Annotated in this window: 66 protein-coding genes (1 of these 66 only partly in view); 7 read left to right on the top strand and 59 right to left on the bottom strand. The window is 41.0% G+C overall.

The features are described from left to right. From panC to DFR59_RS09175, 9 genes are all read right to left on the bottom strand, one after another. Positions 1-662, bottom strand: the 5' portion of a protein-coding gene (gene panC / locus DFR59_RS09215; RefSeq protein WP_114745342.1) for a pantoate--beta-alanine ligase. The gene continues 190 nt to the left of window position 1, outside the view; the window shows 662 of its 852 coding nt (coding positions 1-662); the start codon lies at positions 660-662; its stop codon lies beyond the left edge, outside the window. Position 663: 1 nt separating this feature from the next. Then, positions 664-1,497 (bottom strand): 3-methyl-2-oxobutanoate hydroxymethyltransferase, encoded by an 834-nt coding sequence (gene panB, locus DFR59_RS09210; RefSeq protein ID WP_114745341.1) that lies wholly within the window; start codon positions 1,495-1,497, stop codon positions 664-666. Between the two features lie 254 nt (positions 1,498-1,751). Then, positions 1,752-2,741 carry a biotin--[acetyl-CoA-carboxylase] ligase gene (locus DFR59_RS09205; protein ID WP_114745340.1) on the bottom strand — a complete coding sequence of 330 codons (990 nt, stop codon included), beginning with the start codon at positions 2,739-2,741 and terminating at the stop codon, positions 1,752-1,754. Then, positions 2,726-3,925 carry a CCA tRNA nucleotidyltransferase gene (locus tag DFR59_RS09200; RefSeq protein WP_114745339.1) on the bottom strand — a complete coding sequence of 400 codons (1,200 nt, stop codon included), beginning with the start codon at positions 3,923-3,925 and terminating at the stop codon, positions 2,726-2,728. The genes DFR59_RS09205 and DFR59_RS09200 overlap by 16 nt, the downstream gene beginning before the upstream one ends. Positions 3,926-3,939: 14 nt before the next feature. Further along, positions 3,940-5,067, bottom strand: a complete 1,128-nt coding sequence (gene bshA / locus DFR59_RS09195) for an N-acetyl-alpha-D-glucosaminyl L-malate synthase BshA (RefSeq protein ID WP_114745338.1) — start codon at positions 5,065-5,067, stop codon at positions 3,940-3,942. Further along, positions 5,064-5,780 carry a bacillithiol biosynthesis deacetylase BshB1 gene (gene bshB1 / locus DFR59_RS09190; protein ID WP_114745337.1) on the bottom strand — a complete coding sequence of 239 codons (717 nt, stop codon included), beginning with the start codon at positions 5,778-5,780 and terminating at the stop codon, positions 5,064-5,066. Before bshB1 ends, bshA begins: the two co-directional genes overlap by 4 nt. Before the next feature lie 9 nt (positions 5,781-5,789). Next, the gene (mgsA, locus tag DFR59_RS09185; RefSeq protein WP_114745336.1) at positions 5,790-6,197 is read right to left on the bottom strand and encodes a methylglyoxal synthase; all 408 of its coding nucleotides are present in this window, start codon (positions 6,195-6,197) and stop codon (positions 5,790-5,792) included. Positions 6,198-6,207: 10 nt separating this feature from the next. Next, positions 6,208-7,005 (bottom strand): 4-hydroxy-tetrahydrodipicolinate reductase, encoded by a 798-nt coding sequence (gene dapB / locus DFR59_RS09180; RefSeq protein WP_114745335.1) that lies wholly within the window; start codon positions 7,003-7,005, stop codon positions 6,208-6,210. Continuing rightward, positions 7,006-7,359: a nucleotide pyrophosphohydrolase gene (locus DFR59_RS09175; RefSeq protein WP_114745334.1), complete on the bottom strand. Its 354-nt coding sequence runs from the start codon at positions 7,357-7,359 to the stop codon at positions 7,006-7,008. It lies immediately after the preceding gene. A gap of 197 nt (positions 7,360-7,556) precedes the next feature. Here DFR59_RS09175 and DFR59_RS09170 point away from each other — a divergent pair, with 197 nt between their 5' ends. Continuing rightward, positions 7,557-8,429 (top strand): YitT family protein, encoded by an 873-nt coding sequence (locus tag DFR59_RS09170; RefSeq protein WP_114745333.1) that lies wholly within the window; start codon positions 7,557-7,559, stop codon positions 8,427-8,429. A gap of 212 nt (positions 8,430-8,641) precedes the next feature. Here DFR59_RS09170 and DFR59_RS09165 read toward each other — a convergent pair whose 3' ends face one another. The 30 genes from DFR59_RS09165 to DFR59_RS09020 all read right to left on the bottom strand — a co-directional run bounded on the left by DFR59_RS09165 (position 8,642) and on the right by DFR59_RS09020 (position 35,419). Continuing rightward, complete coding sequence (locus tag DFR59_RS09165; RefSeq protein WP_114745332.1) at positions 8,642-9,322, bottom strand: zinc metallopeptidase; 681 nt, start codon at positions 9,320-9,322, stop codon at positions 8,642-8,644. A gap of 56 nt (positions 9,323-9,378) precedes the next feature. Then, the gene (gene ypjB, locus DFR59_RS09160) at positions 9,379-10,173 is read right to left on the bottom strand and encodes a sporulation protein YpjB (RefSeq protein ID WP_114745331.1); all 795 of its coding nucleotides are present in this window, start codon (positions 10,171-10,173) and stop codon (positions 9,379-9,381) included. Between the two features lie 66 nt (positions 10,174-10,239). After that, positions 10,240-10,839: a lipoprotein heptaprenylglyceryl N-acetyltransferase LhaT gene (gene lhaT / locus DFR59_RS09155; protein ID WP_114745330.1), complete on the bottom strand. Its 600-nt coding sequence runs from the start codon at positions 10,837-10,839 to the stop codon at positions 10,240-10,242. Between the two features lie 74 nt (positions 10,840-10,913). After that, a complete protein-coding gene (locus DFR59_RS09150; RefSeq protein WP_114745329.1) occupies positions 10,914-11,681 on the bottom strand; it encodes a menaquinol-cytochrome c reductase cytochrome b/c subunit in 768 nt (255 codons plus the stop codon). A gap of 54 nt (positions 11,682-11,735) precedes the next feature. Beyond that, positions 11,736-12,410 carry a menaquinol-cytochrome c reductase cytochrome b subunit gene (gene qcrB, locus DFR59_RS09145; RefSeq protein ID WP_114745328.1) on the bottom strand — a complete coding sequence of 225 codons (675 nt, stop codon included), beginning with the start codon at positions 12,408-12,410 and terminating at the stop codon, positions 11,736-11,738. Between the two features lie 14 nt (positions 12,411-12,424). Continuing rightward, positions 12,425-12,934 carry a Rieske (2Fe-2S) protein gene (locus DFR59_RS09140; protein WP_114745327.1) on the bottom strand — a complete coding sequence of 170 codons (510 nt, stop codon included), beginning with the start codon at positions 12,932-12,934 and terminating at the stop codon, positions 12,425-12,427. A gap of 147 nt (positions 12,935-13,081) precedes the next feature. Further along, positions 13,082-13,552, bottom strand: coding sequence for a YpiF family protein (locus DFR59_RS09135; RefSeq protein WP_114745326.1), 471 nt, complete (start codon positions 13,550-13,552; stop codon positions 13,082-13,084). 88 nt (positions 13,553-13,640) lie between these two features. Further along, positions 13,641-14,183, bottom strand: a complete 543-nt coding sequence (locus DFR59_RS09130; RefSeq protein WP_114745325.1) for a ReoY family proteolytic degradation factor — start codon at positions 14,181-14,183, stop codon at positions 13,641-13,643. 90 nt (positions 14,184-14,273) lie between these two features. Further along, positions 14,274-15,536, bottom strand: coding sequence for a tetratricopeptide repeat protein (locus DFR59_RS09125; protein ID WP_114745324.1), 1,263 nt, complete (start codon positions 15,534-15,536; stop codon positions 14,274-14,276). A gap of 49 nt (positions 15,537-15,585) precedes the next feature. Next, positions 15,586-16,473: a hypothetical protein gene (locus DFR59_RS09120; protein WP_114745323.1), complete on the bottom strand. Its 888-nt coding sequence runs from the start codon at positions 16,471-16,473 to the stop codon at positions 15,586-15,588. A 101-nt stretch (positions 16,474-16,574) separates the two neighbouring features. Beyond that, positions 16,575-17,867 carry a 3-phosphoshikimate 1-carboxyvinyltransferase gene (gene aroA, locus DFR59_RS09115; RefSeq protein ID WP_114745322.1) on the bottom strand — a complete coding sequence of 431 codons (1,293 nt, stop codon included), beginning with the start codon at positions 17,865-17,867 and terminating at the stop codon, positions 16,575-16,577. Positions 17,868-17,884: 17 nt separating this feature from the next. Beyond that, positions 17,885-18,979, bottom strand: coding sequence for a prephenate dehydrogenase (locus DFR59_RS09110; protein ID WP_114745321.1), 1,095 nt, complete (start codon positions 18,977-18,979; stop codon positions 17,885-17,887). A gap of 28 nt (positions 18,980-19,007) precedes the next feature. Next, positions 19,008-20,096 carry a histidinol-phosphate transaminase gene (hisC, locus tag DFR59_RS09105; RefSeq protein WP_114745320.1) on the bottom strand — a complete coding sequence of 363 codons (1,089 nt, stop codon included), beginning with the start codon at positions 20,094-20,096 and terminating at the stop codon, positions 19,008-19,010. Between the two features lie 24 nt (positions 20,097-20,120). Next, the gene (aroH, locus tag DFR59_RS09100; RefSeq protein ID WP_114745319.1) at positions 20,121-20,492 is read right to left on the bottom strand and encodes a chorismate mutase; all 372 of its coding nucleotides are present in this window, start codon (positions 20,490-20,492) and stop codon (positions 20,121-20,123) included. A 30-nt stretch (positions 20,493-20,522) separates the two neighbouring features. Further along, entirely contained in the window at positions 20,523-21,611 is a 1,089-nt protein-coding gene (aroB, locus tag DFR59_RS09095; RefSeq protein ID WP_114745318.1) for a 3-dehydroquinate synthase, read from the bottom strand. Between the two features lie 2 nt (positions 21,612-21,613). After that, positions 21,614-22,786 carry a chorismate synthase gene (gene aroC, locus DFR59_RS09090; protein ID WP_114745317.1) on the bottom strand — a complete coding sequence of 391 codons (1,173 nt, stop codon included), beginning with the start codon at positions 22,784-22,786 and terminating at the stop codon, positions 21,614-21,616. A gap of 150 nt (positions 22,787-22,936) precedes the next feature. Then, the gene (locus DFR59_RS09085) at positions 22,937-23,710 is read right to left on the bottom strand and encodes a CheR family methyltransferase (RefSeq protein WP_114745316.1); all 774 of its coding nucleotides are present in this window, start codon (positions 23,708-23,710) and stop codon (positions 22,937-22,939) included. Positions 23,711-23,846: 136 nt separating this feature from the next. Further along, positions 23,847-24,293: a nucleoside-diphosphate kinase gene (gene ndk, locus DFR59_RS09080; RefSeq protein WP_114745315.1), complete on the bottom strand. Its 447-nt coding sequence runs from the start codon at positions 24,291-24,293 to the stop codon at positions 23,847-23,849. Between the two features lie 103 nt (positions 24,294-24,396). Then, the gene (hepT, locus tag DFR59_RS09075; protein WP_114745314.1) at positions 24,397-25,359 is read right to left on the bottom strand and encodes a heptaprenyl diphosphate synthase component II; all 963 of its coding nucleotides are present in this window, start codon (positions 25,357-25,359) and stop codon (positions 24,397-24,399) included. Positions 25,360-25,374: 15 nt separating this feature from the next. Further along, entirely contained in the window at positions 25,375-26,079 is a 705-nt protein-coding gene (locus DFR59_RS09070; RefSeq protein WP_114745313.1) for a demethylmenaquinone methyltransferase, read from the bottom strand. Positions 26,080-26,082: 3 nt separating this feature from the next. Next, positions 26,083-26,907, bottom strand: a complete 825-nt coding sequence (locus DFR59_RS09065; protein WP_245948426.1) for a heptaprenyl diphosphate synthase component 1 — start codon at positions 26,905-26,907, stop codon at positions 26,083-26,085. 191 nt (positions 26,908-27,098) lie between these two features. Continuing rightward, positions 27,099-27,323, bottom strand: a complete 225-nt coding sequence (gene mtrB, locus DFR59_RS09060) for a trp RNA-binding attenuation protein MtrB (RefSeq protein WP_114745312.1) — start codon at positions 27,321-27,323, stop codon at positions 27,099-27,101. Between the two features lie 126 nt (positions 27,324-27,449). Then, positions 27,450-28,019 carry a GTP cyclohydrolase I FolE gene (gene folE, locus DFR59_RS09055; protein WP_114745311.1) on the bottom strand — a complete coding sequence of 190 codons (570 nt, stop codon included), beginning with the start codon at positions 28,017-28,019 and terminating at the stop codon, positions 27,450-27,452. 175 nt (positions 28,020-28,194) lie between these two features. After that, complete coding sequence (locus tag DFR59_RS09050) at positions 28,195-28,467, bottom strand: HU family DNA-binding protein (protein WP_121680748.1); 273 nt, start codon at positions 28,465-28,467, stop codon at positions 28,195-28,197. 781 nt (positions 28,468-29,248) lie between these two features. Further along, positions 29,249-30,727, bottom strand: a complete 1,479-nt coding sequence (spoIVA, locus tag DFR59_RS09045; protein WP_114745309.1) for a stage IV sporulation protein A — start codon at positions 30,725-30,727, stop codon at positions 29,249-29,251. Positions 30,728-30,932: 205 nt separating this feature from the next. Continuing rightward, complete coding sequence (locus tag DFR59_RS09040) at positions 30,933-31,643, bottom strand: hypothetical protein (protein WP_425454704.1); 711 nt, start codon at positions 31,641-31,643, stop codon at positions 30,933-30,935. 33 nt (positions 31,644-31,676) lie between these two features. Further along, positions 31,677-31,877, bottom strand: coding sequence for a DUF2768 domain-containing protein (locus DFR59_RS09035; RefSeq protein ID WP_114745308.1), 201 nt, complete (start codon positions 31,875-31,877; stop codon positions 31,677-31,679). A 411-nt stretch (positions 31,878-32,288) separates the two neighbouring features. Then, positions 32,289-33,344 (bottom strand): NAD(P)H-dependent glycerol-3-phosphate dehydrogenase, encoded by a 1,056-nt coding sequence (locus tag DFR59_RS09030; protein ID WP_114745307.1) that lies wholly within the window; start codon positions 33,342-33,344, stop codon positions 32,289-32,291. Positions 33,345-33,360: 16 nt separating this feature from the next. Next, positions 33,361-34,671, bottom strand: coding sequence for a ribosome biogenesis GTPase Der (der, locus tag DFR59_RS09025; RefSeq protein ID WP_114745306.1), 1,311 nt, complete (start codon positions 34,669-34,671; stop codon positions 33,361-33,363). Between the two features lie 145 nt (positions 34,672-34,816). Beyond that, positions 34,817-35,419, bottom strand: a complete 603-nt coding sequence (locus DFR59_RS09020; RefSeq protein WP_114745305.1) for a YphA family membrane protein — start codon at positions 35,417-35,419, stop codon at positions 34,817-34,819. 103 nt (positions 35,420-35,522) lie between these two features. Between DFR59_RS09020 and DFR59_RS09015 the strand changes: the two genes are divergently transcribed. After that, positions 35,523-35,657 carry a YpzI family protein gene (locus DFR59_RS09015; RefSeq protein ID WP_114745304.1) on the top strand — a complete coding sequence of 45 codons (135 nt, stop codon included), beginning with the start codon at positions 35,523-35,525 and terminating at the stop codon, positions 35,655-35,657. Between the two features lie 50 nt (positions 35,658-35,707). Here the strand turns inward: DFR59_RS09015 and fni are convergent, their stop codons facing one another. From fni to prsW, 9 genes are all read right to left on the bottom strand, one after another. Next, positions 35,708-36,760: a type 2 isopentenyl-diphosphate Delta-isomerase gene (gene fni / locus DFR59_RS09010; RefSeq protein WP_114745303.1), complete on the bottom strand. Its 1,053-nt coding sequence runs from the start codon at positions 36,758-36,760 to the stop codon at positions 35,708-35,710. A 12-nt stretch (positions 36,761-36,772) separates the two neighbouring features. Next, the gene (gene rpsA / locus DFR59_RS09005) at positions 36,773-37,906 is read right to left on the bottom strand and encodes a 30S ribosomal protein S1 (protein WP_114745302.1); all 1,134 of its coding nucleotides are present in this window, start codon (positions 37,904-37,906) and stop codon (positions 36,773-36,775) included. Positions 37,907-38,110: 204 nt separating this feature from the next. Beyond that, complete coding sequence (locus DFR59_RS09000) at positions 38,111-38,698, bottom strand: lysophospholipid acyltransferase family protein (protein WP_211318541.1); 588 nt, start codon at positions 38,696-38,698, stop codon at positions 38,111-38,113. Beyond that, positions 38,695-39,369 carry a (d)CMP kinase gene (gene cmk, locus DFR59_RS08995; RefSeq protein WP_114745301.1) on the bottom strand — a complete coding sequence of 225 codons (675 nt, stop codon included), beginning with the start codon at positions 39,367-39,369 and terminating at the stop codon, positions 38,695-38,697. Before cmk ends, DFR59_RS09000 begins: the two co-directional genes overlap by 4 nt. 100 nt (positions 39,370-39,469) lie before the next feature. Next, on the bottom strand, positions 39,470-39,655 hold the full coding sequence (locus DFR59_RS08990) for a DUF5359 family protein (protein WP_114745300.1): 186 nt from the start codon (positions 39,653-39,655) through the stop codon (positions 39,470-39,472). A 78-nt stretch (positions 39,656-39,733) separates the two neighbouring features. Next, complete coding sequence (locus tag DFR59_RS08985; RefSeq protein ID WP_114745299.1) at positions 39,734-40,393, bottom strand: flagellar brake protein; 660 nt, start codon at positions 40,391-40,393, stop codon at positions 39,734-39,736. 139 nt (positions 40,394-40,532) lie between these two features. Next, positions 40,533-41,894 carry a germination protein YpeB gene (gene ypeB, locus DFR59_RS08980; protein ID WP_114745298.1) on the bottom strand — a complete coding sequence of 454 codons (1,362 nt, stop codon included), beginning with the start codon at positions 41,892-41,894 and terminating at the stop codon, positions 40,533-40,535. 14 nt (positions 41,895-41,908) lie between these two features. Next, positions 41,909-42,736, bottom strand: a complete 828-nt coding sequence (gene sleB / locus DFR59_RS08975; RefSeq protein ID WP_114745297.1) for a spore cortex-lytic enzyme — start codon at positions 42,734-42,736, stop codon at positions 41,909-41,911. An 83-nt stretch (positions 42,737-42,819) separates the two neighbouring features. Further along, entirely contained in the window at positions 42,820-43,497 is a 678-nt protein-coding gene (prsW, locus tag DFR59_RS08970) for a glutamic-type intramembrane protease PrsW (RefSeq protein ID WP_114745296.1), read from the bottom strand. Positions 43,498-43,615: 118 nt separating this feature from the next. Here prsW and DFR59_RS08965 point away from each other — a divergent pair, with 118 nt between their 5' ends. Beyond that, the gene (locus DFR59_RS08965; RefSeq protein WP_114745295.1) at positions 43,616-44,587 is read left to right on the top strand and encodes an asparaginase; all 972 of its coding nucleotides are present in this window, start codon (positions 43,616-43,618) and stop codon (positions 44,585-44,587) included. A gap of 29 nt (positions 44,588-44,616) precedes the next feature. On the opposite strand, the gene DFR59_RS08960 is transcribed toward DFR59_RS08965, so the two are convergent. From DFR59_RS08960 to DFR59_RS08935, 6 genes are all read right to left on the bottom strand, one after another. Next, the gene (locus DFR59_RS08960) at positions 44,617-45,585 is read right to left on the bottom strand and encodes a YpdA family putative bacillithiol disulfide reductase (RefSeq protein WP_114745294.1); all 969 of its coding nucleotides are present in this window, start codon (positions 45,583-45,585) and stop codon (positions 44,617-44,619) included. A gap of 220 nt (positions 45,586-45,805) precedes the next feature. Next, positions 45,806-47,083 carry a Glu/Leu/Phe/Val family dehydrogenase gene (locus DFR59_RS08955; RefSeq protein WP_114745293.1) on the bottom strand — a complete coding sequence of 426 codons (1,278 nt, stop codon included), beginning with the start codon at positions 47,081-47,083 and terminating at the stop codon, positions 45,806-45,808. Between the two features lie 202 nt (positions 47,084-47,285). After that, positions 47,286-47,903, bottom strand: a complete 618-nt coding sequence (locus tag DFR59_RS08950; RefSeq protein ID WP_114745292.1) for an adaptor protein MecA — start codon at positions 47,901-47,903, stop codon at positions 47,286-47,288. Positions 47,904-47,980: 77 nt separating this feature from the next. Next, positions 47,981-48,889 carry a MerR family transcriptional regulator gene (locus DFR59_RS08945; RefSeq protein ID WP_114745291.1) on the bottom strand — a complete coding sequence of 303 codons (909 nt, stop codon included), beginning with the start codon at positions 48,887-48,889 and terminating at the stop codon, positions 47,981-47,983. A gap of 85 nt (positions 48,890-48,974) precedes the next feature. Then, the gene (locus tag DFR59_RS08940) at positions 48,975-49,772 is read right to left on the bottom strand and encodes a metallophosphoesterase (protein WP_114745290.1); all 798 of its coding nucleotides are present in this window, start codon (positions 49,770-49,772) and stop codon (positions 48,975-48,977) included. Positions 49,773-49,918: 146 nt separating this feature from the next. Further along, positions 49,919-50,554, bottom strand: a complete 636-nt coding sequence (locus DFR59_RS08935) for a CBS domain-containing protein (RefSeq protein WP_114745289.1) — start codon at positions 50,552-50,554, stop codon at positions 49,919-49,921. 153 nt (positions 50,555-50,707) lie between these two features. Between DFR59_RS08935 and DFR59_RS08930 the strand changes: the two genes are divergently transcribed. Genes DFR59_RS08930 through DFR59_RS08920 form a run of 3 tightly spaced genes read left to right on the top strand, consistent with a single transcriptional unit; the run spans position 50,708 to position 51,784 of the window. Continuing rightward, positions 50,708-50,938: a spore coat associated protein CotJA gene (locus tag DFR59_RS08930; protein WP_114745288.1), complete on the top strand. Its 231-nt coding sequence runs from the start codon at positions 50,708-50,710 to the stop codon at positions 50,936-50,938. Next, positions 50,935-51,195: a spore coat protein CotJB gene (locus DFR59_RS08925; RefSeq protein WP_114745287.1), complete on the top strand. Its 261-nt coding sequence runs from the start codon at positions 50,935-50,937 to the stop codon at positions 51,193-51,195. Before DFR59_RS08930 ends, DFR59_RS08925 begins: the two co-directional genes overlap by 4 nt. A gap of 19 nt (positions 51,196-51,214) precedes the next feature. Further along, positions 51,215-51,784, top strand: a complete 570-nt coding sequence (locus DFR59_RS08920) for a manganese catalase family protein (RefSeq protein WP_114745286.1) — start codon at positions 51,215-51,217, stop codon at positions 51,782-51,784. Positions 51,785-51,983: 199 nt separating this feature from the next. Here DFR59_RS08920 and DFR59_RS08915 read toward each other — a convergent pair whose 3' ends face one another. From DFR59_RS08915 to DFR59_RS08895, 5 genes are all read right to left on the bottom strand, one after another. Beyond that, positions 51,984-52,439, bottom strand: coding sequence for a DUF2663 family protein (locus DFR59_RS08915; RefSeq protein WP_245948425.1), 456 nt, complete (start codon positions 52,437-52,439; stop codon positions 51,984-51,986). Positions 52,440-52,518: 79 nt separating this feature from the next. Further along, positions 52,519-53,220: a LysM peptidoglycan-binding domain-containing protein gene (locus DFR59_RS08910; protein ID WP_114745285.1), complete on the bottom strand. Its 702-nt coding sequence runs from the start codon at positions 53,218-53,220 to the stop codon at positions 52,519-52,521. After that, positions 53,210-53,821, bottom strand: coding sequence for a CPBP family intramembrane glutamic endopeptidase (locus tag DFR59_RS08905; protein WP_114745284.1), 612 nt, complete (start codon positions 53,819-53,821; stop codon positions 53,210-53,212). The genes DFR59_RS08910 and DFR59_RS08905 overlap by 11 nt, the downstream gene beginning before the upstream one ends. Positions 53,822-53,824: 3 nt before the next feature. Next, positions 53,825-55,297, bottom strand: coding sequence for a RecQ family ATP-dependent DNA helicase (locus DFR59_RS08900; RefSeq protein WP_114745283.1), 1,473 nt, complete (start codon positions 55,295-55,297; stop codon positions 53,825-53,827). Next, positions 55,294-56,346 carry a YpbB family protein gene (locus DFR59_RS08895; protein WP_158538359.1) on the bottom strand — a complete coding sequence of 351 codons (1,053 nt, stop codon included), beginning with the start codon at positions 56,344-56,346 and terminating at the stop codon, positions 55,294-55,296. Before DFR59_RS08895 ends, DFR59_RS08900 begins: the two co-directional genes overlap by 4 nt. Before the next feature lie 249 nt (positions 56,347-56,595). Here DFR59_RS08895 and DFR59_RS08890 point away from each other — a divergent pair, with 249 nt between their 5' ends. Continuing rightward, positions 56,596-56,844, top strand: a complete 249-nt coding sequence (locus tag DFR59_RS08890; RefSeq protein ID WP_114745281.1) for a ferredoxin — start codon at positions 56,596-56,598, stop codon at positions 56,842-56,844. Positions 56,845-56,946 lie beyond the last annotated feature (102 nt).

Here is a 56,946-nt window from a genome sequence, read left to right as displayed (position 1 = left end):
GCCTCATCACCAACTCCATTTTTGGCAGCCTCTTCTGCCCATTTCAATGACTGGTATATGACAGGAGCCATTTCTCTTTCGTCGGGGGATAACCTTACATTCCTCGAACTCTTGGCTAATCCATCTTCTTCTCTTATCGTAGGCATGGCGCGCAGCTCCACTGGAATATTGAAGTCATTGATTAGTCCATCGACTACTGCTACCTGCTGGGCATCCTTCAGCCCGAAATAGACCCGGTCAGGCTGAACAATATTGAACAGTTTTGTCAAAACAGCTGCTACTCCATCAAAATGGCCTTCTCTCTTACTTCCGCAAAGGACATCCACACGATCTTTTACATGTATGGAAATGGAAGGCCGAGCGGGGTACATTTCTTCAGGCAGCGGTGCAAAAAGGAAATCAACGCCTGCGTTTTCTGCTATCCTGGCATCTCTTTCAAGGTCTCTCGGGTAGCTTTCAAAATCCTCGTTTGGACCAAATTGCAGCGGGTTGACGAAGATGCTGATGACAGAAACATCATTTTCTTTTTTGGAAGCTTCCATCAAAGAGACATGCCCTTCATGAAGGAAACCCATAGTCGGAACAAAGCCAATTGTACTTCCGTTCACTTTTTCTTTCTTCAAATGCTGTTTAAGATCTGAAATAGTTGCAATGATTTTCATTTTACTTCCCCCCATAAAGTGCAGCCAGCTCTTCCTGTTTCATTGTGAAGGTATGACGCTCCTCAGGAAAGGCGCAATCCTTTACTTCTTTTACATATTGTTGAAGGCCGTTCAAGATGCTTTCGTTGATATTTGCGTATTGCTTCACGAATTTAGGGACTCGCTCGACCCCAAATGTAACAACATCATGGAATACCAGCACCTGTCCATCTGTTTCAAGTCCTGCACCAATTCCAATCACCGGTATTTTCAATGCAGCTGCTATTTTTTGGGCAAGCTGTTTTGGAATGCATTCAAGGACAAGTGCAAAGGCTCCAGCCTGTTCACATTTCAAGGCATCATTCAATAATTTTTCAGCTGCATCAGCCGTTTTCCCTTGAACTTTATAGCCTCCTAGAACACCGGCTGTTTGAGGAGTCAATCCTAAGTGAGCCACCACGGGAATGCCGCTGGATGTCATATAGTGGATCATGTCAATCACATGGTCGCCACCCTCTACTTTGACTGCATGGGCTCCAGCCTGCTGCATCAGCGCTGCTGCAGACTTGATGGTTTCTTCTCTATTCAAATGATAGGTCATGAACGGCATATCCGCGACAATAAACGTATCCTTCGCTCCCCTTTTGACAGCTTTCGTATGGTGAATCATATCATCCAAAGTGACCGGAACCGTTGAATCATACCCAAGAACAACCATCCCCAAAGAATCCCCTACGAGAATCATGTCCATCCCCGCTTCTTCAGCCAATTTGGCAGATGGGTAATCGTAGGCTGTAAGCATTGCGATCTTTTCTCCATTTTCTTTCATTGCCAAAAAATCAGTCGTCTTTTTCATTTCCATTCCTCCTTTTTTAATAGAGGAGACGAAAAGCAAATGAATGACTTGTATTTCATAAAAAAAGGGCCCTCCAAATAGGCAGAAGGACCCTTAGTGCTTGTTCATCATCTGTTTCGACCCTCTGTCCCCGTCATGAAAGATCAAGGCAGAACTATTCACTTTTTGGTTTTAAAACGAATTGCTTAAAGGTGCAGCTCATATGAAATGATACTGCCCAAAAAAATTATATCAGAAGTTTGAGTTTATGACTATCAACTATTTCCTTGAATTTCAATATCAGCTGAGTAAATCTCGTGTATTCGGCCTGAAGAATCCTCAATTTTCAGCACTCCATCATTTGTAATTCCAATTGCTTTTCCTTCAATCGTACCTGTTATCGTTCTGGCTATGATTTCTCTTCCGATACTGATTGCATAGCCCTCCCAAAGCAGTTTGATGGGCCCAAAACCTTTTTCCATGTACAAATGATAATATAATTCAAGCTTTTCCAGGATTTTTTGGATAATGCTCGACCGTGAAACGATTTTCCCTTTTTCGATTGCAACTGAAGTTGCGATTTTCTGCAATTCCTCTGGAAAGTCTTCTTGCTTCGAATTCACATTCATTCCGATGCCGATTATGATTGAATTGATTTTATCTGATTCTGCTTGGAGTTCTGTCAATATGCCCGTTACTTTCTTCCCGTTTATTAAAATGTCATTTGGCCATTTGATCTCCGGGTTTAACCCACATACTTCCTCCAATGCCTGAACGACAGCGACAGCTGCCAGCAATGTGAACTGCGGCGCCTGCTGAGGAGGCAGATTTGGCCTGAGGATGATGCTCATCCATATGCCGGAATACTTTGGGGAATGCCATGACCTTGTCATCCTTCCCCTTCCACTTGTCTGTTCCTCTGCAATAACAAGCGTCCCCTCCGGACAATTATCATAGGCCAATTGATGAGCTTTTTTTTGAGTAGAATCAATGGATTCCTGATAATAAATGGTCTGGCCAAGATTTTTTGTATTCAATCCGTAGCGAATCTCATTTTCTGTCACTTTGTCAGGTGCATGGAGTATCCTGTAGCCTTTTCTGCGAACGGCCTCCAGCTCGAATCCTTCTCTCCTGAGTTCTTCAATATGCTTCCAGACAGCCGTTCTCGTGCATCCTAAAAAATCTGCCAGGGCTTGGCCTGAAACAAATTCTCCATCAGATTCCGAGAATGCCTGAAGCATTTTCTTTCTTATCGGCGATTCCACGATTCCAGCCACTCCTTAATTATCGCTTTTTCATTCTTTACAATTCCATTGAGTACCGCATGCTCAATTTTCTGCAATTCTTCCTTGATCCAGGGTCCCCCTGCCTGCCCACGCCAAATCATCAAATCGTTTCCTGTGACGTCTAAATCACCGCGCTCTTGAATAGGCAGCAATTCAAATCGTCGTTTCATTTCATTTTCCATTATTTTCGATTCCGATTTTTGATTTTTGATAACACTGTATATGATTTCTACATCAATGGCAGACTGAATCCCTGCCTCATATAAATCCAGCAGCTCCCATTCCCTTTTCGCCCGGTTTCTGAGGATTTGAAGGGATTTTGTAAGATATTTAATTTTCTTCAATGGCATCTTCCAACGTTTAAGGAATTCCTGTGGAGCAGGCTCTTCCAATATAAATAAAAGGAAGAGCCACATTTGATTGGAGGTTAAAGAGTTAATATCGGCTTTTGCTATTTCATTTATAGCAGTGCCCTTATCTGAAAGCCCCGGCAAATAATGGTGTATTTTCGCTTCTGTCAACAACTGGATCGATTCTTTTTTGCTTTTACCATTTAACAGCTTCTCAAATTCAGACAAAATTCTTTCAATGGCAATATGCTCTAATAGATGAGCATGCCTGCCCAATGCTGCTTGGGTTTGTTTCTCCAGTCTAAAACCAAGCTGACCTGCAAATCGTACAGCCCTCAATATTCTCAGGGCATCCTCCGTAAAACGATCGTCCGCACTTCCAACAGTCTGAATCATTCTTTTTTCAATTGCACCTTTTCCGTGGAAAGGATCAATGATTGCTCCCCTTGCATCCATGGCCATTGCATTCATTGTAAAATCCCTGCGTTCCAGATCTTTATCAAGGGAGCGAATAAATGTCACTTTATCCGGACGCCGATAATCTTTATACTCAGATTCCGTTCGAAATGTAGTAATCTCATAGGGTTCCCCTTTTTCAATCACCAGAACAGTTCCATGTTCAATGCCCACATCCACCGTACTTTTAAAAATGCCTTTGATTTCTTCCGGGAATGCGGAAGTTGCAATATCGACATCATGTATTTCCCTTTTGATCAGATAGTCCCGAACGGCACCGCCGACAAAATAAGCTTCATAGCCTGCTTCTTCAATCCGATTCAGGACCGGCAGTGCTTTTTTGAATGGTTCAATCATCAGTAATCCCCTTTTTATTTTGCCAGCACTTTATAATAGATTTCTTCATAATGCTTTACTATTTTTTCAGATCGGAAATTTCCAAGTGCACTTTCAACAGCTGCTTTACTGAATCGTGCAAAAAGTTCTTCATCTGTTAAGAGTTCAATTGCCTTATCTGAAATCGTATCGATATCGCCAAGCGGACATATGAAGCCATTCACATCATTTGCTATTACTTCTGGAATTCCACCTACGTCCGTACCAATACAAGGCACTCCACATGCCATTGCTTCCAATGCTACAAGACCAAAGCTTTCCTTTTGTGAAAGGAGCAGCTTTAAGTCGCTTATAGAATATAGTTCTTCTAAGTTATCCTGTTTGCCTAAAAACAGTACCTTATCCTGGATTCCAAGTTCTTTGACGAGTTTGCAGATGACCGTCATTTCCGGTCCATCCCCTACCAGCAATAATTTTGCAGGCATATTCTTCTCGATATTGGAAAAAACCCGAACGACATCTGAAACTCTTTTTACCGCTCGGAAATTAGAGACATGTATAACCACTTTTTCATCCGGTTTAATCCCATATTCCTGTTTAAGGTGCTCCGCATCATGCCGTTTATATATCCTATCATCTATAAAATTGTAGACCGTTTCGATTTCTTTATTCGGACTGATCAATTCATGGGTCTGTTTAACCAGTGCATCAGAAACGGCTGTTACAGCATCTGATTTTTCAATCCCGAACCGTATGGCACCTGTAAGTGATGGATCATATCCAAGGACAGTAATATCTGTTCCATGGAGGGTAGTGACAATCTTCAGATCCATCCCGCTCATTTGTTTTCCCAATATGGCGCAAACAGCATGGGGAATGGCATAGTGCACATGAAGGATATCCAGCTTTTCCCTTTTGGCCACATCAGCCATTTTATTGGCAAGGGCAATATCATATGGTGGATATTGAAAGACTGAATATTGGTTGACTTCAACCTGATGATAAAAGATATTGTGATACATCTTATTTAAACGGAAAGGCATGCTGGAAGAAATGAAATGGATTTCGTGCCCCTTCTCTGCAAGCTGCTTCCCTAATTCTGTTGCCACTACGCCAGACCCGCCTACAGTCGGATAGCATGTTATCCCTATTTTCAATTTCATAATGCATCACCTATCAAATCTTTCTCAAGCAGCAGCGGCTTCTTGGACTTGAAACCTTCTGCAAAAGCAACCCCTGCTTGTTTGCCAAACAGCCTTTCCCTTGCTTCTACACTTTCGATATATCCAGTTGTCAATGGAGTAGAGACCCTGCCTTCACCGAGGTTGAACTGACTATCATATGCTTTAAGAGAAAGAATCTTCTTCTCTATATATGAAGAAATGTCATAGACAAAATCCGGTTGATGGAAGCCGTTAATCATATAAAAATATAGGGCTTCCGCTCTATGTGGAGTATTCGATTCAACAGTCTCAAACTTTCGAATCCCTGAAGAAAAAGTGGCTTCCTCCACCAATTTCGCACAATTTCCATGATCCGGGTGGCGGTCTTCCCAATAAGGGGCAAAGATAAGCCGGGGTTTATATTTCCTTATGACTTCTGCAGCCTTTTTTATATTTTCATGTGTTATGTAAATGCCCCTGTCGGCAATTCCAAGATTCAGTCTATGTGATGCACCTAATATAGCTGCTGCTTCCTCAGCTTCCTGTTTCCTCGATTCTACCGTTCCATTTGAAGAAAGGTCAGCTTCTGTCAAATCACATATCACGACCTTTTTCCCTTCTGCAGAAAGTTTAGCAATCATTCCGCCCATCCCTATTTCTACGTCATCTGAGTGGGCACCAAATGCAAGGATGTCTGTTTCATAATTTTCCATAAGATCATTTCACTCCTTCCGATCCTTGATGATCGTTCTCCAATCAAGATCTCCATTGACAAGACCTCTCACTAAAACCTCTGCCGTTCCCATATTTGTCGCCAATGGGACGTCGTACACGTCACATAATCGGATAAGTGCAGAAACATCAGGTTCATGAGGCTGTGCAGTAAGAGGATCACGGAAGAAGATGACAAGATCCATTTCATTTTGGGCAATGAGTGCTCCTATTTGCTGATCGCCTCCAAGGGGACCAGATTGAAACCTGGTAACCTTTAATCCCGTTTCTTTTTGTATTCGAAGTCCGGTCGTCCCCGTTGCAAAAATTTGATGCAAAGCAAAAATATGCTTATATGCAATCACAAATCGGGCCATCTCATCTTTTTTCTTATCATGGGCAATGATCGCAATTTTCATAACTATCTCCTTAGTCAAGAATATTTTCCAATCCATAGACAAGAGTATCGAGTTTCATGACTGTTTCGACACTCACTTTGACACCTGACATGAAAGATTGTCGATTATACGAATCATGCCTGATGGTCAACGTCTGTCCATCCGCCCCGAACAATACTTGCTGATGTGCGATAAGACCAGGCAGCCTGACACTATGGATATGCATTCCATCAAGATCAGCTCCACGTGCACCAGCCATCGTTTCTTTTTCATTCGGATGTCCCTGGGATTTATTTTCGCGATTTTCATTAATCATCTCAGCTGTTTTGACTGCTGTCCCAGACGGTGCATCGAGCTTCTGGTCATGATGCATTTCAATAATTTCTACGTCAGAGAAGTACTTGGCAGCCATTTGTGAAAATTTCATCATCAGAACGGCGCCAATGGCAAAATTGGGGGCGATGATGCAGCCCAATCCTTTTTCTTCTGCCATCTGTTTAAGTTCATCCAGCTGCTCTTTAGTGAATCCAGTTGTCCCAACCACTGGCCTGACACCATTCAATAATGCCGTTTTCGCATGTTTAAATCCCACTTCAGGAGTCGTCAGGTCGATTAAAACATCTGGTTTACTTTCGATGAGGCATTGTTCAATATCTGTAAATACTGTGGCATCTACGTCAGTGAAACCAAGATCGCTTAGGTTCTTCCCCTCATTCTTATGATCCAATGCGCTGACTAATTCAAACGATTCCTCATTTGAAGCAAGGGCGACCGCTTCCTTCCCCATTCTTCCACGTGGTCCTGCAATGGCTACTTTGATTGTTTTCATCTATTTTTCCTCGCTTCCTTCATTCTTCCTTGTCCATCGATCTTTATCTCTCGTGTTAAATTTATGTAGTACACGGTCATGGGCTTCCTGCATGTCGATATCAAGAGAGTTCGCAAGACAAATTAATACGAACAGCAGATCGCCTAATTCCTCTTCGACCGTATTTTCTTTTTCTGTACTTTTCTTGGGCTTTTCACCGTAATAGTGATTTATTTCTCTGGCCAGTTCTCCCAGCTCTTCTGTCAATCTTGCCATCATGGCCAAGGGGCTGAAATACCCTTCCTTGAATTGCCCAATATATTGATCAACTTCTTGCTGAAGCATCTGTATCGTCTTCTCTTGTTTTTCTTCCATCGTACTTGACTCCCTTCAAAAACCCTTGATCCCTGCTGCTTCCGAATTATTATGCATCAATATCTACATGTTAGCTAAATCCTCAGTCTTTTACAAATAATAAATATTATTGGAATGACAAGGCTTTATTGCTTGTTTACATGGCATCTTATATAATAGATGACGCTGTGCGTAGTTTCTTGAACAGGAGGGATATCATGCTCGCTGGCATTAAATTAAAAAACACTTTTTTCATATTGTTGGGTTCAGCTATCTTTGCATTCGGACTTGTACACTTTAACATGCAGAACAATCTCGCAGAAGGCGGCTTTACCGGTATCACATTACTTTTGTACTTCTTATTTAAAATTGACCCTTCAATCTCAAACCTTGTGTTGAATGTTCCTTTATTTTTCATAGGGTGGAAGTTCCTTGGTCGAAATTCCTTCATTTATACTATCATCGGAACAGTCGGAGTCTCTCTTTTCTTATGGATATTCCAGCGCTATCAATTTAACATTCCGCTGGATGGGGATTTGTTTTTAGCAGCACTCTTCGCCGGCGTCTTTATCGGAATAGGAATCGGTATCATATTCCGCTACGGCGGGACAACCGGCGGCGTTGATATCATTGCCCGGCTGGTTCATAAATATAATGGCTGGAGCATGGGAAAAACCATGTTTATGTTTGATGCTATCGTTATTACTTTATCCCTCATCACCTATTTGCATCCTAGAGAAGGGATGTACACTTTAGTAGCTGTTTTTGTAGGGGCAAGGGTAATAGACTTCATTCAGGAAGGCGCCTATTCTGCAAGGGGAGCCATGATCATTTCAGAACACCACGAAAAAATTGCAGACAAAATCATGAAAGAAATGGATCGAGGGGTTACTGTACTTCGAGGACACGGATCATTTACAAAGCAAGATAGAGAAGTACTATATTGTGTTGTAGGGAAGAATGAAATCGTCAGACTCAAAAATATCATAGCCTACTATGATCCACACGCCTTTGTTTCCGTAACATTTGTACACGATGTTTTGGGAGAAGGATTCACATTGGATGAAAACAAAAATCCATTAGAAATATAGAATTTCATAAGAAAAGAGCAAGCGCCTGAATCAGCCCCGACCAGCATAAGACGGAACTCGAAGGAAATCCTGATTTCCGTAGAGGTGCGGCTTATGACTCGAGGGGCTAGGCGCTGGAGCTGGACAGAACTTAACTCTGAATCTTTATACTTATTATGATAAAAAGGACTTGCTTGATTAATTTCAAGCAAGTCCTTTTTTCCATTTTCCAATTAATTATTTCTTTGCATTCCGGTATAGATCAATATCAGCCTCAATAGTTCAATGATGGCTACCGCCGCTGCCGCAACATAGGTCAGGGCAGCTGCATTCAAAACTTTCTTGGCTTGTCTCTCTTCATTATTCCGGATCAGCCCCAATGAAACAACTTGATCCATCGCCCGTGAAGAAGCATTAAATTCCACAGGGAGTGTCACAAGTTGAAAAATGACTCCGGCAGACATCAATATGATACCTAAGAGGAACATACCGCTCAATTGAGTGAATATGCCAATCAACAGCAATATCCATGCAAAATTACTGCCAATATTGGCAACGGGTACAATTGCATGCCGAATTTTCAAGAAGGAGTAATTCTCTTTATCTTGAATGGCATGACCCACTTCATGTGCGGCAATGGCAGCGCCCGCAATGGAATGTCCATGATAATTATTGGAAGAAAGATGCACTGTTTTTGACATCGGGTTATAGTGATCGCTCAACATCCCTCGTGTCTCCAGCACCTTTACATGAAAAAGTCCATTTTGATCCAAAATCCTCCTGGCTACCTCCGCACCAGAATAACCATTTGAAGAGGCAACTTTAGAGTATTTTTGATATGCGCTTTTCACTCTCATCTGAGCCCATAGGGGAACGAGGGCAATCAGTAGGAAATAAATCAATATTCCTCCCATAAAGAACCTCCATTCTAGATGTATTAGGAATATTTTATAGAGAAAGGACACAAACGTCAATCATTCCCCTCTTTTGTCTGTTTTTCTTCATTTTGACCTTTATATTTTCTCCATCCTACATAAGATAATGTAAAAATAATGATTCCACCTGTAGAAAGCATTACCCACCATAGCGATGGATCTGCTTCATCTTTATTCACCAGACTGAATAGATCGTTCAAATCCGTCTGAAGCAAAGCAAGTTCTGTCAATTGATCAGAATTGCTTCTTATGTCACGATATTGATCGATATAAGTGATTTTTGCGTCTATTTTCTGAAGTCTTTCTGGGGAGATATCTACTTTGAGGCTGGGCTGGATAGTTGCGTACTGCGAAAGAAATGTATTCAATTTATAGTGGTAGTCGTCTTGGCTTCCTTTTTCTGCAGCCTCTTTTACACCATTGAATGCCGTCATGATTTTTGATTCCATTTCAGACCACATTGGCTGGTATTGGGAATTCAATGCATCCACAACCAGTCTGAAGGCAGTCATATCCCTCAACCGTTCCGGGGCACTGATATCATCTGACTCAATGGCCTTCAATGCTTGATTATATGAAACTGTTAGCACAGTCATTTCATCCATGGAAAAAGGTCGTTCCTTCATCTCGAAATCAGTCAGCTGTTTTGAAAAATATTTCATCATCTGTTCTGAATCCTGCAGCTTACCAGCTTTTGCGAGCTGTAAACTTTGATCAGCAATTTTATCCAGTTTCGATAATGTATTCGGCGACTCTGCATTGGCAAAGTGTGTGGCTGAAAATAAAATGATGGATGCTGCTATTGAAAATAACAAAAGTTTCATTTTCATACTTGTCCCCCCTCAAACTTCTAATAAAATGTATGAATGGAGGGACAAGGTTATACCTTTAGGTCATTAATTATTTATCAAAGGAAGTGCAAAACGATTCTTTCTCATACCTAAATAATACGTAATTGCAAGGGCAGCTATACTGAGCCAAAATGTAAAGTAGCCGATTTCCCGAACATACAAATACAACGCCCCATATTTTGGATATTGCATAAACACATAGTCTATTACATCATTATGGAGTGTCCATACTGCTGCTATAACTAGATGTCTTAATTTAATCCTATAAAAAGGTGCATATAAAAGACCCTGAAGGGCCATTGCACCATGGGAAATCATTAGCATGTAGCCTGTCCAAGGCAAATCTCCCGTTACTTCATATGTCCAAATATTCATTACAACTGCCCAAATTCCGTATTTAAAAAGTGTGACAATGGCAAGGGACTCCATAATGGGAAAATTTTTATTCATTAAGAACGCAGCCAAGACAAATACAAAGAATAAAGTAGCCGTAGGACTGTCCGGAACAAAAATCAAGAAAATATCAGGCGTTTGTTTCAATTGACCTTCATACCAAATATACCCATATATAGTCCCGAATAAATTAACAATGAATAGCAGCCATAGGAAGCGCTTATCTGCCAATACTAAATAAATCCATTTCATCTTCTACACCCCTAAGTTTAAATCAACAATAATCTGCAAAAAAAAGCTGGCAAAATGCCAGCTTTTAGTTGTTATTATTTGCTCTTTAAGTTAGCAATGAATTCGCTCAATTGTTTAAGCTCTTCATCTGAACCTTTGAAGATTCCAGCTGGCATTCCAGGCGGTTTACCGTTCTTAGCGATTTTTGCAATTTCTTCAGCCTTCAAGCCAGTATCAATCAAGCTTGGGCCTGCTCCACCTTGCAAGTTTTCACCATGACAGTTGATACATCCGTTTTTCTGGAATTGTTTATAGCCGGCGTCATTTTTGTCAATATCGACTTGGGCAACGATTTTCCCTTGCTCTTCCGCTTTCTTCCAGTCGTGATGAGCAACAGCCTGCCAAGTCAAGAATACAGATGCCGCCAAGGCAAGAAGCATGAAGCCTGTTGCCAATGGACGTTGAGTCGGACGGCGCTTTGTGCTTCGATCCAAGAATGGCGCCAATAAAAGTCCGCCAAATGCAAGACCAGGGATAACGAATCCTCCGATTACATTGTATGGACCTGAAGCATAAGAATACTTCAATAATTGGTATAAGAATAAGAAATACCAGTCAGGCAATGGAATATATCCTGTATCAGTTGGATCAGCAATACGTTCCAGCGGCGATGGATGCGCTACTGTCAAACATAAGTAGCCGATTAAGAATACTGCACCGACAAGCCATTCCTTAAGCAAAAAGTTTGGCCAGAAAGCTTCAGTCTTCCCAGGATACTCAGAATAGTCCTTAGGAATATTAGGCTTGCGAACTGCAGGGACACGTGAGTCACCTACAAATTTCATCCCTTTTCCACGATGCATGATGTCCCCTCCTTCAATAATAAATGATTTCGAATGATCCGCTGATTTTTCGGTTTACAGTGGACCTGAAATACCTTGTTTGCGGATCATCAAGAAGTGGGCTCCCATTAATCCTAGCAGCGCTGCAGGCAGGAAGAACACGTGGATAGCGAAGAAACGAGTCAATGTCTGAGCTCCGACGATATCCGAATGACCAGCAAGCAATATCTTGACTGCCTTACCGATTAACGGTGTGGATTCTGCGATTTGCAAACCTACTTTTGTCGCAAATAGCGCTTTCATATCCCAAGGCAATAAATAGCCAGTGAATCCTAATCCCAACATAACGAAGAAAATCAGAACTCCGACGATCCAGTTAAGTTCACGAGGTTTCTTATAAGCGCCTTGGAAGAATACACGTAATGTATGTAAGAAAATCATAACAATTACAAGGCTGGCACCCCAGTGATGCATACCACGGACAATTTGTCCAAAAGCAACTTCATTTTGAAGATAATAAACCGATTCCCAAGCGTTTTTAATATCTGGAACGTAGTACATTGTCAAGAACATACCAGATAAAATCTGAATTACTGTTACGAAGAATGTTAAACCACCGAAGCAGTATACGAACGCAGAAAAATGATGCGCAGGGTTTACGTGTTCCGGTACTTCGTGGTCAGCAATGTCCCGCCACAAAGGCGTAATGTCTAAACGCTCATCAACCCAATCATAAATTTTGTTCAGCACGAATTACGCCTCCTTTACTTCACGATCTTATTTGGTTCAGGTTTTCCTAGATACAAGAAGCCGTCTTTGACCTTTGTTGGATATGTATCCAATGGTGCAGTCGGCGGTGTACCCGGAATATTCTTACCTGTTTTCTCGTAACGTCCACCGTGGCACGGGCAGTAGAACTGATTTGGAAAATCTTTATTGCCATTCCAGCTGACTGTACACCCTAAATGCTTACAAACCGGCGACAACGCAACAATTTTCCCATCCTTGTCCTTATAAACCCAAGCTGTATGAGTTACATCAGATGTGTACCATGCATCTTTTTGTTCAAACTTGAAGTCAACACGAGTAGGTTCACTGGTCAATTCACTTACTTTTTCTTTCGTCGCATGGAAATCTCCGCCTGCTTCAGCTTCCAAAACAGGATCGATTGCAAAACGAATCATCGGCATTAACATTCCCGCAGCCATGAAACCGCCTACACCAGTGAGCGTATAGTTAAGGAATTGACGTCTTGAAACACGATGCTTGCTCATCCTTTTCCCCCCTCTATCAGTAAGGTAAGTCCAACAGACATTTTTCGCACAAATATAAAACTAGGACATAATTATGATATATCAATCTTCAGGGAAGGTCAATATACTAGTATTTATATATTGGTAATGATGTGACAATTTCCCGAATTAACCCATGTCTTGCCATTTTTGTACGATAACTTTCAAAAGTTGATTGACCTGGTCTTCCATGATTGAATGTTTATACGGCTCGTCCATGTGCTCCAGGGGCACTGAGGGCAGCCATACAACAGCCCCGTTAAGGTCTTTTTCATGAGTGTTCCATGCTGGATCAGATGTAAGATGAAACACATAAGTGAAACCGTTTTCTTTTAAACTTTCTTCTAAATCAATCAGATCCCCCAATCTTCCTTTTGGATTTCCTTTCTCATCCCTAAGATAAGAAAATGCAGGCATGAACATCATCCTGCCCTTGAATTGACGCTCCAGATGAAGAGACAGCAATTCAATGAATTCTCCCTGATTGGCCGCTTGCTTCATATCATCCCCAAAAGAGATGGGAATTAACGGGACAACGGCCGTATCCACAAATTTTTTTTCTTTCAAATACACTTCTACATCTTTGGCATTCCAATTCATTGAAAACACTCCTATTATTAATCTCTACAAATTAGAATACCATAATACAAAAAAAGGACAATAAAATTCCCCTTGCAACAGCAAGGGGCTACTCTATAAGTTTCTTTAATTGTTCACTCAGCCTTTTGAATGAATCCTGATCATGTCTATCAAGGGCTTCATCAATTTGTATTAGAAGTTTTTCCTTTTGGAAGCTTAGAAGGCTCTCATGAAGGAATGCCTCAGCCTCTTCTTTATCTTTTTCGCTTATCCTGACAGGATTAGGGATAAATGGATTTTCCTCCAATACTGCAACATACTGGTGAGAAGCCTGCGACGACCGGAAATTCAATTGAATGAATATCTCTTCCTCCCGATTCAGGCGGATGTCATGGAATGATTTTTCCGCATCTGTGGTCATGATATTTTCTTTGTAAAATCGGAATGGAGCATCTTCCACGCAATGAGTGGACATGATCAATCCCTTTGGGCAGTACTGTGCATCTTGAACAAAATGCACCTTCTCCATGAGAGAATCATGGCTCATCAAATAATTCAATATCCAAACACATTCTCTTCTCTTTAATTGATAATGATTTAAGAACCACCGGATAAAGTCTTTCTTCTCGTTGACAGAAACAGGGGTTGCCATGGTATTCCCTCCTCTGCTATATGAATCAAGCATTTTTAAATTGATGTTTGAATGGGTCAGGAAACAGATTTGATTCTGTTTGCATTCCAATCAAAGTTCTTCCAGCCTCTCCAACAATGAAATGTACTCCTCATTTGCGGGATCATGTGACAAAAGAGATTTGAAAATTTGTGCTGCTTCACCCGACTGTCCTTCTTCAATCAGGAAGTACCCGAACTCTTCAAGGAAATCGCTGTTGGTTTTAAAGTCATTATATGCTGAGCGGTAATATTTTAATGCATCCGAATATCTTTCAAGCTTAGCATTGGAAGTCGCAGCATCCCAAATGAACTGCGGATCTGCTTCCCCATCCTTCTCCATCATTTCAATGATCTCAAGGACATCTTCATATCTTTCCTGTTTCAAAAGCAATTTATTAAGGGTAAGAGCTGCTTCAAGGAAGTCGGGATCAAGTACAAGCGCTCCTCTTAGCATTTCTTCAGCCTTTTCTTCATCACCCAATTTTAATGAGATTTTACCGCCATAGAAGAATAGGTCTTTATTGAATTCGTCATGTTTAATCCCCTCAAATACCGCGTTCAGGCTTTCTTCCAGCTCTTCCTCATGTTCATATGCTTTTGCCAGATATAAATACAGGGAATGATAATCAGGGTCAAGCTCTTTCAATTCTGTAAATTTATCAATCGATTTTTTATAGAACCCAGCTTGATAGGCTGTAAAGGCAAAACCGAATAAAGTATTAGGTTCAACCTGGCTATCCATTGATTTTTCATAATGCTCCATTGCTTGCTCAAATGCCCCGCCTCCGCTGAGCACCTCTGCCATCCGCTGATGGATGTTCGCCCCGGCAAGCGTTTCAACATTCTCTTTCAAAAGCGACAAGTACATGTCAGCAGCTTCAGAAAACCTTCCCTGCTCGCTGTAAAGTTCCCCGAGGGCAAAATTGATGACGTTTTCTTCAGGAAGAATAGCTTTTGCTCTGAGCAGCTTTTGTTCACTTACTTCAAAAAGTCCCTGCATCTGATAAAGGTCTGCCGCAAGTAAAAGCGCCCTTGGATAATTCGGATCATCCGTCTCAATTTTTTCTAAGTAATGAAGCGCCTCTTCTTCCTTGTCCATTTCCACAAGGCACTCGGCAATCATTACTTTAAGTTCACCCTCTTCAGGGTATTGAGAGAGGAGCGATTCAAACAGCTCCTTTGACTCTTCCATGAAGCCCAGTTGAAAAAGTTCTTCACCAAGAAAGAATTTTTCTTCATCTGTTCCTTTTTTGAGAGTCATATTAAACGTTTTCTTTGCTTCTGTTAAGTTGCCTTCATCTAAATGTTGTAGCATATCTTGTGCGTACTGCATAATTCATCCCTTTCTCATCACACGTTTGAACTATCTTATAAATAATGGTTTAAACAAAAAAACCTGGTCTATTGATTTTGACTTCCCTCCCCATGCCGGGAAAGAAGGACACATCATCATTCACATATACTAATTGGTCTCTGTAAACAGTTACAGAAGGTCTAAGAATATCATAATAGATGCTGTCCGGTCTATCAATTAGACTGCTTTTAGGAAATAAGTTATAACTTACTTCTCCCCCAATAGCTAATATTCCTCTTTTAGGATAAATGCCAATTTTTTTCAATGTCGATGGGAGAATCGGTGTTTTTTCCATCATTTCTTGCGGAATATGTGGGATCTTTTCGTTTTTTAAGATAATTTGCCAGTTTTTGATTATCGACTGCTGTTCTTTTTTCGCGAGTCCCGTCGATAAAAAAGGTACAAGTACAGGGTTGTAAGGAAACATGGCATCTTTGATCCAACCCCATGGAAGGCTTTTTATCTCTTGTACATTTGATATCTCAACGAGTATCAATGGAATCTTATAGCGGCTGCATTTTCTCATTAAGGAAGGGCTCAAGTTCCTTATGGGTACTTTAATGGCCATGCAATAATCAATTGGACAACTAAGCAAAGACATTCTATGTCGTTTGAGGGAAGTGTCCAGATCCCTTTCATGTGTAATTTCGCAGGGAGATAATATGGTTGTACACCCCTTCGAAAGGAAATGATCAATCATATACTGTTTGAAGGCAAAAAAATCGGTGGCTGGAAGCGAAAAATCAAGCATGGTGAATGTAGGGGCAAGGATAAATGAAGAAACATCCATCCTCAATGCGTTTTCAAAATTAAAGGCTTCTCTTATTGCTGCAATCTTGTTCTCTTTTATCAACACGGAAGCATCTTTAAGCTCCCCCTTCTGCAGGAGAGTGGCATTAGAAATGACATATGTCATGTTTTCACCTTCTTCCTTTCTTAAGACAAGCTATGAAAGCGAAGGCAAAAACATGACATATCGTTTTATAATTCGGGCTGTTTTCGTGAAAAGAGCCTGAATTAATCAGTCAATTCATTCATATGTTCAAAAAACTGAGGATACGAGACTCGAATCGCTTCTTTTCCCTTCAATTCCATATTTCCTTGGCAAATCAAAGAGGCAATGGCAAGCATCATACCGATTCTGTGGTCTCCATGGCTGTCCACTTCAGCTCCCTTAAGGCCGCATTTCCCCCGTATGATCATCCCATCGGGAGTGGCTTCAATATCTGCACCCATCTTTTTTAATTCATTAACGACTGAATCAATACGGTTTGTTTCTTTCACTTTTAATTCTTCAGCATCTCTGATGATGGTTGTACCCTCTGCTTGAGTGGCCAGTAAAGCAATAACCGGTATTTCATCGATTAATCGCGGGATAAGTTCCCCTTCTATGACTGTACCCTTCAAGTCGGAAGCCCTAATTGTAATGGCTCCAATGGGCTCGGTACCTTCATCAGCCGTATCATATTCAATATCGAAATCGGCACCCATCATTTCCAGTACATCTACAATTCCTGTACGAGTCGGGTTCAGTCCAACATGTTCCAGCTTAATGGAACTGTTTTTTGTAATAGCTGCACCAACCAGGAAGAATGCAGCGGAAGAAATATCGCCCGGAACTGTAATATGAGTTCCTTTCAAGGTTTGGCAGCCTTGGATGGAGATGATATTTTCATTCGTCTCTACATTTCCTCCAAATAATCTGATCATCCTCTCAGTATGATCTCGTGTGACAGCTGGTTCACGCACCACTGTCTTTCCTTCAGATTGAAGAGCAGCCAGTAAAATGGCAGATTTCACCTGAGCGCTTCCTACAGGGAGTGCATAATCAATCGCCTGCAACGCTCCCCCGCGGATGGAAATGGGTGTAAAATCACCTTCTGCTCTTCCATCAATCTTAGCTCCCATTGAAATGAGAGGTTTTGTCACCCTGCTCATGGGTCTGCGTGCAATAGATTCATCCCCTATGATGACGGAGTGGAAAGGCATCGAAGCAAGGATCCCCATCATCAATCTGGTAGTAGTGCCTGAGTTTCCTACATCTAATATCTCCGTTGGTTCTTGAAGTCCCTCAAATCCTTTTCCGTTCACTTCAATTCTTTGTTCACCGACTTCGATATCCACACCAAGTTTGCGGAAGCAATCAATGGTACTGATGCAGTCTTCTCCGAATAAAAAATTCTCTATGACGGTCTTCCCGTGGGAAATAGCCCCGAACATGATGGACCTGTGTGAGATGGATTTATCCCCGGGAACCCGGATCGTTCCATTCAAGGAGCCTCCGGAATTGAATAACGTTTCATTTCCCATTATCCTTTCCTCCTATTCTATGGAATAAATACATCGTAATCCGTTTGTTTTTGAAGGCAATTTATTGCCTTCTCCCTGTCTTCTTCCGTTTGGAAACTGATGACGAGCACTCCGTATATGTCCGCGCGGGTTTCTATTATCCGAATATTGGTGATACTGATCCGATCCTCTGCTAAAAATCCCGTTACCTCTGAAATCACCCCTGGATAATCCGGTACATCAACGTAGAGGTCATAATAAGAAGGGATAGCACCTTTTGCTTTCATCGGAAGCTGGTCCCTGTAAGCCTTCGCACTTTGGAAAAAGTCCAGTATATCATCCTCATCATTATTTTTAAGCATCATAATAATGCGGTCCATATCAGACTTCCAAGTTTCCAGCATATTGATTAAATTCTGATCATTATGTAGTGTGATATCTTTCCACATTTCAGGGCTTGAAGAAGCGATTCTAGTAATGTCCCTGAACCCTCCAGCGGCAAGCCTTGATATCAAAGGGAGTGATGCTGAATGTCTATCTGCCTGTTTCACCAGGGAAGCAGCTATCAAATGTGGAAAATGACTGATGATTCCCGTCATCTTATCATGTTCTTCAGAAGAAACCTCAACAAATTGAGCTCTCGTCCCTCTAAGCCAATTTTTAAGCGAATCGATTTTTGCTTTATCTTCAAACGGAGTCAATAAATAAAAAGCATTTTCAAATAGAATATCTTTCGCAGCAGCGACCCCGCTTTTATGCGATCCTGCCATGGGGTGGCCGCCGATGAAGGAGCCTTCCATATTCATCTTTTTGGCATGATGCATGATTTGTTCCTTTGTACTTCCAGTATCAGTGATAATCACATCTTTTTTTAGTGACAGTGATTTAAGGAAAGAAAGCAGCTTGATCGTCTGACTGACAGGAGCAGCCAGAATAATCAAGTCTGCCAGAGGAGCTGCTTTTGCTAAGTCTTCACAAATATGATCAACCACCTGAAGTGCCTTAGCAAGTTGAGCTTGTTCCTTATTTGTATCAATCCCGTAAATGACAGCTTCAGGATGCTCTCTTTTCAAACACAAAGCAAGGGAGCCTCCAATAAGGCCAAGTCCCGCAATGATGATATTCCCTTTCATGATTCTCCCCTGCCTTTACGTAATAAGGTCAATTTGATGCTAAAAGTTTCTTCATAGCCTCAATGACACCTATATTCTGTTCTTCAGAACCGACTGTCACCCTGACACTGGTCGGAAATCCGAGCGCCTTTCCTGATCTAACTATATATCCTTCCGCTAATAAACCATGGAATACTTCATCCCCATCACGATTAAAATCAATTAAAACGAAGTTCCCCTGGGATGGAAAATAGTTTAAGCCTGCCTCATCACAAAATGAATAAAATTGTTCCAGTCCTTTACGGTTATGTCGCTTGCAATTCTCGACGAACTCTTGATCTTGGAGCGCTGCAGCAGCTGCAGCCTGGCCAAGTACATTCGTATTGAATGGCTCACGGAGTGGTTCTAAGGCTTGAATAATATTTTCGTTTCCTACACCATACCCCACCCTGAAACTGGCAAGTCCATAAACTTTTGAAAAGGTTCTTAATACAATGAGGTTTGAAAACTCCTTAACCAATGACAAAGCATCGTAGTAGTCTTCAGAAACTACATATTCATAATAGGCTTCGTCCAGTACAACGAGTACATCTGCAGGGATTTGGGACAAAAAGCGATGCAGGGATGATTGATTGATATAGCAGCCTGTCGGATTGTTCGGGCTGCAGACCCACACAACGGAAGTATTTTCATCAATAGCATTAAGCATCCCTTCCAGGTCATGTTCCCCATTAATAAGAGCAATCTCCCGTACCTCAGCTCCTTCAATGATGGCATTATGTCTGTATTGCGGAAATGAAGGAGAAGGCATCACCGTATTGACGCCAGGCTTCAATAATCCTCTGGAGATGATCTGTATGACTTCATCTGATCCATTCCCGAATATCAATTGCTTTTCCGAGACATCGAGATGATCAGCCACAGTCTGCCTCAACGAAGCTGCATATCCGTCCGGATAAATGGCCCTTACTGGCTTATACTCCATGAGCATCTGCTCGACAACAGGCGAACAGCCGAATGGATTCTCATTTGATGCTAATTTTGTGATTTTCTCAAGTCCATATTTTTTCTTTACTTCATCAATTGATTTCCCAGGCTGATAAGCTTTCAAATTAAGAATTTCCGTTTTCCACTTCATTATTCCATCCCCCTGCCAGTCTCTTTAATTTTCCGCTTTGGGCAAATCGGGCCGCAGGATTTGTGCTCCATTTAAATAAACATGAATGATATCCGATTGCTTCTTAGCTGTATTTAAATGAAGCATAATCCTGATGCATTTTTTAAGGCTTCCTTCCACCTCTAGTTCTTGTACGCACATGACGGGTACGTAGCGCCAATCCTCCGACTCGCGAATCGCCTTTGCCGGGAAAGCAGCAGTTAAATCTCTTGTGGAGGAAATAAAGGCTGATGCTACCATTTCTGCTTTTATATCATTTGCCTCTATCATTTTCAGCAAGAGATGTCTTGTACATTCAAGTATATGCTCTTCTTCATTTTTTTCAACTGTGGTGGCTCCCCGTACCCCTCTAATCATCTATACCTCTCCTTTCGCAATGACCTTCATTCAACCCTCAAATAATGTATGGTATGCTTCTGCTAATTCAGCCTTTTCCATTTTTCTTTGCACCGGTAAACCTACTTCCTTCAGCAATACAAAATTCGGGCTCATGTTTAATGATTTTTTATCTCTAGCCATCCATTCCCATAAGCGTTCAAAAGTGACTTTTTCATCTATTTCTATTGAATATCCAAGGGATTGGATCCAACGAAGGAATGATGCAATCGGAAAAGAAAGAGATGAGTACTTCATACTAAGTTTTAAAGCATAAATCATCCCGATCATAACAGCTTCTCCATGGGTAATATTTCCATATCCGCATTCCGCTTCAATGGCATGCCCGAGAGTATGGCCAAAATTCAAAAAGGCTCTCTCCCCTTTCTCCTTTTCATCCTTTTTTACAATAAAGGCTTTAATTTCAATCCCTCTTTTTAAAATCGAGGTTAGCTGTGCTGGCTTTTCAAGGAGATCTTCGATGGCATGAATTTCACTCATCATCATTTCCAATAGGATTGGATCTGCAATCAAAGCATGTTTGATCGCTTCTGCAAAACCGGATTTCAATTCTCTCACCGGGAGCGAATGAAACCATTCCGTGTCGTAAAGGACAAATTCCGGATGATAGAACGCCCCTATCATATTTTTTCCTAAGGGATGATTGACTGCGACCTTCCCTCCTACAGCACTATCATGGGCAAGTATGGTAGTCGGGACTTGAATGAAACGGATTCCCCTCATATAAGTAGCTGCAGTGAATCCTGCTAAATCCCCTACTGCTCCCCCTCCAAATGCGATAATGACAGACTTGCGGTCAAGTCCATTTTCAAGGGCTTTTGTCAGGCACCCTTCATAAATCGAAAGGTTCTTGCAATGCTCACCTGAGGGAACAATGTGAGTAATGACTTGGGGTGCTTCCACCAGCAATTCTTCCATTATCCCCATATATTGTTCAGCAACATTTCCATCTGTTATGAGCATGATTTTTGTTGCATCCGGAATGTCCGTTTGAAACAACTGCCAGAGATTTTCACGTATCCCTTCTCCAATATAGACAGGATACTTTTTACTGCCGGCAGTAATAATCACTTCTTCCATGATTAATACTCCTTTGTATAACTGCGATGCTCTTCAATGGCCTTCTCGAGGGCATCGAAGCGGTCGCTTGAGAATTGATCGACAATCGCACAGGCGAGTTCCCATGAAACGGCTGCTTCAGCTACGACTGCAGCTGCCGGCACCGCACAGCTGTCTGAACGTTCAATGCTCGCCGTAAACGGTTCTTTTGTTTCAATGTCGACGCTTTGCAATGGTTTATATAATGTTGGTATCGGCTTCATGACTCCCCTGACAATGATAGGCATGCCAGTAGACATGCCGCCCTCGAAACCGCCGAGTCGATTCGTTTTTCTTGTATACCCCTGTTCTTCTGACCAGGTGATTTCATCATGGACTTCGCTTCCCGGCTTGTCTGCCATCTCGAAGCCTAGGCCAAACTCAACACCCTTAAACGCATTGATACTGACGATTGCCCTTGCAAGCTTTGCATCCAGCTTTCGATCGAAATGAACGTAGCTGCCTACACCTGATGGCATACCATCCACAATCACTTCTACAATCCCGCCGATGGAATCCCCGTTTTTCTTTGCATCATCGATTGCTGCCATCATTTTTAATTCCGCTTCAGAATCCAGGCACCGGACTTCAGATGCTTCAGATCGTTGTTGTATTTCACGGATAGATGCCCGGTATGTTTGAGCAGCTTGGACTCCTCCAATTTTCACTACATGAGATGCTACTTCAACTCCCAAGTGTTTAAGCAGTTGTTTTGCAACCGCACCTGCTGCCACTCTTACCGTTGTTTCCCTGGCGGAAGAACGCTCTAATACATTCCTTAAGTCACGGTGGCCATATTTCATTCCACCGACTAGATCCGCATGACCGGGACGGGGCCGCTGAATCTTGCGTTTGATTTCTTCCTCTTCATCATGACTGATCGGTTCGATTCCCATGATTTTTGTCCAATGCTTCCAATCTTTGTTTTCGACCGTAAGCGTTACGGGAGAACCTAAAGTATACCCATGACGGACCCCGCTGGAAATGACAGCCTGATCCTTTTCTATCTGCATCCTTCTGCCTCTTCCATATCCTTTCTGCCTTCTTGCCAATTCATTATTAATATCCTGCTCCGTCAATGGCATACCTGCGGGCAGTCCTTCAATTATCGTGGTTAATTTTGGTCCATGGGACTCTCCTGCTGTTAAATATCTCATATTCTTTCCCCCTTCAACTCGTTAAAGGATATATGTTTTCCACTATAACATAACATTATTGTCTGCTACCAGAGATAAATTTAATGCAAAAAGAAAAAAGGTCATCCACCTGTCCAATGAAACTCGACAGGTATCAGCCCTTCCCTCCTACTATTGTTTTTGATAGAAAAAAGTATCTTCAATGGCGAAATTAAAAATGCCTGGATTGAATATTTGTTCGGTACTTCCGACAAACAGGGTGCCGCCTTGCCTTAATGAAGCACTGAAGTTCTGATAGATTTCACTTTTTGCTTCCTCTGTAAAATAAATCAGTACGTTCCTGCATACAATCAAGTCCATTTGCTGAGGGTATGGGTCTGCCAGAAGGTTATGACTTTTAAATTCAACCGTTTTTTTGATGTCCTCGCTGATTTTGTAGAAGGAACCTTCTTTATTAAAGAATTTCTTCTTCATATCTGAAGGCACTTCATTCAATGACCTCTCAGGATATACTCCCATCTTGGCACGCTGGATGGCATTCCTGTCAATATCTGAAGCCAGAATGGATACTTTGGACAGCGGCATGAATTTAGAAAGGATCATGGCAAGCGTATACGGTTCCTCTCCTGTGGAACAGGCTGCACTCCAGATTTTAAGGCTGTTTTTTTCTGACAAGAGCCTCGGGATGATTTTATTCTCCAATACAAACCACCTGGCTGCATTTCTGTAAAATTCAGATACATTGATCGTCATCCGATCCAAAAATTCGTTAAATAAAAGATCGTCCTTCTGCATGGCTTCATAATAATTTAAAAAAGAGGAGTACCCCTTTCTTTCATATAATGACGTCAATCTTCTTTTCATTTGTGCTTCCTTATATAAGGAAAGATCGATGCCGGATTTATTTTTGATATTTAGTACAAATTGATTGTAATCATGAGCCATTCTCTTATCCCCCGGGTATGTAGGTATCTTTTTATATTTCCATTATATCGAAAAATGTGAAAATGGGGGCAGGAAAATCAAAAAGCTGTCCAAAAGTGAATACTTTCAGACAGCTTCTTAATTTTTTTACTATGGATTAGTAAACCCACTCAGAGATTAACTTGGAATATTCAACCAGTTCTTCTTGCTTGAAGAATAAGCCAATTTCTCTTTCAGCACTCTCAGGAGAATCTGAACCATGGATGATATTTTTGCCGACTGTTACAGCAAAATCACCGCGGATTGTTCCTGGAGCTGATTCTTTAGGGTTTGTAGCTCCCATCATAAGACGAGCAGTTGAAATGACATTTTCCCCTTCCCAAACCATTGCAAATACTGGTCCGGAAGTAATGAAATCTACTAATTCCCCAAAGAATGGGCGCTCTTTATGCTCACCATAATGCTGCTCGGCAAGTTCTTTAGAAATACTCATTAGTTTCGCACCAGCAAGGTGAAAACCTTTTTTCTCAAAACGAGCAACGATCTCACCGATTACTCCACGCTGCACACCATCAGGTTTTACCATTAAAAAAGTTTTTTCCACAATTACCCACTCCTATTGTATGTATAAGTGATTCTGTTTTGGACAACCCACGAAAATAGTAACACTGATTGGTGGTTTTGGCAACGTTTCCATTTTAAATTTTCTAATATTTTCGCTTACCGATATAATTTGCAATATCTCTGAACGTCTTCTTTGTCCGTCCATTCGGAAGGCCTTCCAAGATGCCAAGAGCCTTATCGAGATAACGCTGGCTGATTTTATGGGACTCTTCAATAGCACCTGTCCGCTTGATAAGCTCAATCAAAGAGTTCATCTCTTCCTTTGTAGTCTCTTCATTTACTAGAATGATTTTTTCTTTCACTGATTGATCAGTCATAGCAAATAGGACTGGAAGAGTGATGTTTCCCTGAAGGAGATCGCTTCCTGCAGGTTTGCCCAATTCTTTTTCCGTAGCGGTGAAATCAAGGATATCATCGGTGATTTGAAAAGACATCCCCACGTAGTAGCCAAATAAAAACAGTTTCTTATGTATAGGCTCTTCTGCTCCAGAAGCTATGGCCCCAAGCTGGCAGCTGACTGCTATCAATAGTGCAGTCTTTCTTTTGATCCTGCGGAAATAATCCCGGAGGTTTTGATTATATCTATATTTATCTTTGATTTGTTCGATTTCCCCGATACATACTTCAACAATTGTATTCGCAAGAATCTTATGTGCTTCAACCGCCTCGACGTTCGTCATATATTCAAGGGATTTGGCAAAGATATAATCCCCTGTATACATGGCAATGCGATTGTCCCATTTCGCTTTAATGGTGGGTTTTCCCCTTCTCAACTCGGCATCATCGATTACATCATCATGAACAAGTGAAGCCATATGGATCAGTTCAAGCGCCACAGCGACATTCTTAATCGTTTGAATATCATACCGTCCGAATTTAGCAGCCAGCAGAACGAAAACAGGGCGGATGCGTTTTCCGCCCGCCTGCAGCAAATGGAGGGAAGCCTCACTCAGTAAAGGAGAATGAGATTCAATTGCTTTTTCCAGCTCTTTTTCGATTAAATCGATATCCGCTTTTAAAAACGAATACATCATGTTTAATTTCATACCATTTCCACCCGCTTAAGAATTCGTATCTTTGTAGCCCATATGCATTGCAGCAGCACCGCCGCTATATGGCTTGTACTTCACATTTCGAAATCCTGCTTTTTCAAACAGCTTTGCCAATTCTTTCATCCCCGGAAAATCCCGTGCAGATTCCTGCAGCCAGGAGTACTCATTGTAGCTCTTAGCAAACATTCTTCCGAAGACCGGCATGATAAATCGAAAATAAAAATAAAATAGTTGTCGGTAGACAGGCATTGTCGGCTGGGAAGTTTCAAGACAAACGGCAATCCCGCCCGGTTTCAAAACCCTGTTCATTTCTTTTAGAACATGCAGATAATCCGGTACATTCCTTAACCCGAAGCCGATCGTAACATAGTCGAAAGTATTATTATCAAATGGGAGTTCCATCGCATTTCCATGGATAAGTTCAATTTGGGGGATGTCCTTTACTTTTTCTTTGCCTATTTGAAGCATATTTTTACTGAAGTCGAGTCCCACAACCCTGCCGTCTTTTCCGACTGCATCAGAAAGCGCTATGGTCCAATCAGCTGTTCCACAGCACACATCAAGTGCAGCAGACCCTTTTTTAACATCCATTTCCTTCATCGTATCTTTGCGCCACCGTTTATGCTGCTGAAAACTGATGACTGAATTCATTTGGTCATAATTATCCGAAATTTTTTCAAAGACTTTATGGACTCTCTGTTCCTTAGATTGCATAACTTATCCTTCCTCTGCATAAAGTTTCGAAATCGCTGAACGGCGATTAGTGATCTGGTTGATTCTTTCGAGGAGAAATTCATTAGGAACAGGGAACTTATGGACCAATTGATCTATTAATTCTTTTGTATGCTCAATGTATTTCTCGCAAATTCTAAGCAGCATCCTGTTCTGATCTGGAGAAAGCTCTTGATTTAGTTCGACTTTTGCAAAAGAGAATTTTTTCAGTCCTTCAAACAAGACGCTTGTTCCCTTTTGAATGAATTGTTCCTTTTCCTCGACCAATCTCTTTAAAAAGAGAAACTGTTCCCCGAGGCGTGCAATCACTTTCTCATTTTCATTGAAATAAGTGCAGAACTTTTCAAAAATGGATATTTCCACTTTCTTCAGACTCGCCATGAATGCTTCTATGTTTTGACTTTCTTTTTCATAAATCGCAATCTTATGTTCATTCACAAGCTTGATCCCTTGGGCAAGGGTTCTGACTAATGTGACGTTTTCGAGGTCAGCCAACAGCTTGTAATACAACCCGCTGAAGTAGTCTCCTGCAAGAACAGTAAGTTGACGCTCCTTCAATCGGTCTTCCTCATGATTATTTATTCTTTCATGGGTATCAAGGGCAATTTGAACAAGCATGGCTGTTGTCACATATTTTTCCACTTCATCAGTTCCCAGCTCTCCGTCTTGGATGCTTGAAAGAAAAAATAGGATGCGGTCTTCATCGATGACCGGATCTACTATAAATTGCTGAAGGTAGGAATGTGTCAATTTTTGTTGGATCTTTTCTTTTATCACAGCAACCTGCTGCATGCTTTGTTGCAAATTCATAACCCTGTATCCCCATTTCTCTGCAGAAAAATATCTTTTAGTATACGAATAAAACGATTATGTAGTAGTATGCCAGAAAATTTAAAAGTCTTAAATAACCAGCAGACCAAGTGTATAAGCCATTGATGATTATATCATAAAAAAGGAGCAACTAGCGAATATCCGCTATTTTTTAAGAAATGTACAGGAATTCATTCACTGTCGACTTCCCCGACATTCGTTATGATCTTCGCATTGCCGCGGATTTTGATGGCTGATGTATGTTCAGTGAATTGAGCTATCATGACTTCACCCTTATCGAGCTTTTCGGAGTGATGAAAGCGCGTATCCGTTCCTCTCGTCAATCCAATCACGCTTACTCCATCTTCCAATGCTTTTATCACAACATAGTCGCTCTGGTTATTGGCATTCTTCATCTTTCAATCATCCCTTCAATAAGAATAAGAGCCAACCCAATCCTGCAGCAATATCCCAAACTCTTCAACTAGCTTGTCAGGAGGCTGCTTACAGTTATTTTTGAGTCAGCTTCTTAATTTCATGTATTAAGATTTATGAATCAATGACAGGACTTCAGCCCTTGCAGTACGATCTTCTGCGAATGATCCCCTCACTGCAGTCGTAACGGTGCTTGAGCCTGGTTTTTGTACACCTCTCATCGTCATGCACATATGCTCAGCTTCCACCACTACCATAGCTCCATGCGGCTCCAGCTTTTCCATGATGGCCTCTGCTACTGTTGAAGTTATCCTTTCTTGCAGCTGAGGTCTTCTTGCAACAGTTTCCACAGCACGTGCGAGCTTGCTTAATCCAGTAACTTTTCCGTTTTTCGGAATATATGCAACATGCGCCTTTCCGTAAAAAGGAACAAGATGATGTTCACACATTGAGTAAAATGGGATGTCCTTTACAAGAACCAATTCTTCGTGGTCCTCCCCAAATACCGTTTCAAAATATTCTTTAGGATCCTTATTCAGTCCGCTGAATACTTCTTCATACATTTTCGCAACTCGTTTCGGCGTGTCCAATAGCCCTTCACGATTTGGATCTTCCCCAATGGCCTCTAATATCAAACGCACGGCCTCTTCAATCTGTGCGCGGTTCACTTCTCCCATGATGCTTCTTCCTCCTACACTTCTAGTGATTCCATTATGTTGATAACATGTTTTATATTAGCACAACCACCCCTCTACAGCAAAGGAGAGTGTTCTATCATAGAGTGTACCCGTAAATTGAAAAGAGGGCAGCCGTAATGGCTACCCTCTTCACTATGCATATTCGCATATGTACTTACTTAACAGCTTCTTTAAGCGCTTTACCTGGTTTGAAAGCAGGTACTTTGCTTGCTGCGATTTCGATTTCTTCACCAGTTTGTGGGTTGCGTCCTTTACGAGCCGCGCGCTCACGTACTTCGAAGTTTCCGAAACCAATAAGTTGTACTTTATCACCTTTTGCTAAAGCATCTTGAATAGATTCGAAAACAGCATCAACTGCTTTAGTAGCGTCCTTTTTAGAAAGCTCAGTTGCTTCTGCAACAGCATTGATTAATTCTGTCTTGTTCATGCCATTCACCTCCTCCCAAATTATGTTCTTACAGTTGTTTTCCTTATTAATTACATTTGTAAACATAATTGACGATTTCTATACATCAAAATGTGTAAAAACCGCATGAATCGTGGATGTATAAGGCATCAACAACAATTCTGTTAAAAGATTATCATAATAAATTTGCCTTAGCAAGAATAATTCGATAAATAATGGGAATCTTTTCTTTTTTGAAACATAAATGTAATAAGATATTCCTTTTTTCTCCTAAAAATAGACTTAAAAGGCAGAGTGTTTTTTGATGCTCTGCCTCTTCTGGATGGCTGTCACGCTCTGGATTTTGACGAATTATGTTTGCTTATCTCTAATTTTCCCAGTAATCGCGCTTTGGCTTCTAGCTCCCTCCAGAGAAACTGGCCATTTTGAATGGCCGGCAGTCGGCAGATATGTCTCCAGATGCCCATTGGTGCATATAAATTTAGTTTTAGCGCATAAACCACTTCGTCCGGCGCATAGCAGGGTTTTCTCGCGCATACAGCATAAAGCGTGGCGCATAGCTTGGATTTTTTCGCGCATAGACACTAGGGAGAGCTCATAATCACCTTGATCCTCTTGCTATTTTCCCTTTCCGTCTCTCTTCAGGAACAATTTTTCAGTTCAGGCACATCCAATTTGTACACCTTCACACCTGGAATGTAGAAAATTGTATGTATTTTTTAAAAAAATATCCAAAATAATAGATTCCATCTCTCCACAAAAATAAAGCCGAGCATCCAATTGGGTGCTCGGCAGTTATAACTTATAGGATAATGGCGATTAAACCGCCTGAACCTTCATTGATGATCCGTTCAAGAGTTTCTTTTAATTTATATCTTGCATTCTCAGGCATCAATGAAAGCTTCGCTTGAATTCCTTCTCTGACAATGGAGCTGAGGCTTCTTCCGAAAATATCGGAACTCCAGATAGAAAGTGGATCATCCTCAAAATCCTGCATTAAATAGCGGACCAGTTCTTCACTCTGCTTCTCAGTCCCGATGATCGGAGCAAATTCAGACTCGACATCGACTTTAATCATATGAATGGAAGGTGCCACCGCTTTCAGCCTTACACCAAATCTAGCCCCTTGACGAATGATTTCTGGTTCATCCAGGCTCATATCGGCCAGGGATGGGGCTGCAATGCCGTAGCCTGTTTGCTTCACCATCCTTAATGCATCCGCAACTTGATCATACTCTGCTTTGGCATGAGCAAAGTCCTGCATCAATTCCAGCAGGTGGTCCTTGCCTCGAATTTCAACCCCTACAATTTCCTTAAGGACCTCGTCATACAGTTCATCCGGGGCATATAAATCGATTTCTGCGACACCCTGCCCCATATCGATTCCCGCCAATCCTGCCCGGTCGATAAATTCGAAATCACTGAAGTATTGAACCACGCGGTCGACATCTCTCAAACGCTTGATGTCTTTAACTGTTTCCTTCACCGCTTCTTGGTAATTTTCACGCAGCCAATGATTTTCATTGAGCACCATGACCCAGCTCGGAAGATTGACATTGACTTCTAATACAGGGAATTCAAACAAAGCTTCCCTAAGGACATTCATTACATCATTCTCACGCATGCTTTCCACTGACATGGCAACAACCGGGATATCATATTTCTCTGCTAATTTGCTTCTCAAAGCATCAGTTTCAGGATGATGCGGTCTTGCGGAGTTGATGACCATAATGAACGGCTTGCCGACTTCCTTCAACTCCTCAATCACTCTCTCCTCCGCTTCTACATAATCATAGCGGGGAATTTCACCGATCGTGCCATCAGTTGTAATGACTACACCTATCGTTGAGTGTTCTTGAATGACCTTCCTTGTACCGATTTCGGCAGCCTCATGGAACGGAATCGGTTCTTCATACCATGGAGTATGGATCATTCTTGGTCCATTCTCATCTTCATAGCCTTTTGCCCCTGGAACTGTATAGCCTACACAGTCCACAAGGCGGATATTCACTTCAAGGCCTTCATCGACATGGACTGAAATGGCCTGATTTGGAACAAACTTTGGTTCTGTTGTCATAATGGTTTTTCCTGCTGCACTTTGAGGAAGCTCATCCTGTGCTCGAGCACGCTCCCCTTCATTTGAAATATTAGGAAGAACGACAAGCTCCATGAATTTTTTTATGAATGTTGATTTACCTGTTCGAACCGCCCCTACTACACCTAAATAAATATCACCGCCGGTTCTTTCGGCAATATCCTTGAAAATATCGACCTTTTCCAAGAGATTCCCTCCCATTCAATGAGTTCCGGGATATTTCATCCGTAACTATTAGTAGACACTATATATTTATGATGTTGTCCTATTCTGTTATGACTAAAATTTTCTTTTTCCCCCTTAAAATTGATAAATCATTGATACATTCCAAAAGAAAAGAATAAAAAAAGACCCTTCTTCAACAATATATTGTGCTGAAGAAGGGTTATGCCTATTTTGTCATGAAAACAGGCTCATTATTTTGATCTACTGTATACGGCATTGAATATGCCGGCACAAAGTCAGAGTCCTCAACCAGAATTGACCTGATATCATCTCCTGGTTTGAATTCGGTTTTCTTATGCTTTTTTAATGCTTCGTAAAGGTCGCTTCGATAGTCGACAAATACGTCTCCTGCCCCGTTCAGAACAAATGATAAATTTTTTTGTGAATAGGGAGAGACTGCATAAGGTTCTTCCTTATACCCAATCCTTTTATAGTCAATGGAATACACATTATCAGCCAATTCCGACTTAAAAGGAGGATAGTCAAGGGCTTGCATCCTGATTTTCATATCCCGGATTTTATCAGCCATTCTCAAATCAAAGATTTTTACGGTTGGATTTTTTTCAACGTCTACCAGGACATATTGAAAGATCCCGCCGCTTTCGAATGCATTACCAGGCGGTTCAGCCATATATTTAGGAGTTATCCGCTGAAAATCAATTGGATATTTTTCGAATATTGGCGTTTTTTGATCCCGTGTTTTAATAGGCAGGATTCCACCGTTTGCTGCTTTAAATTGATCAACAGCAGACTGCACCGATTGGATCTGTTCTTTATATGGGATCTTATTTTGAGCCAATTCATCCTGTGGATACATGCATCCACTTAGTGAAAAAATGAGCATCATCAGAAAGGATGCTTTAAAAAAGGCTTTCAAAGTATCTTTCTCCTTTCATTTTTGCTGTGGCAGCTAGCTATTTGGACTTGAAAATACGACATAGACCATCAAAAGTCCGCTTAAAATTAAAAATATGTATGCAAAAAAGGCTATGATAAATTTCACTGGTTTCATTTTTATTTTATATCTGCTTAAATAAATCGTCAGTATCGATAAAATCATCAGACCCATAGAAGCAAAGGATATCCACATTTTCAACATACCAGGAGACATGTCCACCCCTCCTTTAACAAAGGCTCTTTTCACATAGTTTGCTGCTTTAGACATTCAAATAGAATAGCTTATGTAATCTAAGTAGAAAATTTCATCTAAAAAGAGCCTGGACACTCTATTTCAACGCGCCAAACAGCTATTTTTACGTTAAAATCGGCATTAAGATTTTAACAATAATGTATACAAAAATAGCATAACTAATAACCGGTAGTAATTATACCACATGAAATCCATGGGAATTATGTATATTTATTTAAATCGTAATCGTTTTCACAAAAAAATTGGACAAAGAAAAACTGAAGCAGGTGTTTCCTGCCTCAGTTTTACTGACGATGCGCCATCCCCGGCTTTAAAGCGTTTATTCTTCATCTATATCCTATGCTGAAACATTCAGCATGCATCAATAAATGCCTATTCTTCGAATAATCTTTCGCCTAAAATATTGACTAAATCGTCCATTTCATTCGTTTTTCCCCTTGCCATCAAGCGGTCGACAGCATCTTTAGGGTTTACTTCGTTGACTAAAATGTTGTATAAGGCATCTGTAATCGGCATATTCACATCATATTTTTTAGAAAGCTGATAAGCAGCCTTCGTCGTTCTGACGCCTTCTACCACCATTCCCATACTTGACAGGACATCATCCAGCTTCATTCCTTTTCCAAGCATGTTCCCAGCACGCCAGTTTCTGGAATGGACGCTTGTACATGTGACAATTAAATCACCAATTCCCGCTAGTCCTGAGAACGTCAATGGATTTGCCCCCATCTTAGTGCCAAGGCGGGCAATTTCAGCCAATCCCCTTGTAATCAAAGCTGCTTTTGCATTATCTCCATAGCCAAGACCATCCGCAATACCCGCAGCAAGAGCAATGATATTCTTCAACGCTCCTCCGATTTCAACTCCAATGATATCAGTATTGGTGTAGACCCGGAAATTTTGATTCATGAAAAGATCCTGGACTCTTTTGGCAGCTTCCATATTAAGGGAAGACACGGTCACTGTCGTCGGGTGTCTGAGACTCACCTCTTCTGCATGGCTTGGACCTGATAAAACAACGATGTCCTCAACAAGCGATTCAGGCATTTCATCCTCAATCATCTCAGAAATCCTCAAATGGGTATCAGGCTCAATCCCTTTACTCACATGCACAATTGTAAAAGGTGAATGTGCAAATCCTTTGATCTTATTCAATACTTCCCGGATGGCTTTTGTCGGCACAGCCAGGATGATGGTTTTTACAGAATCAAGGGACTCTTCCAATTGGCTATACCCTTGAATGCCGTCCGGCAGTAGAATGCCTGGAAGATATTTTTCATTTTTCTTCTCTTCATTGATTCTCTGAATATGATCGGCATTATGTCCCCAAAGACGGACATCATGTCCATTATCAGCAAGTACCATTGCAAGGGCCGTCCCCCAGCTTCCTGCACCGAGGACAGCAATTTTTTCTGAGTGCTTCACCATCTTCACCTACTTTTTATTAATTCCTGGATCTTGAAATAATCCGGATAGGCGTACCTTCAAAACCAAAGGCTTCCCTGATCCTATTTTCTAAAAATCTCTGATAGGAGAAATGCATCAGTTCCGGTTCGTTGACAAAGACCACAAAAGTCGGCGGTTTAACAGCCACTTGGGTCGCATAATAAACTCTTAAACGCTTGCCTTTATCTGTCGGCGTCGGGTTCGTTGCGATAGCATCCATGATGACCTCATTCAGAATGCTGGATTGAACGCGTAAAGAATGATTTTCGCTTGCCATATCAATCATCGGCATAAGTGTATGAACCCTTTTCTTCGTTTTAGCTGATAAGAAAACTACTGGAGCATAGCTCAAGAATTGGAAATGTTCCCTGATATTCTGCTCGAAAAGTTTCATAGTCTTTTCATCTTTTTCAACGGCATCCCATTTATTCACAACGATGATTACCGCTCTGCCAGATTCATGGGCATATCCAGCGATCCGCTTGTCCTGTTCGCGGATCCCTTCTTCCCCATTCAGGACAACAAGGACGACATCAGATCTTTCTATAGCCCGCAATGCACGAAGCACACTGTATTTTTCAGTGCTTTCATACACCTTCCCTTTTTTTCTCATTCCAGCTGTATCAATTACAACATATTCTTGTTCATCAAAAGTAAAGACAGAGTCTATCGCATCCCTTGTCGTTCCTTCGATATCACTCACAATGACACGGTCTTCGCCAATGAGTGCATTGAATAAAGAGGATTTCCCTACATTAGGTCGGCCAATCAAACTAAACTTTATAACGTTTTCGCCATATTGGTCCCCTTCATCACTTGGGAAGAATTTAGCGGCTTCATCCAGCAAATCTCCCAGGCCTAAGCCATGTGACCCCGAGATTGGATATGGTTCGCCAAATCCCAATGCATAAAAATCATAAATCATTTCTTTCATATCAGGGTTGTCTATTTTATTCACGGCTAAGACAACCGGTTTTTTTGTTTTATAAAGAATTTTTGCAACCTCTTCATCCGCAGAGGTGACACCTTCACGGCCATTGACTAAAAAGATGATGACGTCCGCTTCATCAATAGCAATTTCCGCTTGATGCCTGATTTGTTCCATAAAAGGCGCATCGCTTATTTCGATGCCTCCTGTATCAATAATATTAAATTCATGAGTAAGCCATTCTGCACTGCTATAAATACGGTCTCTCGTAACTCCTGGAATATCTTCGACGATGGAAATCCTCTCGCCGACTATTCGGTTGAAAATAGTTGATTTACCTACATTAGGGCGACCGACTATGGCAACAACTGGTTTTGTCATGATTTTCACCCTTTCTTTAGCGACATTTAAGTACATATCTTTTTTTTATCATAAACATTCAGGATAAAGAAAACCCTTCTCTTTAGAAGGGTCTAACTTATATATATTATCAATAATCTCCCCGCTAGGCAATAAGAATCCGTATTTAGCCCTGTTTTCCCTTCCCGATATTTTGTTTGGCTTCAAAGTATCCAGAGATGACTTTCATTCCTTCGATGGCCAGAAAAATGGTGCTTACATAAGCTGCGACATCCAGTATTTCAGGCGAGCCTATCGGCATATTCATTCCCCATTGATTTAAAAGGATAGCAGTGGCGGCATGCCCAAAAAACAGGCCAAGGTATAATGACAGCATGCTCTTCTTTAAATCGCCTGGAGTCATCATTTGAATGAGAAAAAATAGGAATAGTGAAAGCATCCATTTGGGGTCAAAGATCACCCACACCGGATCGAATATTTTCATCAGCATGAACCCGCCTGTACCTGCGCAGATGGTAAGGCTGTATATAAGCAATTTCAATTTTTCAAGCAGGGAATAAGAAGTAAGTTCTATCATACAAAACAGAAAGATGACAATGGCAGCAACTTGGATTGAAAGAGTTGAAATGTCAATCACATATGGATATACCGCAATTGTACCAAGGCTTAAAATTGACAAGGAAAACCTTCTTGGTGCATGCTTCTCCATAAAAAAAGTACTCCATATCCAAACAATCCATAATAGCCACAAAAAATAAACCCCTTCCATCCATAATCCACCATCCTTTCAGTACCATTATGGTAAAGAAAAGAAAAGTTTATCCATGAATAGAGATTATTTGTTAGGAAAAGTTACTCATAGGAGGTGCAGCATGGGAAAAGACAGACAAGAAAAGAAATTAAAAGCAGGCAAGACCGTGGAATCAGATCGTGATCAGGCTCTACATTATAAAGGTTCTTCCAAACTAGAAGGCCCGGAAGAAGCAAGAAACAGGCAGCGCGGCTGATTTGGGCATACAAAAAGGAGGTCGTTTTCTTTCAAGACGACCTCCTTTAATTATGTTCTTTGACTATATTTTTTTGTATCAATTCCACGCTGCTTTAAAAAGTGGAATGAGTCCCCTGAAATCATAACCGGGGCCATTTGCAGTTCTTGGATTGTCGGACGGCCAAGCGCACACATCATGACCTTCATATCTTCCTTCAGTTCAGAGATTTCAGAGATTAAAGCATCCAAACCATCCTGCATTAAGGTTTTTAACAATGGGCCGGCCATCCCGGCAGCAGAAGCCCCAAGGCTAATTGCTTTCAATATGTCATCAGCGCCCTTGATGCCTCCTGAGGCTAACACAGGTATAGAAGGCGCCCCATGAGTAATTTCAACTACAGAAACAGCAGTAGGGATCCCCCATTCATTAAAATATTCCAATATTCTTTTCCTTCTGGAATTTTCAATTTCAGCAAAATTCGTCCCGCCATATCCGCCTGCATCAATCGCAAATGGTGACACAGAAGCCAATTTTTTTGCAGTTTCCATACTAATGCCAGCACCAGTTTCCTTTATAATCACTGGAACGCCGACAGAACTTATAATGGCATGAATCCTCTCCAAGGCCCCTTTAAAGTCTCTGTCGCCTTCAGGCATGGTTAATTCCTGAATCACATTCAAATGAATTTGCAGAACATCAGCCCTGAGCATTTCAACTGCTTCTTTCGCTTGGTCAACCGTTGCCTCACTTCCTAAGTTGGCAAAGACAATACCATCTGGATTCACTTTTCGAACAATCTCGAAAGAAGGTCTTTCTGATTTGTCTTTTATGGCTCCCATCTGAGAGCCTACAGCCATGGCAGTATTTGTTTCCCGCGCAGCAATGGCGATCTGTTCATTGATTTCCTGTGTTTTAGCCCCGCCACCACCAGTCATGGCATTAATAAAAAGAGGCGAACTTAAATAAAGTTCGCCTATGACCGTATTTAAGGTGACGTCATCCAATGAAAGATCAGGAAGGCTCTGATGTACAAAGTGTATATCAGCAAATCCTGCCTGACCATTATTTCCTGTTGTAAGTGCATATTTTATATGCTCCAGTTTGCGCTTAGCCCTTGTCAATTCACATCACCATTATTTTAAGTCTTTTAGTTTATCTCCAATCATTTCACCGAGCTGGAAACCTGTGTTTTCTTCAGGCAATTCATACTTTTCCTCAAAATCCGCCTTATCTTCAAATTCTTTCATGCTTAATGAAAGACGCTGATCCGCTTCGTTAACATCAAGGACTTTAACATCAACTTCCTGTCCTTCCGTAAGGACTTCATGCGGAGTACCAATATGTTTGTGGGAAATTTGTGAAATATGAACGAGACCTTCTACACCAGGGAAGACTTCCACAAAAGCACCGTATGAAACGATTCTTTTAACAGTACCTTTCAGTACCTGACCCCTTGGTGCTTTTTCACTTAGATTTGACCATGGTCCAGGCTGTGTTTCTTTGATGGATAGGGAAATCCTCTCATTATCGCGGTCAACAGAAAGAATTTTTACTTTTACAGTATCCCCTTCAGAAACAACATCAGACGGTTTTTCCACATGCTCATAAGATAATTGGGAAATGTGAACAAGACCATCAATTCCACCAATATCTACAAAAGCGCCGAAATCCGTTAAACGCTGAACCTTTCCTTCAATAATCTGCCCCGTTTCCAGTTTTTCAAGCAGGCCTTTTTTCTTCTCTTCTTTTTCTCCTTGAATAACAGCACGATGAGATAAAATCAGTCGATTTTTCTCTTCATCAAGTTCAACAATCTTAAATGTCAGTGTCTTGCCTTTATAGTCTGTAAAATCTTCAACGAAATGGTCTTCTACCAAGGAAGCGGGCACAAACCCTCTTACTCCTAGATCGACAACCAAACCGCCTTTTACGACTTCCTTGACCTCTGCTTCAAATACTTTTCCTTCTTCGAAGCGCTGCTTCATTTCATCCCAAGCCTTTTCAGCGTCTACTTTACGCTTAGAAAGGACTAATAGTTCTTCTTCGACTTTAGTCACGATTAAATCCAGCTCATCGCCTTCATTGACAACATCGGAAGCTTTTTCCACATGAAGACTCGACAATTCGCTGATCGGAACAATTCCATCCAGTTTACTGCCTGAGATATCAACAAGAACTTGTTTCTCTTCGACCTTTGTTACAGTGCCTTTTACTTTATCACCTTCTGCAAAGGATCTTACTTCAACTTGATTCATGTCATCTGCCATATGTACTCCTCCTTAGTCCAACTGCTGAAATATGCAAAGGTAATGATGATGAATAGGCTGCTTATCGTGTCCGATGACACAACGTTTGTAGCATCGGCCTAATTAACCATCTTTATCGATAATGCAAAAATCGCATTATTCTAAAAAATAATACCTACTATAAAGGTCTAACAAATAAAGACATTTGTCAAGTAATGACGCTTATTATTGATGTTTTTCTATCAATTCATTTATATGGGCCATTATGACTTCCGTCACGATATCAGCCGACTTTTTTGCTTCCCTTAATTCTGTCATGTCAATCGGCTGCCCAAATACCACTTTCAGCTTTCGGAATGCTTTATAAGGACCAATGATGGCACAAGGTATAATATACGCTTCAGATCTTGAAGCAAAGAATCCGGCTCCAGCAAGACCTTTTCCCAATTTACCATCTTTACTTCTTGTACCCTCTGGAAATAATCCTAAAACCTTCCCCTCTTTTAAAACGGCTAAACCTTTACGAAGTGCTTCCCGGTCGCTCATTCCCCTCTTGACAGGAAAAGCATTCAAATTCCCTACAGCCTTTCCCAATACGGGTACCTTAAACAATTCCTCTTTTGCCATAAAGCTGACCGGGCGGGGTGTACAAATTCCCACTACAGGCGGGTCAAAGTTATGAATGTGGTTTGTGCAGAGCAGAACTCCCCCTTCTTTCGGAAAATTCTCTGCACCAATAACTTCAATTTTGTATAGGGGTTTGAAGACCGAGCTTACCACCCCTTTGGCAAAATCGTAAAACGTCACCATCATCCAATCCTTTCTTGTGCCAAATCTGTAATTTTTTCAACTACCTGTCCAATGGACAATGAAGTTGTATCGATTACCACAGCGTCATCGGCTTTTTTCAAAGGAGCAACTTCACGTTCCGAATCCAGCTGATCGCGCTTTTCAATTTCCTGCATCAAAGTGTTAAGGTCGGAATCAAAGCCTTTCGCTTGATTTTCTTCATGGCGGCGCTTTGCTCGTTCCTCTACGCTCGCAAGTAAGAATACCTTCAATTCCGCTTTCGGAAGGACATGAGTTCCAATATCCCTTCCGTCCATCACTACTCCGCCTTCTGTTGCGAAATCTTGCTGCCTTCTGACCATTTCACTCCGGACGCCACCATGCTTGGCAACGATGGACACTTGATTGGTCACGTCGGAAAATCGGATTTCTTTCGTGACATCTTGGGAATCGATAAAAACAAGCTGTCCATTTTCTCCCGGCTTCAAAGAAATCTCTATCTTGCCCAGTGCTTCCACCAGCGCTTTTTCATCCATCAAATCAATTTGATTCTGCAATGCATGATAGGTAAGTGCACGATACATGGCACCAGTATCTATATAAATATAAGAAAAATTCTCTGCAACAATCTTTGCGACTGTACTTTTGCCAGCAGCAGCTGGTCCATCAATAGCGATACTAATTTTTTTCTCCATAAAATCCACCTATTCTTTTCATTAACTTCACTAATTAACCAACCATTATTTTATCATAAAACGCAAAAAAATCATTTTCTATTTAAAAAAAGCAGGGTATTTACCTGCTTTGCGGCTCGAGAACATCCAAAATCTCGCTGTATTTCATTTTTTCCACTCCCTCATACAGGAGCAGCCTGTTCATTTGCGGCAGCCAATTATAATGATGCAGGAATAATTGCGCAGCAAGCAATCCAATTAGTTGGATGATAGTTAATTTAATGATCCATCTTTCAACCATTTCCATTTTTCCCACTCCATTCTTTCATTAGTATGGAAGGGAAAATGGGTATTATTCACATTTATCCATCTATTTAGGCTGGATTTAATTCATTACACGCTTTCTTTTCATGATGAGCTGCCTGTCAAAGCAGAATCTGAATAAGAGCTGCTGATGAAGATTTTCAATATCAGTAAATTGTATGGAAGCTATCTGGAGTCTGTTATTTTCCCAGACCCTCGATACTTTTGCATCAAGATTCAGATAGTGGTATTCGCCTGTCTGCATCGGTAAAACCAATAAAACCTTGCCGGTCATTCCTTTTTTCACATTGTGTCCTTGAGGAAGCAAGACTGCACATCCACCTGCAGAAATATCTTCTGTAATCGAGGAAAGAACCACTTCTTGACCATCGAGCTTCAATTCAAGATTGACATCCACAGAAGTTTCCACCCTGACATATTGCCGTCTTTGCACCTTTATGATTTCTTCCGGACCAGGATAATGCAGAATGATCATCGGCAGATTCTTTTTCGCCCTTCCAAGAACTTCGGTTTCAAATTGGTAAACCGCATTATCCTCCAGAATGTAGCTGGCGCTTAATTGCATTCCATCCAACAAAAATGCTGTTCTATCTGTATCAATATTCACAGGGTAATCGATATAAATCCTTGTCCCTTGAATATCGTGGACCTTGCATTTATATTTTTCCTTCTGCCCATCCCGCAATGGTTCCAAGTTCAATACTGCCCCAATGTTTATCATATCGCTCCCCCTTCCAGCAAAACTATAAAATAAGCTATTTTTTCCATTATTGCATGGATTCCGCAAACTTTCTATAGTTTTTTGGCCGGGTATTTTCGAGCACCATATAAAAAAGAAAGGGGTTTTCCCCCTTTCTTTATCAGACCCCTTTTTTTACTATATCTTCATAGATCGGTTCAGCATTTTGTAATTTTTCTACTTTTTCCTCCGTACCGCTGCTGGCGTTGATGAAAATTCGGTACGTGTCATGGCCGAGAGTACCCATGAATTCATAACAGAGTACTTCTTCCCCAAGCTCATTGATAATGATGGCTCTCCGCTGTTCCATTACTTTCAATTTAGGATTTAAGTAGCCTTTCGCATCTTTAAGAGAAATTCCAGCTTCGGGTATATTCCTCGTATGATGGCTTTGAAGGAAATCCTGGGCTGCAAAACCTACGATTTGGCCATTATCAAGTGCTACTTTCATTTTGATTGCATCAGGATAAATTCTCACACCTTTGACGGTTTGGACAAAAGAGAATACTCCTACCGAATCATATTGAGAGCTTTCAAACAGCTCCAGGTCTTTATAATTATTTTTCTTGAGAAAGTCTGCCGCTTTATTTGAGGCATCGTTCAAGCTGATTTTAACGTCTTTGATGTCCCTGTTTTGTATAAGATAGATTGGATATCCGCCTTTTTTGGTGATATCAAGGCTCGCTTCCTGGCCTTTGGCATTTTTGAGCAGCACACTATAAAATCCATAGCTTGAGCCCTTTCCATTCTCTGTTACCTTTACATTTTTTGTATTAGGCATCTGCGTATAGCGGCGGGCTATTTCTACAGCTTGCTTTTTAGTTATTTCTTTCCCATTTAAATATTTATAATTTTCATCCCTGCTTTGATAACTGACAAAGGACGGACCGCCGATATTTGATTCTTCATATCCTTGCACTTTTTTCTCTACTGTTTTGAACCCATCAATAATCGTATTGTCAGCATTTTCCCTTCCATTAGCCAATGCCATTTCGACATCCATCCAACGCAGGTTATTTTTCAATACAAGATGCTGAACCCTTCTCAGCTCGCCCTGAATATCTTCACTTTGCTTATAAAGGTTTTGAAGCTGGGCATATTCGTCCTTTGTGAGCGGTTTTTTATCTAAATCCCTTATAGCCGTCCGATAACTGAATCCACCAATATTGGAGAGAAATTCTTCCGTTTTATTGAAAGGAAGCAGTGTAAGCGGCAGCTGGCCAACATCGCCATGCGCTTCAGACGTCAGCCTCCATACATCTGCTAATGCAGGAGAAAGTGATTTCCTTGAATTCATGGCCAAAGTGGTCCCGATTTTATCATGAAGAAGATCCATTTGATATGTCAAATCATGAAACGCCCGTTGATAGTTATTTTCCGCATTGATAAGGATCGCGTTCTTTTCTTGGTGTTCTTGATACCCCCAATAAGCGGAACCAATGACGGCAATGGCTAAGACTGTTATTAATATCGTTCTGATCATTATGTTTCACCTCACTATTTACAGAAGATGTGTTTCCCTATTTGTTTGATTTGCGGCCTTGACCAAATCCAATCGCTTGTCGCTGTTGCAGGGTTGAAATAGTAGAGCGCACTTCCAGAAGGATCCCATCCGTTAATTGCATCTATTACTGCTTTTTTCGAAGTTTCATTGGGAGTCAGCCATATTTGCCCATCGGCTACAGCTGTGAATGCCCCTGGTTCAAAAATAACCCCTGAGACCGTGTTAGGGAACGACGGAGAGTCTATACGGTTCAAAATGACAGCAGCCACAGCCACCTGTCCTTCATAGGGCTCACCCCTTGATTCTCCATAAACCGCGTTGGCGAGCAATTGGATGTCATTTTGCGAATAGCCATTTGGAGTATTGACTGCCGTAGGCTTATTTTTAGACGCCGTTCCTTTTGGTGCAGCCTTCTTCCCTCCGGCAGTTTGCTTGTTGGCATCCACCCCGCCGTAATACGTAAACTTATTTCCTTTATTAACCTGGTTCTTCACAAATTCCTTATTGTATTTTGATGCTTTCACTAATTTTTGCTTTGCTTCCGCTCCAGCTAACCCATCGATGGGAAGGCCAAATTCGCTTTGGAAATTCCTTAACGCCCAATAGGTGCCCCATCCGAACACACCATCAATTTTCCCTTTGTAATACCCTATGTATTGCAAACGGGCTTGCAGCTCAATCACATCATCACCTACAGCGCCTCTTTGGATGACCTGATTAGTAAAAGCTTTTGCAGAATGGGTATTGGCCGCGACGGGGAAAGTCAATATGCAAAAAGCTATGCAGACGAATAGTTTCTTTGAAATAGTGCCATTTTTCATTTTGCCTGAACCTCCAAATGATGTATTAGCATTAAATGTAGTTTCTGTTCTTGAAGGTATTTTATACAAAAAAAGAACCACTCTTAAAGAGCGGTCCCATTCCGTTGATGATGTTCTATTGTCAGTTCCTTTGCCTGCCTTACTTTGCGAAGCCCCAGCCACCACAAAAACAGCATGAATGGAATCATATAATAAATCCAGCTTCGCTCAGTCAGAATGATAAAGTCGTATAAGCCATGAAGTAGAAAAGGAACAAAAAAGGATAGAAAAATCCACTTTTTCTTTTTATCCTGTGAAGAAAATTTAGCTTTTCCTAAATAAAATCCCATGATCACCCCAAAAAGGGCATGGCTGGAGACAGGAAGAACCGCCCTTCCAAGCGCGTGCTCTACACCATTCGCAAACAAATATAAAATATTTTCAACAGTGGCAAAGCCCAAAGAAACGCTTGCCCCGTAAACAATTCCATCATAGGGCTCATTAAAATCCCCATGCTGGTAGATCGTAAAAATCAAAATGAACCATTTGAAAAATTCTTCCATCAATGCAGCTGAAAGAAACGCCTTAGACCAATTAAAATGAAAAACGTTTTCCACACTGAAAACATATTGAACGAACATTATTGGGAAAGTAAGGACAGCCCCATATAAAAATGCCTTAAAGACCATCAAAACAGGTTCGGATTCGTATTGATCCTTCAAATAAAAATAACTTAAAATTGCCAGACCGGGCGCGATTCCAGCTGATAAAACCATCAGCATAGCATTGTCCTCTTTTCATTCTGTTTCCTTAATCGTATCATGTAATATGAGGGATGAAAATAGATTTTCACAACCGGTCAGCTGAATACCGGAAAGCTCTTATTGGAGGTAGACTTCTATGAAGAAAAAAATACTTGTCATACACACCGGCGGGACAATTTCCATGATGGAAGACCCCACAGGTTCAGTCATTCCAGGTTCCGAGAATCCTCTTGTAGCCCAAACAAGCCAATTGGAGAGCATGGCTGAGCTTTATGTTATTGAGCCATTCCATCTTCCATCTCCGCATGTTACACCAAGAGAGATGATGGAACTAAAACTGATAATAGAAAATGAGTATTCTTCACACGGTGTTGAGGGAGTGGTGATTACCCACGGTACCGACACACTCGAAGAAACAGCTTACTTTTTAGACCTTACTGTTAAAGCTCCCATTCCAATTGTCGTTACAGGAGCAATGAGATCGAGCAATGAAATCGGAGCAGACGGTTTATATAACTTAATGTCATCCATCAGGGTTGCATCTAGTGAAGATGCAATCGATAAAGGTGTACTTGTTGTGTTGAATGATGAAATTCACACCGCTAAAAATGTAACGAAGACACATACAAGCAACGTTTCCACTTTTCAAAGTCCACAGTACGGTCCAATTGGCATTGTTACGAAAAGAGGAGTTGTTTTCCATCATTCTCCTACCTATAAAGAATGCTACAATATAAATGGCATCTCCAACAAAGTAAGTTTGATCAAGGCATATGCAGGACTTGATTCATCTTTATTCCATGCCATTAAAGAGCTTGATTACGATGGAGTTGTAGTGGAAGCGTTAGGCCAAGGAAATCTTCCTCCTGCCTCGGTGGAGGGAATCAAGGCATTAATAGAGAAAAATATCCCTGTTGTGCTTGTGTCTCGATGCTTCAATGGAATCGCTCAGGATATTTATGGATATGAAGGCGGCGGGAAGGATCTAAGGGATCACGGAGTCATCTTTTCCAATGGACTCAACGGGCAAAAAGCAAGATTGAAGCTCTTAATTGCTTTATCACACACGAAGGATATTGAAGAAATACGAGATATATTTACTCACTAAAAAGAATGGGCTGAAAATCAGCCCATTCTTTATTTTTCTCTATCCATGATTGTTTCTGCAATGCTCCTGCCATGGAAACGTCCATTTTCAATGAAGATTTCGTTCGCATTATTTCCGGCAGCCAATACTCCCGCAATGAAAATCCCTTTAACATTCGTTTCCATTGTTGCCTCATCATAATCCGGACGTCCTGATTCCTTATTGATATGGACACCCATAGCTGAGATAAAGCTGTGATCAGGATGATACCCGGTCATTGCGAACACAAAGTCATTCTTTATTTCTCTTCTTATTCCATCCACAGAATAAATCACTGAATGAGGTTTTATTTCAATGATTTCAGCATTGAATTCCATTTTGATTTGTTCGTTCCTCGCCAATGCATCAAATTCAGGCAAGATCCACGGCTTGACACTTTTAGAATATTCGCTTCCCCTATATAAAGACGTAACCCTGGCTCCTGCCTTATTTAGTTCCAGTGCTGCGTCCACTGCAGAGTTTTTTCCGCCGATGACAACCACATCTGTGTCAAAGAAAGGATGAGGTTCTTTAAAGTAGTGAAAAACCTTTTCGAGATTTTCCCCAGGAATATTCATCATGTTTGGATGGTCATAATATCCTGTTGCCACCACTACGTATGATGTCCGATATTGATCTTTGTTTGTTTTGACAATGAACGTCCCGTCTGATTGCTTATCAACAAGCAGAACCTGCTCAAAGCGATTGATTCTTAATTCCTTCCTCTTCGCTACTTCCCTGTAATAAGTAAGCGCCTGATTCCGTTTTGGCTTCCGCTCTTCTGTAATAAAAGCTACATCGCCAATTTCAAGCTTCTCACTGGAACTGAAGAAGGTTTGATGAGTTGGGTAGTTATATATCGCATTTACAATATTCCCTTTTTCAATCACTAATGGATTCTTCCCGATATTCTGCAGTTCAATTGCTGCAGATAATCCGCAGGGTCCTCCACCAATGATGATGCAGTCTTCAAAATTCATTCCATTCACTCCTCGTAACACACACATCTTATCTAATAGCCTTCCATTGCAAGGCATAAACGTTTCTTTATAAAATCTGCCACTATCATATGATAGTGAATAATTCATTGTGTTGCAAAGGATAAGCACGGTGATCAATTTTAGTTCATGGATTTTTTTCAACTAAAAAAAGCAGAAATGAGTCAGATTTGATCTGATCATTTCTGCTTTTTGCTATAGCTTAGATCCAGCCTCTGAATTTACATGCCTCTGCCATTTTTCTTACACCAACCATATAGGCGGCTAATCGCATATCAACGCGTCTTGTTTGGGCAGTGTTGTAGATATTCTCGAAAGAGTTGACAAGAATCTTCTCAAGCTTTTCTTCTACTTCTTCTTCTGTCCAATAGTAGCCTTGATTATTTTGAACCCACTCAAAGTAAGAGACCGTTACTCCACCTGCTGAAGCAAGGACATCAGGCACGAGCAAGATGCCGCGCTCCGATAGGATCTTAGTCGCTTCAAGCGTGGTTGGGCCGTTTGCCGCTTCGACAACAATGCTCGCTTTAATATTATGGGCGTTTTCTTCAGTAATTTGATTTTCAATTGCTGCCGGAACAAGGATATCACAATCAAGTTCAAGCAGTTCTTTATTTGTAATTGTATTTTTAAACAGTTTTGTTACTGTTCCAAAACTGTCGCGTCGGTCTAATAAGTAATCAATATCCAAACCGTTTGGATCGTAAAGTGCGCCGTAAGCATCAGAAATACCGACAACTTTAGCACCTGCATCATGCATGAATTTAGATAGGAAACTACCCGCATTTCCGAAGCCTTGTACAACTACACGGGCTCCTTCAAGTTGAATTCCGCGTCTTTTCGCAGCTTCTCTGATACAGATTGTGACACCTTTTGCTGTGGCAGATTCCCGTCCATGAGAACCTCCAAGCACCAACGGCTTTCCTGTAATGAAACCAGGAGAATTAAACTCATCAATCCGGCTGTATTCATCCATCATCCAAGCCATGATTTGAGAGTTTGTAAACACATCAGGAGCAGGAATATCTTTATTTGGACCTACAATTTGGCTGATTGCACGCACATATCCGCGACTTAATCTTTCCAATTCCCTGAAGGACATGTCACGAGGATCGCAGATGATTCCGCCTTTACCTCCTCCATAAGGTAAATCAACAATTCCACATTTTAAACTCATCCAAATGGATAAAGCCTTGACTTCTTTTTCCGTAACATTTGGATGAAAACGGATTCCTCCCTTGGTAGGACCCACTGCATCATTATGCTGTGCACGGAAGCCAGTGAATACTTTCACTGCCCCATCATCCATTCGAACTGGAATTTTCACTGTCATCATTCGCAATGGCTCTTTCAATAATTCATAAACTTCTTCTGTATAGCCAAGCTTCTCCAAAGCGTTATGGATAACTGTCTGCGTTGATTTCAGTACATCGTGTTTATCCTCATTATGTGTGTTTTCAGCACCGTTTTCGGCTACCATTCTTGTAAACCCTCCTAGTTCGATCAATCCTATAAAATGGACCACTGTCCGTCTTTCATGACATAGTATACACCTTTGCCCTGTTTATGCAAAGTAGAAAAATATTTTTTTTTAGAAATATTGTAAGCGTTAACATTAACAGAAGATTCAAATAAAAAAAGAGCTCCTTTTTGAACTCTTTAATTATTCTAATATAATATTTTCATTTAAAATGGTGCTTAAGTATTTGAATTGCTTCATTTAGAATGATTGGCTTTCCATATTCATTTAGATATACGGAGGTTAATCTAGAAACGCAGCCGTATTCTTCACATAAAGCCCTCGCCATTTCCGCATCCGACGGTGAAATGCCCTCCAAGAGCAGATAATATGACTCGTTATGAAGGTAAACACTGCTTTTCCACACATTTTTTGGCTGGATTCTAATGCCATACGAAATGATTTCTTCTATTGTAGGGAAGGAATAGATAAATGTTATGGGTCTTACAGCTGTTTCATCAGTCTCTTCTTCCTCCAGATCATCTGATTCGTCTTCATATTCCTCATCATCTGACCATTCTTCGTAATAATCTTCGTCAAAAGCATCCAAAGTCAGGATCAACACAATTTCTTTTGAAGTCAAAGAAAAAATCTCTACTGACACCGCTCCAGCCAATTCAAGGTCATATTGGTTCTTGGCTTCTTCGAGCATTTCATCGAATAGTTCATGCCAAATGAGCGATTCTTTCCATAATTCATCCTTAAGAAATCCTTTGTCCGAAAGTTCATCAAATGTGATGGAAAATTTGATTTTATTTGTAGAGAGTCTCTCCGATTTCATTCTGCCCCGCCCCCTGAGTATGGCTCATAACACATACTATGTAGGGCGGAACTCGATGGTTCATTGTCTTTGCCCAATCATTCCATTTTGGATTTCAGCCAACTGTCCCATTCTTGCTTGTCTAATCCAAGTATATTCGCTTGGTATTGGTCAGATTTAGATTTTTCCATTCTATCGACTGCCGATCCCCCGATTCCAACATGCGTCCCGGGATAATCTTGGATTAATGTATCCACAAGCTTCAATGCTCTCGGCAAATTTTCCTTCATTGTACAAGACATAAAGAGAAATTTCGGATTGACTGTTTCCAGGACCTCAAAAAGATCCTCTTCCTTAATGCTGGATCCTAAATAGATGACATCAAACCCTTTTCTTCTCACAAACAAGGTAAAGATCAAGAGGCCCAATTCATGCCACTCTCCCGGGCTGCACACGGCCACTACCTTTGGCAGGATTCCATTATGGGGGAAGGAGTGCATCAATATTCCAATCCGCGACCTTAAGATAGAAGAAGCGAAATGTTCATGAGCTGTGGTGATTTTCCCTTTTTCCCACAAGTCCCCTATTCTGACCAGCAGTCCGGCAAGAATATCAATCAGCACTTTATCCATTGTATAGACAGCAAATGCCCGATTTATGAGTTCCTGCGCTCTTGTTTCATTAAAATTCATTAGCTCTCGCAATAGTTCTTCGGAAAGCTGATCTGAATTCAATGTCCCTTTGTCATCCATGTCCTGCTCATTTTCAATTTCATTTTTATCGAGCAGGGCGATTGCCTGGCTGATTGTGAACCCTTGATTCACTTTATTGACCAGCCATTTGAGTATTTTCACATGCTGCTCTGTATAGAGCCTATGACCGGATTCGTTCCGTACAGGAGCAATGATGTTATATCGCCTTTCCCACGCCCGGAGTGTACCAGCTTGAATTCCGAGCATTGTACAGACTGCTTTTATATTATATTTTCCGATATTTTGATTGCTCATAATCTTTCCCCCAGCCATTTTACAACAAATTCTTCCCTGATTATAAGGGAAGAATCATGTTGTGTAAACTTTGTATAGGTTATGGTCAATCACTGTAAACTTTAAACTCATTTCCATGACTAATGGTCAATAAGTGAGTTTCAGGTCTTGCACCAAGCCGCAATGGAATTGCCGTTGTCCCATACCCATTGCTGATCAACTGAGCAATTGGCCCCGCCTTCTTTAATGTACCTTTCTTATAAGGACTATATCCAAAGATATGAATTTGCCCGCCATGAGTGTGCCCGCTTAAAATCAATGAAATATTGTGTCCCGGATAATCCTTCATTTTATGTATGATCGCTGGATTATGGCTTGCAAGTATTCTAAATCCGGGCGAAGTGCATTGTCTGAGGGCTTCATCCAATCTTGCCTGGCGCTGGTTCAAGTCATCTATTCCAAGAAGGAAAAACTCTTTCCCCATACCAAATGATACGTAATCTGCTTCGTTCTTTAAAGGCTTGATGCCTTCTTCCTGTAAAAGCTTGTAGAATGATGCCTGGTCGACTTCATAATCATTATTTCCCCAGATAAAATAAGTGGGAGCAATTTTTTTTAGGAGTGCCAGGTTTTCTTTGATTCTTTTTAAAGGGACTCCTTTTTCGAGGAGATCCCCTCCTATCACAACAAGATCTGCTTTTGTTTGAACTCGTTCAATTATAGATGGGTGTATCGCCCTTCTATGGATATCAGATATAAAAAAAATATTCAATGGTTCAGCATTTATAGGGTATTCCGGAAAAGTGAGGGTTTGAAAAACAACCCTGTTTTGAAAAGCTTCCTGCAGCATATAGACCAATAAGATCAAACCTGCAGCAGCGATGATGCAGAGAAGATAAATCATGTGGACCTCCTTTAGGAAAAAAGAGCAAATTCTATTGAAATCATACCACAATCCAGAGATTTAAAGAAAAGAATACTAATGAAAAGCCCCCCATTGTAATATGGGAGGCCATGTTTAGTATATTTTTCAAATAAAATAATGAAGTCCTATTGTTGTTCGTGGATATTCAGAACCCTGAATCCGGATTTTTCTAATTTCGATATGAATTTTTCAATATTATTCTTCTTCTCGATTTTCAATACAATCCTGCGGACCAATTTATCCGTTTCATCAAAAGTTACAAGGGAAATGACAGATTCATGGAATTGCTGAATGATCTCTGCAAGCCTTGCAATTCTTCCTTCGGTTTCGACAGAAGTAAAGGCAATCCTCACTCCAGGCCGGTTTCCGCCAAAAGCACTTTGGAATTGATCCATTACATCAGATCTGGTGACAACACCTAAGAATTTTCGCTGTTCATCCACAACGGACAACAAAGGGAAATCCTTCAAGTCAAAGAGGGTAGCTTCAAACACTTCATCGCCCGTCAGAAACTTCTCTTGATGAGTAGCTATTTCTTTGACCTTCGTATTCTTTAAAAATTCTTCTTTTCCATGATTTGATTCAAAAAAGCTTTTATAAATAGTGAAGCGGGTAATCATTCCTTCGTATTTGTCCCCATTCAAGACAGGGATTCCATCCACTTGGCGGTCTTCCAATAAGGATAGGGCTTTTTCTGCTGTATCATCGCTTTGGATGACATAACTCTGATGTTTTGGAATCATGATACTCTTTACAAACATTGAATCACCTCTTCTAAAAATTAGACTGTGAAATTATATTTCAACATAACTCTTTAAATCCCTCTTTTTAAAGAAATATTCCTGAAATTAAACGAATGATTCAATAATTCCCCCCATAAAATGAAGGGATGAAAAGAAAGGAGGAGTATGTTTATGTCTTCAAGATATAAAAGCTATTCTCCCTATGTCAGTCCTTTTGATCCCTGCCCGCCAATCCGAGTAAAAACGTATTCTACACCCCCTAATTTATATATGGGATTCCAGCCGAATAACCTGCAGCAATTCACTCCTCAAGAAGCACTGCGGGCGGGAACATTATGGAAAGCTTTCTACGATCCGTACTACAGTCCATATGAAAGAGTAAAGGGGGATGACCCTCAGTGAAACAGCTTCCCGAGGAATACTACACAAAGCTTGAAGAGCTTCAAGCAGTGGATTTTGTCATCGTAGAATTGACCCTTTACCTCGACACGCATCCGGACGATTATGAAGCCATCCAACAGTACAATAACTTTGTTAAGGAACGAAAGCACCTGAAAAAGGAATTTGAGAAGCAGTTTGGCGCATTGACTAATTTCGGCTACAGCTATTCACATTATCCCTGGGAGTGGAAAGAAGCGCCATGGCCATGGCAAGTATGATGAAAGGAGGGCTTCTCACATGTGGGTTTATGAAAAAAAGCTGCAATATCCAGTAAAAGTTTCATCCTGCAACCCCAAATTAGCAAAATTCCTCATTGAACAATACGGGGGGGCAGATGGAGAGTTGGCGGCAGCTCTCAGATATTTGAACCAGCGGTATTCCATTCCTGATAAAGTCATTGGACTCTTGACCGACATCGGAACGGAAGAATTCGCCCATTTGGAAATGATTGCCACGATGGTATTTAAGCTTACAAAGGATGCAACTCCTGATCAAATGAAAGAAGCAGGATTGGCAGCGCATTATGCCAATCATGATAATGCACTTTATTATGAAAGTGCTGCCGGCGTTCCATGGACAGCATCTTATATAGCCGCTAAAGGCGATCCCATTGCAGATTTATATGAAGATATCGCTGCAGAGGAAAAAGCGAGGGCAACCTATCAATGGATCATTAACTTGAGCGACGACGTTGATTTAAATGACAGCCTTCGTTTTTTGCGTGAGCGGGAAATTATCCATTCTCAACGATTCAGGGAAGCCGTAGAAATCCTGAAGGAAGAAAGAGATAGGAAGAAAATATTTTAAACAGCTGAAAATACTAGCCAGGAGAAGGGAGTCCCTTCTCTTATTTAATAGATAAGAAAGTATAAAAATTCTGAGTGAAGTGCTGTCCAGCTTCAGCACCTAGCCCCTCGAGTCATAAGCCGCATCTCTACGGAAATCAGGATTTCCTTCGAGTTCCGTCTTATGCTGGTCGGGGCTGAACGAGGTGCTTGCGCTTTTCTTATTTGCTCTCATGATATAAATTAATATCATATTCTTTTTTCATCATTTCAAAAACTTTGTGTCTACTTTTCCACCGCTCTTCTTTCCACAGGTCTTTGCTCCGGTCTATGATTTCGCAGCGGAGTGCATGATATTCCTTCTCCGCTTTTTCTTTCTTTTCATACAATATTTTGGCGGCCCCAAAAAGCGCAGCTGAGATGAGAAGCAAGTATAAGTCCGATTGTTTCTGGATGAAGACGGAAAACATATCCGCAAATGAATAGGAATACTTGACCATGATAAATTTATATAAGTAATAAAATAGTGCGAGTGTATAGAAGACGCTTGTCCATATGACGAGGAAATGCCTCCATTTCAACTTATCAAATTTCCGCTTTCTCTTAACGACGTTTTCAAGCAGTTGTTTCGTCGTTTGATCTGCAAGCTCATCAAGCATAATGATAGAAGATTCCAATCCGATCCCCTCCCACAAATAATGTATGAACCAAAGCGGAAAGCTAGTACAAAAAAAGATGACCGAATATGGTCATCTCTTATTTTGGCACGGGTATTTTTAATACTTGCCCTACTTCTATTTCATTTGATGGCAGGTTATTGAATTCTTTTATTTTTTCGATTCCATCTTTTGAGTGAAAATAGTTCATGGAAATTCGAAAGATCGTTTCGTTTGGCTGGACGGTATGTTCCACCACTTGAATGTTTTGATTGGATTCAGGAGGTTCATTTGAGTCCGTCTGAACGGTTGTTTGAGCTGGCGTCGATTCCTGATTCTCCGCAGCTCCCTCTTTGGATCCAGTATTTTCTGCAGTCCCTTTTTCAGCAGGAGGATCCGCTTGATCTTGAGAACTTCGAGACGAATTCGATGCATCCTTTTCTATATTGGATGAATCCCCTTCATCAGCAGCTGAATTTTCAGCTCCGTTTGAAGTTTCGAATCTGATTTCTTCCCCGCCGCTGTTTTCCATCGCTGGTGTACTGAAGTCGTGTTTTTCAAAATATGTATATAGGCCAAAGATTGTGATTGGAACTAAAACGAAAGAGAGGAGCAATAATCGAATCAAAGGAAATTTCAATTTCCATTTTGTCTTGGTCTTTTTCTGCCTGTGATGTTCTGACCTCGGAGGCAATTGGCTCTTTTTCGATGTACTCACTGTCGTGGTCGTTTCCTCATGTTCGACCTTATCTAATTTTTGCCGCAGCCTCGCTGCTTGATCTCGATACATTTCAGTTTTCATTTGATATCCCTTCTTCTTGTTGGTTCTTTGCTTTTTTTCGAATGATTAGTCCTAATAGAAAATCAATAGTAAGATGCATGGACATCACCGCAGCAATGGAATGCCCTGATAATTCATAAATGCCGCTGATCCAAAAGCTTAATAGAAGAATATTGACTATTAAATACCAGTGCCCCCAATAGCGGATATGGACAGCCGCAAATATTATCCCTGCTATCCACCAATTGGTATGGGTCTGGATCAACCCCCTAAAGAGAAATTCTTCACAAAAGGCGATCACAAGGGATAAGAGGAAAATGCCCCCAAAAGAAAGGCTGCTGAAGATCTTTTCATTAATTCCTCCATCATCATAAAAGCGATCGGGGAGGATTTTCATCATGACTGCATCCAAAGCGACTACTGCCACGCCATTTAAGACTCCTAATAAAACCAGTTTAAAATCGAACTTCCATAAATCAGCAAAGGAAGAAAATCGATCAAATAAAAATATACCTAAAAAGAAGGAAATCGTTAATAGGGCTAATTGAGTGTAATAAACTTGTCGAACGAGCTGTTTTGCTGTCAACTGTTTTATGATTTCAGATTGCCTGAACCTCTCCATACCCTACACCGTCTCATTCAATAAAATATTTTTTAATATCAATTCCCAGTCTCCAATTGATGAGGAATCCTCTTCTTTTTCATCACTTTTTAAATAATAGCGCAGGTCTAATCCGCAATTGTCGCAGCATTTTTCTACTGAAGGTTGTTTATCTTCCTCAAAATATTCTAAGATTCCAGCCCTTCTGCAATCACTCGACTGCATCCAGGCATTCAATTCTTTCAGCTTCATTAATTTTTGTGTGATGCGATTCTGACAATGGTCTTTTACAGCTTCAGCAAGCTCTAAATGATCCAATTCATGGCGGCGGTTTTTGAAATGCAGGAGAAACCTTGATTGGATTTCGGTCAACTGAAGAGAAAGTTCGCATTCTTTCCAATCCATCCCTGAAGCGATTTTCGAATAGAATTCATCTATCTGAATTTCAGTCGGGAGCTCCCCCTCTATTAATTGTTCAGGAAGCTGATCATCATATGGTGCAGAAAGGTAGATTGCAATGCTTTCTTGTCCATCCCGGCCTGCCCTTCCTATTTCCTGTAGATATGATTCCAATGTCGGCGGCATATGAAAGTGAATGACGTAGCGGACATTTTCTTTATTGATTCCCATTCCAAATGCACTGGTCGCACAAATAATATCAAGTTGTCCATAAAGAAACTGCTGCTGGATCAAGATTCTCTGTTCTTGATCCAACCCGCCATGGTAGGCCGCAACCCGCTCATTATTTTCTTGACGGATCAGCATGGCTGTTTCGTCAGCGATTTTCTTGCTGGAAAAATAAATGATGCCCGGCCCTTGCAGGTCGTGGACCAATTGTAATAGTCTGTTGGTTTTTTCTTGAAAGCTTGGAACCTTTTGGACAATCAGGCCAATGTTGGGTCGGTCCACAGAAAAAACCCAGCAATCCGGAGACTTCAGCTTCAAAATCCCGAGTATGTCCTTGCGCACCTCATTAGATGCGGTCGCAGTAAGGGCCAGGGTAACAGGACTTCCGAGTTCAGTACGTATATTTCCCAACGATGAATAATCCGGTCTGAAGTCATGGCCCCATTGCGAAATGCAATGCGCTTCATCTACCACAAATAAGGATAGTGTGATTCTTCTGATAAACGGGATCACTTCAGGATTCGAGAGCATTTCAGGAGATATGTAAATAAATTTATATTTGTCCAAATTAGAGAGTACTGTCTTCTTTTCCATATAAGAAAGAAAAGAGTTGATGGCTACGACCCTTTTCTCACCCATTGCCTTCATCTGCTCTACTTGGTCCTGCATCAGGGATAATAGCGGTGAAACAACCAAAACGCTTCCCTCAAGCAAGTAGCCTGCCATTTGGTAGCATAGGGATTTCCCTGTACCTGTCGGGAGCATGGCCAAAGTGTCCTTTCCATTTATAATGGATGTTATGATTTCTTTCTGACCGGTACGGAATTGATCATGCCCGAAATAGCGCTTCAAATGTTGTTCAAGGCTCATGCTGTACCCCCTTGCTGTGCAAGCACCAATCTGATTTGGAAGTAAGTAGCCGAAGGCACTGCATCCCTGATTGGCTTTAATTTTTTCTGTCCCGTTTTTATTAGCTGCTCCGCAATAGAATGCCTTTCCTCTTCACTTACATATGGCGCTATTTCAAAACCTGGAACATTGAGTGCAATTTCAATGATATGGTCCTCAATAGTGCTTAATTTCAATCCTCTGCTTGCAGCGATTTCATCAAGATTTTTCCCTTTCAGGAGATATTGGTAGGTGGTTCGTGCCGAGTTCGTCAATGATAGATGTTTATCCATGCCGCTTAATATACTGCTTAACAAGGGAAATTGATCTTGCTCTTCATTCATTTTGCCGATCATAAAATGGAGCAGATTCATAAATCGGAATTCATATTCTGTCTGTTCCATATTCAACTCATCCGCTGCCTGCTTTGCGGTAAACCCTATTCTATTTGCTCCGGTCAGACGAAGAACAAAAACATAAGGATTTTCAAAATTTTGTCCTGAAAGCATTTTTTGAAGCTCTTCAAATGCTTTTCTTGCTAATTCATCTCGGGAGAATTTTGTCCTGTTAAAAAAATCCTTAACCCATAGTAATAGTTCGGTTTCACGGCGAATAGGATAATAATGGGTTTGTCTACGCGTCAAATGGGACATGACCTGAACAAGGAGGCTGGTTCTCTTCCAAAATGTAATGGCGATATCCTGTTGTTTCCACCCTTCTACATAAATAGGAAGGTCAAGATTGCGGAAAGTTTCCTGGACTGCACTTTTACCTGCATCAAGTACACGGCAGGAATTATCCTCATTGATGATAATTGACTTATCGTTTTGCAGTTTTTTTAATTCGGAATCAAATTCATTCCTTGTTAATGTGGGATATAGTTGGAAAAGGTGTTGGAGGGAATAAAGGTGGGCGTCTTGGATAGATTGGGAAGATTTTTTTCCTTTTAAAATATGATAGACAGAATAAACTGTTCTTTCATCCCTGACCGCCATTAAACTTTTCACTATGAGCGCCTGAAAAAAAGTCATGTTTACTCTCCTCGGTCTTTTGTCGTTCATTACTGTCATTTTAACACGAATCGACATGATTCGGTGGTTTTCTTTGTAGCCATTTAGGGAATAATCTTCGAGAAAGCCTTACCAGACAAGGCTTTAGAACAGAATAACTATTGAAAAGTTTCCCAATCACCTTTAAAATGAAAGATGGAGAACATTTTCTTTTCATCTATGTAGATGATTTTGCTTTAATTATATAGATTCTTACAGGAGGTTGTACTTATGGCTAAATATACGATTGTTGACAAAGATACATGCATTGCATGCGGCGCATGTGGAGCAGCGGCACCTGATATTTATGACTATGATGATGAAGGTATCGCTTTTGTCACATTAGATGACAATGAAGGAATCGTGGAAGTTCCGGATATCCTTCTTGACGATATGATGGATGCATTTGAAGGCTGCCCAACAGATTCCATTAAAGTTGCTGATGAACCATTTGAAGGCGACGCGTTGAAATTCGAATAGAAAATCAAATCGAGTAGGCGCATGAATGATTCATGCGCCTCTCACAGATCCGTACGTGCGGGTCATCGCATACGGCTCCTCCATATTATCCCCGCTGGGGAT

It is taken from the genome of Falsibacillus pallidus (assembly GCF_003350505.1).
In the GTDB taxonomy this organism is placed as follows: Bacteria; Bacillota; Bacilli; order Bacillales; family DSM-25281; genus Falsibacillus; species Falsibacillus pallidus.
This window is presented reverse-complemented; position numbering and strand designations above follow the sequence as displayed.

Coding starts and splice junctions, on each gene's coding strand:
- panB (WP_114745341.1), bottom strand. CDS start 1,497: ATGAAAAAGACGACTGATTTTTTGGCAATGAAAGAAAATGGAGAAAAG.
- DFR59_RS09200 (WP_114745339.1), bottom strand. CDS start 3,925: ATGATTGAACCATTCAAAAAAGCACTGCCGGTCCTGAATCGGATTGAA.
- bshA (WP_114745338.1), bottom strand. CDS start 5,067: ATGAAATTGAAAATAGGGATAACATGCTATCCGACTGTAGGCGGGTCT.
- bshB1 (WP_114745337.1), bottom strand. CDS start 5,780: ATGGAAAATTATGAAACAGACATCCTTGCATTTGGTGCCCACTCAGAT.
- mgsA (WP_114745336.1), bottom strand. CDS start 6,197: ATGAAAATTGCGATCATTGCCCATGATAAGAAAAAAGATGAGATGGCC.
- dapB (WP_114745335.1), bottom strand. CDS start 7,005: ATGAAAACAATCAAAGTAGCCATTGCAGGACCACGTGGAAGAATGGGG.
- DFR59_RS09175 (WP_114745334.1), bottom strand. CDS start 7,359: ATGGAAGAAAAACAAGAGAAGACGATACAGATGCTTCAGCAAGAAGTT.
- DFR59_RS09170 (WP_114745333.1), top strand. CDS start 7,557: ATGCTCGCTGGCATTAAATTAAAAAACACTTTTTTCATATTGTTGGGT.
- DFR59_RS09165 (WP_114745332.1), bottom strand. CDS start 9,322: ATGGGAGGAATATTGATTTATTTCCTACTGATTGCCCTCGTTCCCCTA.
- ypjB (WP_114745331.1), bottom strand. CDS start 10,173: ATGAAAATGAAACTTTTGTTATTTTCAATAGCAGCATCCATCATTTTA.
- lhaT (WP_114745330.1), bottom strand. CDS start 10,839: ATGAAATGGATTTATTTAGTATTGGCAGATAAGCGCTTCCTATGGCTG.
- DFR59_RS09150 (WP_114745329.1), bottom strand. CDS start 11,681: ATGCATCGTGGAAAAGGGATGAAATTTGTAGGTGACTCACGTGTCCCT.
- DFR59_RS09140 (WP_114745327.1), bottom strand. CDS start 12,934: ATGAGCAAGCATCGTGTTTCAAGACGTCAATTCCTTAACTATACGCTC.
- DFR59_RS09135 (WP_114745326.1), bottom strand. CDS start 13,552: ATGAATTGGAATGCCAAAGATGTAGAAGTGTATTTGAAAGAAAAAAAA.
- DFR59_RS09130 (WP_114745325.1), bottom strand. CDS start 14,183: ATGGCAACCCCTGTTTCTGTCAACGAGAAGAAAGACTTTATCCGGTGG.
- DFR59_RS09125 (WP_114745324.1), bottom strand. CDS start 15,536: ATGCAGTACGCACAAGATATGCTACAACATTTAGATGAAGGCAACTTA.
- DFR59_RS09120 (WP_114745323.1), bottom strand. CDS start 16,473: ATGACATATGTCATTTCTAATGCCACTCTCCTGCAGAAGGGGGAGCTT.
- aroA (WP_114745322.1), bottom strand. CDS start 17,867: ATGGGAAATGAAACGTTATTCAATTCCGGAGGCTCCTTGAATGGAACG.
- DFR59_RS09110 (WP_114745321.1), bottom strand. CDS start 18,979: ATGAAAGGGAATATCATCATTGCGGGACTTGGCCTTATTGGAGGCTCC.
- hisC (WP_114745320.1), bottom strand. CDS start 20,096: ATGAAGTGGAAAACGGAAATTCTTAATTTGAAAGCTTATCAGCCTGGG.
- aroH (WP_114745319.1), bottom strand. CDS start 20,492: ATGATTAGAGGGGTACGGGGAGCCACCACAGTTGAAAAAAATGAAGAA.
- aroB (WP_114745318.1), bottom strand. CDS start 21,611: ATGGAAGAAGTGATTATTACTGCCGGCAGTAAAAAGTATCCTGTCTAT.
- aroC (WP_114745317.1), bottom strand. CDS start 22,786: ATGAGATATTTAACAGCAGGAGAGTCCCATGGACCAAAATTAACCACG.
- DFR59_RS09085 (WP_114745316.1), bottom strand. CDS start 23,710: ATGGCTCATGATTACAATCAATTTGTACTAAATATCAAAAATAAATCC.
- hepT (WP_114745314.1), bottom strand. CDS start 25,359: ATGAAATTAAACATGATGTATTCGTTTTTAAAAGCGGATATCGATTTA.
- DFR59_RS09070 (WP_114745313.1), bottom strand. CDS start 26,079: ATGCAATCTAAGGAACAGAGAGTCCATAAAGTCTTTGAAAAAATTTCG.
- DFR59_RS09065 (WP_245948426.1), bottom strand. CDS start 26,907: ATGAATTTGCAACAAAGCATGCAGCAGGTTGCTGTGATAAAAGAAAAG.
- mtrB (WP_114745312.1), bottom strand. CDS start 27,323: ATGAAGAATGCCAATAACCAGAGCGACTATGTTGTGATAAAAGCATTG.
- folE (WP_114745311.1), bottom strand. CDS start 28,019: ATGGGAGAAGTGAACCGCGCACAGATTGAAGAGGCCGTGCGTTTGATA.
- DFR59_RS09050 (WP_121680748.1), bottom strand. CDS start 28,467: ATGAACAAGACAGAATTAATCAATGCTGTTGCAGAAGCAACTGAGCTT.
- DFR59_RS09035 (WP_114745308.1), bottom strand. CDS start 31,877: ATGTCTCCTGGTATGTTGAAAATGTGGATATCCTTTGCTTCTATGGGT.
- DFR59_RS09030 (WP_114745307.1), bottom strand. CDS start 33,344: ATGGTGAAGCACTCAGAAAAAATTGCTGTCCTCGGTGCAGGAAGCTGG.
- der (WP_114745306.1), bottom strand. CDS start 34,671: ATGACAAAACCAGTTGTTGCCATAGTCGGTCGCCCTAATGTAGGTAAA.
- DFR59_RS09020 (WP_114745305.1), bottom strand. CDS start 35,419: ATGGAAGGGGTTTATTTTTTGTGGCTATTATGGATTGTTTGGATATGG.
- DFR59_RS09015 (WP_114745304.1), top strand. CDS start 35,523: ATGGGAAAAGACAGACAAGAAAAGAAATTAAAAGCAGGCAAGACCGTG.
- rpsA (WP_114745302.1), bottom strand. CDS start 37,906: ATGGCAGATGACATGAATCAAGTTGAAGTAAGATCCTTTGCAGAAGGT.
- DFR59_RS09000 (WP_211318541.1), bottom strand. CDS start 38,698: ATGATGGTGACGTTTTACGATTTTGCCAAAGGGGTGGTAAGCTCGGTC.
- cmk (WP_114745301.1), bottom strand. CDS start 39,369: ATGGAGAAAAAAATTAGTATCGCTATTGATGGACCAGCTGCTGCTGGC.
- DFR59_RS08990 (WP_114745300.1), bottom strand. CDS start 39,655: ATGGAAATGGTTGAAAGATGGATCATTAAATTAACTATCATCCAACTA.
- DFR59_RS08985 (WP_114745299.1), bottom strand. CDS start 40,393: ATGATAAACATTGGGGCAGTATTGAACTTGGAACCATTGCGGGATGGG.
- ypeB (WP_114745298.1), bottom strand. CDS start 41,894: ATGATCAGAACGATATTAATAACAGTCTTAGCCATTGCCGTCATTGGT.
- sleB (WP_114745297.1), bottom strand. CDS start 42,736: ATGAAAAATGGCACTATTTCAAAGAAACTATTCGTCTGCATAGCTTTT.
- prsW (WP_114745296.1), bottom strand. CDS start 43,497: ATGCTGATGGTTTTATCAGCTGGAATCGCGCCCGGTCTGGCAATTTTA.
- DFR59_RS08965 (WP_114745295.1), top strand. CDS start 43,616: ATGAAGAAAAAAATACTTGTCATACACACCGGCGGGACAATTTCCATG.
- DFR59_RS08960 (WP_114745294.1), bottom strand. CDS start 45,585: ATGAATTTTGAAGACTGCATCATCATTGGTGGAGGACCCTGCGGATTA.
- DFR59_RS08955 (WP_114745293.1), bottom strand. CDS start 47,083: ATGGTAGCCGAAAACGGTGCTGAAAACACACATAATGAGGATAAACAC.
- DFR59_RS08950 (WP_114745292.1), bottom strand. CDS start 47,903: ATGAAATCGGAGAGACTCTCTACAAATAAAATCAAATTTTCCATCACA.
- DFR59_RS08945 (WP_114745291.1), bottom strand. CDS start 48,889: ATGAGCAATCAAAATATCGGAAAATATAATATAAAAGCAGTCTGTACA.
- DFR59_RS08940 (WP_114745290.1), bottom strand. CDS start 49,772: ATGATTTATCTTCTCTGCATCATCGCTGCTGCAGGTTTGATCTTATTG.
- DFR59_RS08935 (WP_114745289.1), bottom strand. CDS start 50,554: ATGTTTGTAAAGAGTATCATGATTCCAAAACATCAGAGTTATGTCATC.
- DFR59_RS08930 (WP_114745288.1), top strand. CDS start 50,708: ATGTCTTCAAGATATAAAAGCTATTCTCCCTATGTCAGTCCTTTTGAT.
- DFR59_RS08920 (WP_114745286.1), top strand. CDS start 51,215: ATGTGGGTTTATGAAAAAAAGCTGCAATATCCAGTAAAAGTTTCATCC.
- DFR59_RS08910 (WP_114745285.1), bottom strand. CDS start 53,220: ATGAAAACTGAAATGTATCGAGATCAAGCAGCGAGGCTGCGGCAAAAA.
- DFR59_RS08905 (WP_114745284.1), bottom strand. CDS start 53,821: ATGGAGAGGTTCAGGCAATCTGAAATCATAAAACAGTTGACAGCAAAA.
- DFR59_RS08900 (WP_114745283.1), bottom strand. CDS start 55,297: ATGAGCCTTGAACAACATTTGAAGCGCTATTTCGGGCATGATCAATTC.
- DFR59_RS08895 (WP_158538359.1), bottom strand. CDS start 56,346: ATGACTTTTTTTCAGGCGCTCATAGTGAAAAGTTTAATGGCGGTCAGG.
- DFR59_RS08890 (WP_114745281.1), top strand. CDS start 56,596: ATGGCTAAATATACGATTGTTGACAAAGATACATGCATTGCATGCGGC.